The organism is Scytonema sp. PCC 10023 (assembly GCF_963920835.1).
In the GTDB taxonomy this organism is placed as follows: Bacteria; Cyanobacteriota; Cyanobacteriia; order Cyanobacteriales; family Nostocaceae; genus Kalymmatonema.
The window spans coordinates 1-57,671 of the sequence record NZ_CAWUDP010000014.1 but is presented as its reverse complement, the minus strand read 5'-3'; the positions used below and the strand labels follow the sequence as shown (position 1 = coordinate 57,671).

The following is a 57,671-nucleotide window of genomic DNA, read 5'->3' as shown; positions in this document are numbered from 1 at the left end:
ATGAAGGCTTGTCCATCTGGAAGCAGTTGTCAGGTGTAGAAAGGACTCTACTACCCATTTTTGATGCTTGATGATGAGTTTTGTTCCAAGTACGGAAGCCTTGCCAACGTCCTTGCATCGAAGCCAACCACTTTTGTCTGGCTAAAGTTCCTTCACTTTTGTGCAACCGCCACCACTGTAGCAAACCTAACGCCTCTCGTGTGCCGACGAATATTCCCCAGAATGCAAACACAAGCTTTTGTAAAAAGGAAAAGTGTTCCAGCAAAGCTAAAGTTTCGTTGTGAACTGCATTGGTAAACGCGATATTATTAAATTTCTGGCGTTGGTCTTCGTCGAAACGCTGTGCTGGATAGTGATTGACTGCTACTTCTGGGTCATAAATAAGCTTCCATCCAGCCCGTTTTAAGGTGAGGCAGAATGCTAATTCAAAGTGTACCTGCGCCCCAGTGCCTTGCATCCGTTCATCAAAGCGCAATCCTGCGATCGCACTGGTACGAAAACTCATGTTTACGCCCTTAAGAACATCGACTTCACGAGGTTGTCCCACTCCTAGGTGATGGTTGCCAATCACTCGCCCAAACCACTGCAATTGACCGACGATCTCCCGGGAGTCATCGAGTAATTGGTTTCCCTGGTGAACCCAATCACGTCCCCCAACTCCGCCAATGCTGTCATCTGATAGAAAATATGCACTGATCCGTTCTAACCAATTTGGGTAGGGTGCGGCATCATCGTCAGTAATTGAAACTGTATCGCCTTCAACCACTTCCAATCCAGCGTTCATAGCTGCAACTACCCCCCCAACGGTGACTTTTACAGTCTGTAGTGGCAGTTTACAGTCTTTGAATTCTTCGAGGAATTGCCAAGTTTCGGTGTCCGTATCCCTTACTGTCACTATCACCTGATATGGTGGTTTAGTTTGCGCTTGTAGCGCCATAAGGCAGCGTGATAGGTCTTGAGGACGGCGATAAGTTGGTATGAGAACGGTGTTCCTCATTCTTGCTTAACTCCTCAAATAAATCCATATAGGTTTGTGCCATGATATTCCAGCTATGCTGCTCGGCAACAGCACGAGCAGCTTTTCCCATCTGCTGCATTCGGGTGGGATTGCTCATCATTGATGATAGTGCATCTGCCAAGGCATCGGTGTCGTCTGAGTCTGGTAAGACAACTCCGCATTCTGGTGTTACCAATTCTGCACCTCCTGTTGCTGTTGCAGTAATTACGGGAAGTCCAGAGGCGAGGGCTTCCAACAGCACCAGAGTACAAGCTTCATAACGCGAGGGAAACACAAATAAATCCACCGCCCGCATCAGCTGGGCTATATCACGCCGATACCCTAAAAAATGCACTCGCTGATTCAATCCTAAGGATTCTGCCATCGCTGGAAAGGGGCTACCTTCAGTACTTCCCACAACGGCTAGATGTAAATCAGGCACTTTCACCAAGGCACGCAGCACGGTATCTAAGTTTTTTCTGGTGGTGCGGATGTCTCCTGCAAACAGTGCCAAAGTCACATTTTCAGGTAAACCTAGTGTTTGGCGACAAGCGACACCTGGAGAAAACTCTTCTAAATCGACTCCATTGACAATCACCTGAATTTGAGATCGCCCTACGCCAATGCTTTCCAATTCTTGGGCGACTTTCTGGGAGACGGCGACAATAACTTGCGCTTTTTGGAAGGCTTGTTTTTCCCAAAAAGCATTCACGCCTGTATACAGCCACTGATAAAAACCATACAAATCTCGGCGGATGCGAGAAATGTGGGCGGGCGATCGCAGCCAAGAACTGTGGACAAAATGTACAGCATTTACATCAGATGCTGCTTTTGTAATTGCTCCGTTAACTTTGACCAAATCAACTTGGGAGCGATTTTTCCGCAACCAATTTGCACTTTTTTGCGAAAATATGAAATTCCGCAAAAACTCGCTTGGTAAACTGTTAACTGGAATAGAAACCCAGTCTACTTGGCTACTTTGTTGCAATTCTGGTGCTATTTCACTTGCCAATAAGGTAAGATGATGACCTCGGCGAATTGCTTCTTTCGCAACCTCATAATTCACTCGTCCCTGTCCATCACCTTTTTTTACCTTGTGGGTAACAATACATAGTTTCACGCACCACCTTCCTTTTCTTTTGAGTTTATTGAGCACATAAATGTTATGTTCTTTGTTGCGCTTTCTACGCCATTATTTCATTCATACTTTTAGCAATTTATTGACTAGCGGTCGTGGGGTGAAACTCAAAGTCAATGCTGCTATAGTTCTTAAATTAAACTTTTGTTCACAAAGCGCTCGCCAAAGATAAGGACGTGCTTGAGCTTGAATTGTTTCTTGAGAACGCAGGAAACCTAGAGCTAAAGTTGTATGAGCCTCTAACCATTTCTGCTTGAAATACGGCTTATAGTTCTTAAGGATTTCATCTGCCATAAACTTTTCGTAGCAAAATATTTCCGCTTCCCCTTTGCGGATTTTTGCCTGAGCATCTCGACCACCACTGCGATTTGTATCTGTTTGCTCATGGGCGCGATACCGTGTCAATCTTTCTGGATGATAGTAAGCTCCATGACCGGAACGAGAACATAGGTATGCTAAATATAAATCCCACATACCACCTACTTTTTGTGGAATACTATCCCAATCAACAAACTCGTTGCGAATGACACAAGCTGCAGCCGTGGGTATAGATTTATGTACTACGGCAATTTCATAAAAAGGTTGATGAACTCCTTTGTTTAGGCAGTTACGTTTGTAAGCCTTTGTATATTCTTCTGAAGATGAATAATTTATTTTACCTTGTCCATCTATAACGTATTGGTCACAAAAAGCTAAAATAACATCTGGGTTTTCTTCCAAAGGGGGAACAAGTTTTTCTAAAAAATCCTCGTTCCACATATCATCATCATGGAGACTGGCAACGTATTTGCCCTGCGCCATCTTAAAGGCGTTCATCTGATTGGGAAACATCCCAACATTTTTTGCATGTCTAAAAAATCGGATGCGTGAATCACCAAAAGATTCAACTACCTCTTGGGGACTTTCTGGGCTGCAATTATCTGAAACAATAATTTCAATATTTCGATAAGTTTGTTTAACAGCACTATCAATTGCTTGCTTGAGATACTCTGGTCTGTTATAAGTTGGGATTATAACGCTCACTAAAGGCTCTTGTGAGCTATTACTGTGTAACATATCTAAAAAGTCCTTTGATTTTATAATATAAAGAGTGTCCTATCTATGGTTGAAGACAGAAACAGCCTAATTGGCTTGATAATATTATCTAACTAAATGTTTTCAAAGGAAAATTTAGATATTGTGTTTTCATAAATTTTTTGTAAATGTTTGACGTGGATATCCATTGTGAATTCTTGCATAAACAAAGCATAACCTTGTTCGCCCATGCGTCGGCATTTTTCATAATCACTAGACAAATCAGTAATCGCTTCAGCCAGCATCTTAATATCATTGGCTGGTACAAGAAGACCTGTTTCCCCATCTCGTAAATATTCTGGGATGCCTCCGACTGCGGCAGCAATGACAGGTCGATAGTGAGTATAAGCTTCCAGAGTGACAAGACCAGCCGGTTCAGGCCAGATACTGGGGAAGATAACAGTAAAGCACTGTTCGTAAAGTTGATTTAATTTCTCGCTATTACACCAGCCATGCCAAGTGATACGGTTGTTTATCCCTAGCTTGTGAGCTAATTGTTGCAATCGGGGTTGATCCCAACCCTCACCTGCAATATCAAGTTGAATTTGCGGATCTAGGTGTACCAAGGTTTTGAGCAGCCATTCTAGTCCTTTATCAGGAACGATTCGCCCAACAAATAAAATTCGCTGGCTCTTGTGTGTTTCTAAACTCAAAGGTGCAGTGACCATTTGCGGTACGGAAATACCACAGCGCAGCGTGACAGCTTGTTGAGGTGGTAAACCGTTTTTAATCAACTGGTTCCTCACGTAATCACTGTTGGCAATAAAAGTCGCTTTAAGATTTTTGATAAACTTGCTGAGATTATTAGTTCCTAGTAATTCCTCTATCACTCTTGCTGGTTTGCGGCTGCCACAGCCATCTACAAGTTTGCCCCAGAGACATCCTAAATAAGAGAGATTACGATCACAAATGACGCCCTGTCCTGGTAAATATTTTGTGCCACTAGCACAGTAAAGTGAGTGATTGTGAACGGTAAAGACAGTGGGACATTCTCCTTTAATTTGCAATAGTAAGTCGGGGCTATGAAGGTGCAGCAATTTAAATCGGCTCTGGTCAAGCTCTTTGAGAGATTTAATAACAAAGTCACTCACACCAGGTTGCCGAGATTGAATCAGAGAAGTGAGATAAGTTTCCGCTCCTCCGTTCCCATTTACTCTAAAGCTAGAGCAGTGATACATTAAGTTATGATCAAACTCGGGCTGCTGCAAGTTTTCCGCTCTTACCTCTGCATTAGTTATTAAGTTTGGCATGGCTCCTCCACCTTATGTTGCAATGTTCATGAGTAGATTTTTCTTGAGCAAACAAGTTCTCAATTTGCTAAGACTGGGCTTGTGCATCTTTGTTCTAGATGCGGTTTTTATAGCTTTTGAGGCAGTAGAGCAAGCGATCGCCCTTTAGGGCACTGGCAGCTTTGCGATCGCTCTTTGGTGTGATCACTGGAAGCATTATCCACCACAATCAACTCACAAGATAAGTGTTGTGGCAGGTTTATCAACGCCAAAGATTCTCAGGTTTGACGCAGATTCCTACACGGTTGCAGGTGCGCTCATCGTTATCAATCCTTAATTGAGTTGATGCTGCATCTGGTGATATTTCCAAAGCTTACCCTTAAGATCAAGCAACTCTTGATACCCACCCTGTTCTACAATGTGTCCCTGTTCGAGTACGACAACTTTATCTGCTCGGACTATTGTTGATAGGCGGTGGGCGATCACAACCACTGTTCGTCCTACAGAAAGCTTTTCTATAGACTCTTGAATAAGTCGTTCTGACACAGTATCAAGAGCACTTGTTGCTTCATCCAAAATCAGAATTTCCGGATCTCGCAGCAAAGCGCGAGCAATTGCAATTCGCTGACGCTGACCACCAGAAAGTCTTACACCTCTATCTCCAAGTTGAGTGTCGAAACCTTGGGGCATTTCTTGGACAAATTCCAAAGCATTCGCGAGTCGAGCTGCTGCGTAAACTTCCTCATCTGTTGCTCCTTCCGATCCATAGGCAATATTGTTACGGACAGAAGTGTTGAAAATAAAGGTATCTTGGCTGACCACGGCAATCTTCCGGCGCAGCGACTGGATTTCAATATCCCGCAAATCAACGCCATCAATAAAAACATGACCTTGTGTTGGATCATGGAATCGCGGAATCAAATCCGCCAATGTTGTTTTACCAGCCCCTGAAGCACCCACCAGTGCTGTCATTCTGCCTCGTTCAATCATCAGGGTGATGTTACTAAGTACTAAATTTTCGCTGTCGTAGCCAAAATCAACAGACACGAAGTCGATTGAACGTTTTAAGCCAGGAAATTGGATATGTCCATTGCGGAAATACTGTTTTTCATCAATATCCAAAAGTTTTTTAACAACTTCCGACGAGCCGTACATTGTACTGATATGCGTCGCGACACCATTAATATCTTGAATAATTGGCACGAAACGAAAGAGAACGAAGAAAAACGTGAATAGAGAACCTAGTTTTAGTGCTCCGTTAGTTACCAAACCCGTAAATGCCAGAACAATCATTCCCACGAGTATTGTGGTCGCTAACGCCTCTGCCAATGGCTTGACAACCATCCATACCGAGGCAATGTTCTTGGAAGCACTGACCAGATTCAAGCTGGCATTATAATAACGTTTACGTTCAAAATCTTCAGTGGAAAACGCGTGAACTGTACGAATTCCATTGATGAATTCTACGGCAATCGAAGTAAATCTATTGCTGGCTTTCGTTACGTCAAAACTCGCCTCCCGCACGCGACCATTCAATGTAGATAACCCGACAGCTAACAAAGTGAAAAGCATCAATGAAATGACAGATAGCTGCCAAGATATCAAAAACATTGATGCTAGGTAAACCACAGCATATAGTGTTCTTGAAAATAAAAAAGCTGCATCGCCAAAAGCTTGTTTAAGCTTTTCTATTTCCGTTGTTAAAGTGTTTATTAGCTCACCAGATTTTGTATTGCTAAAATAACTAATTTTTACAGACTGTAGTTTTTCAAAAATTTGTTTACGCAGCCTATCAATTAAAGTAAGCTGAGTTATTTCAGTATAAATTTGTGCTACATAATTTAAGCCTGAACGCAACCAAATGCTAATTAAAATCAAGAACGATACGCGATACAGCCGACTGTTAGGAGATGCGTTCACTCCCAAGATAAAAGTATCTAACCACTCATTTCCGGTTTTAAAGGGAACTTCGGGAGTCGTTAAGCTTTGCAGAAGAGAAAGCAAAAGACTAACATTAAAGCCCTCAAAAATTGCCGCTAGCAATGAAAACATCAATGCCATAACGGTAATTCGCGGAAAGTGTTTAAATTCTCGCAGTATCAAGTAGTTGTTCTGCCAGAACTTAGTAGTCTTTACTAAATTCTTAAGCAGATTTTGGACTGGTTTGGAAATTTTTAGCTGCATGGTCAATATTGAACTATAGTTTTCCAGGGAAGATAGAGCGCTCTAAGTGCTATGTCTTACGAAAAGCCGCAACGCGTTTACGTGCGGCAAATGAACTCACTACTGTACAAAGCACTAGTTGCTCTTTTGTCAGAATCAAGGGGAGCGAGAGTCACTTTGCAAGGCTTGAACCTGTGTTTGCTACCACTAGCATATGGTAACAATGGGGCGTTCAAGCCATCAGGTAACGAACAAATCACAAAGTGGGACTATCCAGATGTAACAAGTTCGACTCTGCCTCAACTTCCCATGACCCCATGATTCCTGGTAATCTATTGAGATTTCCTTGTGCTTCTGGACTCAGCCGTACTGCATCTTCCAAAGTCCAGCAACGAGGTCCTGTCAAAGTCATTTCACCACGCAGCACATTCAACAATTGCGGCAGATTATCCAGTCCGTACTTACGCATCCAAAGTCCTAGAGTTGTCAGATTCTGCTCATCTTCGCCATCGCATAAACCGCTTTGATATGCAATTGAAGGCATTGTGCTGCGCGCCGCATCCCCACTTGCTTTCTGGGTAAGTGTCGTTGTGCGAAACTTAAAAACCTTAAAGAGTTTGCCCCGTTCTCCAATATGCCATTGGGAAGAAAAAAGCGATCCTGGTTCTGGGGAGGAAGCGCGCATTAACAAAACTAATCCCAGCATGATTGGGCTGACAGCAAGCAGAAAAACCAACGCTGTGAGCCACTCAGTGAGCCGCTTTAACCACGATAATACTGAGCCAACTGGTTTCGGCTGTTTATCGTTAGAAGGTATGCGTAGGAATATAGGCTTGTTGGCTGCAAAGCACGCATCTGCCCAAAATCTCAACCTTGCTTCACCGAGTTTTGGATCTATGCGTACCAAATTTACTGGAGAACGCTTTAAACACTCCACTAACAATCCCTTTTTATCCAGTGCAGGCATATAGGGCTGTTTCACTACTATAGAAGGCATAACCAGCAACTGATCCCGTCGCCATTGAAGTGTGCAGTACTGTGACGGATTATCTTGTTGTTGCTGCTTCACAGTATAGGAATTTTGTAATGTTGCTTTTATTGAGGTTGTCATATGTATTTACACTCATAGTACAGTAGATTGTCAACCTGATATCGAAGGCTATTAAAGCCAAATAGTCCGACCTGTATCTTAGTCTTCACTCCAAACCTGGAGGTTAGTGAGTGGGAAAAATGATAGTACAGCTATCCCTCATAGATATTGCACATCTTCAAAGAATTTATCTTTATAAAAGATGTACAAGATACAAAAATAGTAGCCTTTAGATAAATCTAAGAAACTGCTCTCTTGTATTGTTTAAGGGGTATTTAATATCTAGGATATAAGACGCCGTAGGAATAACGGTTACGTAAATAGATTCTTTATTTACTCTTTAAACATTTCGTGCTTTTTTCCAGGAATTATTAAGCTATTATGAATAACATCGCTTGTCTAACTACGTAATAACCCTTTTGCTGCTAACCCCATGTGATTTTAACACAATCAGATGATTGCAATTCAAAAAAGCTTAATTATCAAAAATAATCACACCCAATCAGTAATTTTTGTGAAAAAAAAATATATAATTATCTCAATTTCAGTTTAGATAATTTTCACAATAAAGAGAATTCTTGTTGAGATAACACGAAATTTATAACGTTTGATTCAGTATGTTTATTCTATGCCTCACTGTCATTTACCTGCTATATAGGATGGCTAAAAGCTAAAATAACAGCCGTGTGTATCTATTTTTTCCTACATAAGAAAAGATGATAAGTAGGTCAGTGTAAATAATTAAAGGTATGTAGTAAGCGCTAAGCGCGAAGACAGCGCTTACTACAAGCTAGTTTCCAAGCTTTACTTTTCTTTACATAGTTTGATTTTTTCTCGCCTACTTACTTACCTAGAAAGAAATAATTATGTTATTTATGTACGCTAAGTCACTACATTAGTGAAAGGCAATCGTAATTGTGACTATTTTTTGTTATAAACCATGACTCAATCGTTAGACAGTGCTTTATGAAAACGCTGAATCAAACTGGGTCACCGTCGCAATTTCGGCTTGGGTGCGACTATCGCTTTTGTACTCTTTATTTGCAAGAAAGCGCCTAAATTGCCAAAACCTAGGCGCTTTATGGTAAGTTTTCTGATAGATTTCCACAGTTTTACCTAGATTTGATCAAGGGGTAGCTAGCTTCCCTAGTGCGCTTTCAATAGAGATCTTTTGCAATGGTTTAAGTAGATAGGTAGAAATAACCGATATATGTTAAGAAATGTAAACGCCTCTAAAACCCGCGCCCTAGACCAATGACTAATGACTAAGGACTGCCGAAACTCGTTAACTTTATTTGTACCGACCTACTTATCAGACAAGCCAAGACTTGGGAGATGGGGGAGACAAGGAAGCAAATTCTTCCTTGTCCTCGTTGTCCTCCTTGTCTTGCTTCACTGATGGAGATGTTATTAATTACGAATTATGCTGACACTCTTGCCCCTATAAAAAAATACGGCTTATGCCAACACTGAAGGGCATATACCGCATTGAGGATTGCATTTTTGTTGTTTATTGACACTCCCACGCCTGAAAGGTGATGGGATTCTTGGGCTGAGGAAAACCATTAGCCACCTTTGGTGTTACAGAGCACTCTGCGTCATTGCAGACGCCTCCTTATACCCAGGGCAAACGCCGGAATGTCATTAACAAGACTCTGTTCTCAATAGAGTCTTGTTAATGACATTAAGCAATGCTTACTAACATCATCTTGAGTTCTATTTTTGACTTTACTTTTATAAGTAAGCAAAATGCCGGAGAGCGTTAACAATTCAAAATTCGCTCATTCAAAATTCACGCATTAAAGACAGTTACATAGGGGGATTTAAACCCCAACTGAAACTGAGGAGCCAGTGTCGTGGGCGGGTTTCCCGACTTGAGACATCTGGCGTACTACGTATAGACGTAGGGGTCTTAGACCCTTTAATTTACGATAAATCTAATTTTATCAATCAGACTTTTCGTCTATTACCCATACACCAAATTTAGATACGTTTGCCCTGTCCCTATACCTTTGTACCCTTTATTTCTCCATAGCTTGTTGCAGTGCAAAGCGATGTTGCTGTGCATATGGAACGTATGTACTAGTAGAGTTTGATACCCCGTTTGCCACAACTCCTAGTAAGTTTAACCTGCTCAGCATGGCTGTCGCTTGCGTAAGTTGGGTTCTAGTCACCCTACCAATGCTGGCTACCATAACCACGCCACGACACGATGATGCCGTAAGCATAGCATCCACTAAGCCAAGAACTGGAGTGGCATCTATAAGTACCAAGTCATAGTTCTCCTCAAATGTTGCCATAAGTTGCTGCATCCGAGGGGAACTCAACAGATTAGCTGGATCAGCAGGCGTTGGTCCAGCGGTTAAAATATCGATGTAAGATGAGCCTGAGGACTGGATACTAATTTGGTTGGGTAGAGAGACGTCACTTGTTAGTAAAGTAGAAAGCCCCTGTTCGTTGGGAAGATTCAGTTGTTTGTGTAAACTGGGATCGCGTAAGTTGGCATCAATCAGCAGTACGCGTTTATGTAAACGAGCAGCACTCATTGCTAGACCCAATGCTAGAGCTGACTTACCCTCATCTGATAAAGCTGAGGTAATCATCAAAGATTTGAAGGAAGAAACAGAGTTCAAAAGTTCAATGTTTTTATAAATTAGGTCTAGCGATTCCCAACGTGGTGGAGATTGCAATACCTGAATTGTCCAAGGAGCTGGGACTTGTGGCTTCCCTAAAGGTAACTTGATAACTGATTCTCTATTTTTAGCAGGTGGCAACTTGGGAGTTGTTCCCAATATCGGTAGCGCAACCTGCTTCTCCAACTCAGCTGTGGTGTGAACTGAATCATCAGCCGCTTCACGGACAAAGGCAGCAATACCTCCTAACATCAACCCAACCACCGCACCCAGCATCAGGTTCTGCTGCAGGTTTGGACCTAACTTGTCACCGGGTTGGGGTTGTTCCACAACTTCCCAGTTAAATCCTCCCTTGGCAAGTTCTTGTCGCAATTTCTGTTCTGCTTTCAAAAGTTCCTGGTATCTTTCGCGGCTAAGTTCTATTTGCGGCTGTAAGCTACCATAGCGAGCTAAAATTGCGGGAAATTTTGTGAGTTCCTCACGTAGTTGTTGCTCTTTCTTCGCCAGAACTTTGTCTTTAGCGCTTAAAGACACTATTGTGGTTTGTGTATCCACCAATTTCGCAGCGAGGTTGAGGTCAATTGCGCTCTTCTGTCCTTGTTGTAAGAGAGACGGTGCTTGGCTACTAGCTTGAGCAGACTCTCCCCCTAAGGTTCGTCTTTGCTCTTCCTGCAATAATGCTTTTTGGCTTTGAAGTTGAGCTACCAACTTCTGCACGTTCGGAGCTTCCTCTGTAAAACGCAAGCGTTCTTGTGCTAAAGATAGTTCTGTTTTTTGGTACTCGTTCAGTAATGCTTGGTAGCGAGTAGACTGGCTCAGACGAGCTTCAACGAGGGCATTCTGTGGAGTACTTTGAAGTTGATCTTGTAATTTTTTATACGTAGCTGCTGCTTCTTGATACAGAGAACGAGTTGTGCCGCGCTCTTGCTCAATCCTGGTCAATTCGTCCTGTTTGGCTTTCGCCTGTGTCTCTGGATCTATTAATTTCTGAGATGTGCGAAACCTTTGCAAGTTAGTCTCAGCCTTTCTCACTTCATCGCCTACTTTCTTTAACTGAGCGCTGATAACTTTCAGACCATCTTTTAAGCGCTTGTCCTGCTGTTCGATGTTGTACTCTAGATAAACTTCTTGAATTGCATCCAAAACTTCATGTGTTTTAATTGGATCTTTATCGGTATATTGCACCTGAAATATTTTAGTAGCAACATTATCTTCCTTGTTTTTGATTTGACTTAAAACTAAAGCGCTTTTCAACTGACCTACGGTCATGTCTGGATACTGGGGCTTGAGTAGATTAACTGCTTTTTGAAGCAGACCAGAACTTTGCATTAAGCTCAGTTGGGTTGCAGCGTCTACCTGAACAGTAGGGTCGGTAAACTGACTGTCTACACCACTACCACCTTCTTTCGTTCCTTGATAGTTAGGTTCTACCAACAGCTGCATTGAGCTTCTGTAGGTAGAAGGTGTCCTTTTTGTCATCACACCTGCAACTGCAATACAAGCCACAAACGCTGCTAAAAACCAAGGAAATCTACGTATTAAAACCCCAAACAGTTGTCCGTAACCCTGTTCTGACTCAGTAACTGGATTTACATATGGACTTAGGCTGCTCTGAACCACCTTTACTATCCCTCAGCTAACAAATTAATTGAATAATGTATTTACGGTACAAGCTTGTTCAATAACTTGCTCGACCTTATTAAAGAAAGCCTCCTCTGAAAAGTTGGCTACAGCATGATTACGAATGTTTCCGTAATCCCAATAGATTTCCCTGGCTTCTAGTAGTGCAGCTTGCAGTGATTCGGGTGTTTGCCTCTTAAAAAAGACTCCTGTTTTACCAGGTATCTGAGTATCTAACACCCCACCCGCTCCAAAAGCAATGACAGGTGTTCCACTGGCATTTGCCTCTACTGGAACTAATCCATAATCTTCTAGGGCAGCAACTATAACAGAGTTGGCTTTAGAAAACAACTGAGTGCGTTGTGTATCAGTTACGTGTCCTAAAAACTCAATATTGCCTAATGCTTTGGACTTTAATCTCTCTTTTTCTGGACCACTTCCTGATATCAGTAACCGCCATCCCAGCCAGTTAAAAGCTTCGACTATTATATCAAGACGCTTGTAGCTGATCATCCGAGCTGAGGCAAGATAAAAGTCTTCTTTTGTATCTGAAAAAACAAATTTACTCGTGTCTATCGGATAGTTAATAACAATGGCTTTTTTGCCGTAGGTATTTTTAATACGACGGGCGACAATGCTGGAGTTAGCAATGTAAAGGTCAGGTTCCTGTGCACAGGCAAGGTCTACCTTTCTCATAACTTGAAAGACTTGTTCGATTAATGGAGCAAAATATCGATAGTCTCCGTACTCCCGTAAATAAGTTTCTGTATCCCACAAAAAACGGGTAACATTATGGCAAAAGCAGATGTGGCGTGCGTCTCGGTTCTTTCGCACTGCTTTGGCAAAGCTGGTGCTACTGCTGATAATGAGGTCGTATTCTTGCAAATCTAAGGCGCGAAAGGCTGGAAAATAGAAAGGAGCCATCAACCGGAAATACTTTGCTGCTCTCGGAATATTTTGCAGAAAAGTTGTGTTGACAATACGCTCACCTAAATCAATGGTTTGTTCGGGATCGTATAAGGAAGTAAAAACGTCTGCTTCAGGGTAGCGTTTGCAGAGCAATTCAAAAACGCGCTCTGCTCCTCCTTTTTGGGTTAAATAATCATGCACTAAGGCAATTTTCATATATTTTTTCTGGATTTACTTTATAGAATTATCTACAAATGATAAGTGGATTCTGAACATTGCACCCACACTTAAGAGTTGACAGAATATTTTGCCAGTCTCGTATCTTCCACCTATTTGTTCCCAAGATACTAACAAAATATTAAAACGTTATTTTTCAAATGTTAATTTTTAATAAATATTTCGTAAGGATGAAACAAAGAAGTCAGTAAGCCAGTGGGTAGACTAGGAACTTGAGTTTTATAATGGCTAATTGCTTGCTTTTTTTGTTCATGAACGGAATCGATACACAGTCGGTAAGAATGAGCTATATACTGCAAATATAACTGGAAAGGCAATAAATTGTACCAGAATATCCAGATAGGGTATTGCAATAGCTCTATCTGAATTCCGGATTGGGCGATCGCCGCCTGAACGACTTCATAAGTTGACTCATGATCTGGGTGACCATCTTTGCTGTGGGGTACGTAAACCTCTCCTGGTTGAAAGGATTTCAAGAGTGCAACTAAATCGTCAATTAACTGTTGACGCTGATGATTGTTAAGTTGTGCTAAGGAACCATCGGTGTGACCCAGAAAGTGTGCTTCCGATTGTTCTACACCCAAATTATCCAGGGCGCTGATAGCCTCTTGCTGGCGAACCTGGATAATTTCTTCCGGTTTAATCGACTCGGGTCTTCCGTAGCGTCCATCTGTCAGGAATACCACCTTAACAGGTATTCCTTGCGCTCTTTTGAGAGCAATCATTCCTCCACAACCTATAGTTTCATCATCTTGGTGTGGAGAAAACACTAGGGCTGGTTTGTCACTAACTGTGATTGGTTTGCTTTTAACTCGGAAAACCCAGTTAAAGAATTTACTATTAATATTTCGGCTTTTATAGTCCACCCTAGCTCGAAGCTCTCCTAAAAAAGGAATTTTAGACATGAATCAATACCTCATTTTTCATAGAATGATTTTTGATAATTTTTTCGATCGTCTTCCTATAATTTTCTGTAAACTTTTCTTTGGTATGATTTTCTCTAACAAATTCCCAAGATTTTCTTGCCATCTCTTTTAGCTTGTTTGCAGGCAAATTGGAAATATTTTGGACTTGCGACTTAATTTCTTTGATTGAATTTTCTTGTAGGATGACACCGTAGTCTTCTTCCACATCTACGCTAGCTTCATAGCTGACAATGGGTATTAAACCTGCATGCATACAATTAATCACGCTGCCACCACCACCTTCTGAACAGGAAGGATAGACAATGCCAACGCAGTTGTTGAGGATATTTTTAAACTTATCACTGTTTAGATCAATCCATCCTACAGTGTGAATGTTAGGGGTTTGATAAAGTTCCTTATAAAAAGCTTCTACAAAATCTTCTTCTTTAGTAATTGGTCCGCAAATGGTTAAATGGTAATCAGGCATTTGAGCAAAGGCTTCCAATACTAAGTCTAATCCTTTGTGAACTAGACCGTTACTGCCAAACCAGAGAAAATTCTTGCGGCAAGCGTCAAAATCTTTTTCTTCTAACCATGGATAAACGACTTGTGTAGACAGGGGAACGCGATAGAGCGGTTTTTGTGCATATTTTAGTGTATTCATAGTAAATTCATTGCCCAAAACAGTGGCACAATCAGCATGTTCTAGACCTTGATTAGGTCGCTCATTTCTTCGAGGAAGGAGAGTCACACCTCGCCTTTGCTGTAGTGCTAACAGCCTACTGGCTTCTGCTGCATTCTGGAATAAAGTATTAGCCGTGTCAGCATGAAAGATTTTTATACAATCTTTGTTGAGGAATGGGGCACATCTGTCCAAGTTCCAACGAGTTTCTATAAAAAATGCATATTCTTTTTGAGGTAGAAAAATATCGTTGTAAAATTGGATAACATCGACACAATAACCCATGTCCAGAAAAGTTTGCGCCATCTGGTAACATTCCCAATAATGGGTGTGGGAATTTGGGAGAGGTTTGCCTGATTTTAAGAGAAATGGCTCAACAATGTATGAGATAAGTACGTTACCGACAGCAGGCTTATCTGGCTGCAGTGAAGCCTTTAGGCGCATCTTTTTGCGACCTTTGATTTTATTTCCTAGGCGATTAACGATGCTAACTGTGCGTTGAACTAACTTGGTTGCCATAGATTCACCTGTTGAAATCGTGACAAATAATGTTTGGAATACCATCAACTTATCGAAATAGAATCTCATAACCTTCGCATAACTTTTGCATAAGACTAGAGATTCTTTACTACTCAACCTATGGCTTTTTTGCTACCAAAGTCAACACCATAACATCAAGTATGGGTTGACTTCGGTTAACCTAGTTACCTAAACTGCTGCCAAAGTTTTGGATTGAGCGAAATAGGCATTTTGCTCAGATCGCAGTTTGTCGCACAGTCTACCTTCAGGCAGTTCTACGTCGTCATAGGTGAGAACTTGGTCTTTTGGAATATCTCGCTTGAGGCGACATCCTTCCGCTAAACCAATCGGCAAGAGGTTTTGCTCTTGGACAATGTTGGACTTTTCGCATTGACCGTAAGTCATGTAATAGCCGATGCCATCTAGGGTTTCTCCAGCTTTTAAGTCGATTTTGGCAGTGGTGACAACATCTACTAAGGGACCTCCCAAAGGACTTAAGACGTAATCTTGGAAGAGGACAGCGCGAGCAACAGACAATGGCACCTCAAAGTGACAGAGGTGGTAAGGAGTATAAAAGCTGTAGAGCGGTCCTTCACCTAACTTGTACAGGTTGAGGTAGTGTTGTTGCTTGGGGTCGTCGTGAGTTCCAAATACAAATACCCCTGGACCTGGTTTTGCGCCAACGACGTAATCAACGATGCCGCCCAGTTCTTTGAGTTGTTCGACATCATACATTTTGGTCATTTCATCGACATGACCGTTAAAGTCGTATCCCAGCATTCCCCGTTTGGCAACTGTCATACCTGTGGCATTGGCAACGATCGCCTGCTCAAAGGAGATTTTTGTGCCATCGGCAAAGCTGGTGACCATATGAGCTTTTTGACCCCAACGTTTGGCAAATGCTTCCTGTGTGGTGGGATTGCGATAGGGGTCTTGTAAGCCTTTGATGTTACCACACAACAGCGGAGTTAACCCTATACTTTTTACAAAACGATAAAGGTTCAATTGCACCCCTGGCTGATCGCCATCGCAAGCGGTCAGGATGACTCCTGCTTTGTCGGCGTAAACTTTGAGAATGGGACCGATGGTGCCATCGAGTTCCGCGTTCATCATGATGACATGCTTGTGATGAGCGATCGCCTCAAGCACGACATGAGCGCCAAATTCTACCGCACCTGTGACTTCAATCAGTGCATCGATACCTTCGGCACGGCACAGTAACATTGCATCTTCTGTGACTGCGTACTGATTATGGGCGATCGCGTCTTCTAATTCAGCGACGGTAGAAACGACTTTGTAATCTTCAATTCCTGCTTCCGAATATGCTCGCTTGGCTGCATCAACACTTCGGTTGGAGATAGCAACTAACTCCATACCAGGCACGGAATTTTTAATTTGATTGGCAATTCCCCGTCCCATAAAGCCAGCACCAATCATTCCAACTTTGATGGGGTTACCTGCTTCGGCGCGGGCTTGTAAGGCGCGATCTACAATAATCATCTGGTGAAACTCCTGTGTTGATATTTGCTTGTTAGTTGTTAGTCGTTAATTATTAGTAGTTTGCCCACTGATCACTAAGAATTAAACATTTCCCCCAACGGTCATCATTGTCATCAAAGGCCAATTCTGATCTTTTTCGGAAATTTCAGTCACTTCCACAGGCCATTCAATATTGAAAAATGGGTCATTATAGCGCAATCCCCGCTCATATCCTGGTGTGTAAAACTCACCAACCTGATACACAACTTCTGCCCCATCTGTAAGTGCTTGATAGCCGTGAGCGAACATTTCTGGAACATAGAAGGCGCGACGGTTTTCTGCGGTGAGTTCCACACCGACATGTTGAAGGTAAGTAGGAGATTCAGGACGCATATCAATAATTACGTCATAAATAGCGCCTTGGGTACAGCGAATTAATTTCGTTTCTGCTGCTGGCGAAATTTGATAATGCATTCCCCGCAGGGTTCCTTTTTTGTGGTTAAAAGACAGATTGCATTGGGCAACCGTTGGCTTTAAACCATGCGCCTCAAATTCTTGAGCGCAGAAGGTACGGGCAAAGAAACCACGATGGTCGTGCTTCTCTTCTAGGTCAATGATGTACGCGCCTTTAAGTTCGGTTTCGGTAAAAATCATGGGGAAACTCTCCTTGAATTATGACTACACAGTGGCACTAGGTAATTCCTGATTTACCTTCGTGTTGTTTGCGCCTACCTGTTGGGTAGGCGCAAACAACACGAAAAAATTCTCAGGGGGGGGACAACGGCACTATCTAAGAACTCTCACTGAATCAAGTTCTTGAGATAAATCTGGTTTGGCAAAAGTATCATCCCAGTACTGGGTGCAAAGCTCTGGTCGTTTCGGTGGGTTTGCAGTGTAAACAAAAAATAGTGCTGGCCTTTCTTCTGTCCGTAGGGTTCCGTGGTGTAAAGCAGTTTTTGGGTCTGTAAAAATGACCGTACCCGCAGGTCCCGGACATGATTTCCATTTGTGTTGTGGGATGACTTCCTTAAGCTGTTCATCAGTGATACCTATGTAGCCTGAGCGCCAAAGCTTGTAGTAAATCCGGTAATAATTTAGGGTGGACAAGGAGGTCAAAGATAGCGGAACATATTCAAAAGGACCGTGTTTTTCTTCTACGTCGGTCAAATAAATAATTATTTTGACCATCCGGCGGTCTTCTGAGTCTTTATGCCATAGCAGTGTGCCAAACTGATTTTCGTTGGGAAGGTCTTTGCGTAAATGTACGCCTTGAAAGGCAATAGGAAGACCGATGTAATTTTCGATAATGTTAAGCAGCTTTTGTTCCCGACCCCAGTAGGAAAATTCTGGTAAGTCTGTCACTGTGTAAATTTGTGGCAGTCTTTGGGTTAGGTTGCTATTATTTGCATCCTTCATTCTAGATAATTGAGTCTGAGATGCTTGGAGAAGATCAGATGTAGAACCTAACCCCAACTTCTCCAGAGTTGTCACGTAAACTCCATCGCGTTTGAGAGCATCGACAATGACGCGATCGCCTTCTTCCAGAGCAGGCAATTTTCCTGCATGGTTCAAAACTGCAGATCTATAACCTAACTCAGATTTCAGTTCAGATATTCTGTTTATAATAGTTTTAAGCATGGAATAACACCTTCTAGTAAATTTGGTTTTTTCTTGGTCATTGATTTGCCGCTTAGCCTGGATATTTTCCTAAATTTTGAGCAGGTGCCTTTGTTGTTTCTGCCATTTTTAATTCTCTAGTAGCTACTGCGTCAAAAACAGACATACCTACTAAACCCAAAAAGGGAACAATTGTCTGGATGGCGAACACAGGCCATCTTCTTAAAGCACCTAAGAAAACCTTCAAGTTAGCTTCTTTAAAATTCTTCAAAATCATCCTACGGCAAAATTGCTTAGAGTATCCGTTCTCCCCTAGTTTCATCACAACTTCAGACTGGTGTTTATATTGCATTAACAGTGCTGATTTTGGATCTTTTTGCCAATAACTTACACCAACAATACATTCAACGTAGGTATCTTTAGTAACAATTATCCTACCATTAGCAGCACAATAACCAGCTAAATATGCTAAAGATATCCAGTTGTTTTCAGCTTCTTGCCAGATTTGAAGACCGCGTTGTACCAACTCAGTGCGGTATACCGAAGCAGTTAGAAAAATGACTGCGCCAACACTTTTGGCAAAACAGTGTTCAAATATAGCTTTCCCGTCACCATTCCCATCTTCACTATCAACGTCAAACCAACGGTTACCCACTATTGTCGGTGGGTGTACTGGTTCACCTGTGATTTGGTTACGACCAGAAAAATTGAGGAATAATAATGATAAATCCTCATGTTGTTTGAGTTTGCTGATCACATAAGGAACTGCTCTATCTTGAATGGGGTCATCATCACCAATTGTCCAAACATATTTGGTTGTTGCGGACTTTAAGCAATGAATGATATTCCGCATCACACCAATATTTTCAGAATTTCTGCTGGATTTAAATGTGATATGACTGAGATTGGTTTGCCACTTTTTAATGACCTCTTGAGTTTTGTCAGTTGAACAATTATCTGAAACAAAAATTTCACAATCAGATTCAAAGCCAATGATTGCTTGAGCAAGCCATGCTAATTGCTTATCAAGTCGTTCGGCACGATTATAAGTAGGAATGGCAATAGTGAGTAATTTATTCATGGTGGAATGTACATAATAGTGATTGGGTAGCTCTGGATTTTGCATATGTGATTACCTGCTATCGGTGATATAGCAGGTTATTATATATCTGCTTGGGGTGCAAAATTATTTTGTAAACAGTCTTATTTTTTATTGAAAAATTTTATTAGGTAGAGACACAGTTATGATATAATTAACCCCTGTTTAAAACACTTGGTAGACGAGATAATTCTGATAGAATCGAATCGCTGTTTACAGAAATTTGAAAACGAAAACCGTGGTTGCAGATGAAATCTACATTGGTTAAAACAGTTTGATTGTTCGGAATGTTCACCTTGGGTTTATAGTCCACAGTTAATAATTCAAATTATCTACTATACGTAGAACTTATTTAACTAATAAATTTTGAACCCAAACTGTGAACTATAAACTTTTTTTGATGAACATCACCGTTAAACAATCGGATGGCTTTTCAGCCATTATGGCACTTTACTTACTCCAGAAGAAATCTTTGTCAATTTGCTGAGTACGAATCAGATACTCTAGCTGCTTTAAGCGAGTGAAGCCTCTAGATAAGAAAACCTCTTCAGTCATATCGATTTGCAAGAACAAATCATACAACTGCTGCGCCCCCCGCTGTGCATTCCAATCACACTTAAAGCCAGGTAGAACGGTGTTAATTTTCTCGAAAGAGACCCGATAACTGCGATTGTCTGCACCCTGATCGCCAAAGCTCAATTTGCAATCAGGGAAAACTCCAGCAACAATTTCGGCAATTTCTTTGACTCGATAATTATTTGCTGTATCTCCTACGTTGAAGATTTGGTTGTGTACGATATCACGAGGAGCTTCCACTGTGCAAACAATTGCTTTGCAAATATCCAGCGCGTGGACGAGTGGACGCCAAGGTGTACCGTCACTGATCATCTTGATTTCTTTGGTCGTCCATGCCAAACCTGCTAAATTGTTTAAAACAATATCAAAGCGCATTCTGGGGGAAGCACCAAAGGCAGTAGCATTCCGCATGAAAGTGGGAGAGAAGTCATCATCAGCTAGTGGCTTGACATCTTGCTCTACTAAAGTTTTACATTCTGCGTATGCGGTTTGGGGATTAACCGGAGATTCTTCTGTGACATCACCTTCGGTAGCGACGCCATAGACACTGCACGAAGACATATACACAAAGCGACGCACACCTGCTTCTTTTGCCAATGTGGCAAGACGAACTGAACCTTTATGGTTAATTTCGTAAGTGATGTGTGGTGCGAGCTGTCCAGTGGGGTCATTCGACAGTTCAGCCATGTGAACTATGGCATCAACACCTTCTAAATCCTCTACGGTGATATGGCGAATATCTTTAGTGAGAGTTTTGGCTGTGACCTGAGTACCGTTGTACAACCAACCCACTTTATAAAAACCGGTGTCTACTCCGATAACTTCATGTCCCCGTTCGATTAACAAGGGAGGTAATAAGCTACCAAGATAACCTTCAGTACCAGTGACTAGAATTTTCATTGTTTTCAATTCCTATTGAAGTTCGATTTCATGTTCTAAATGAATTACCCTAGTGAGGTACGGTGCGTCACTCTGGTTAGGGTAGTTTGGGCGATCTAGTTATGATGTATTGATGGCAGCATCAATTATCGCCTCCACTCACCTTGTGTACATCTGTTATGCACCGTAACACATCATTTTTAAAGTTTTGAGGTTGTCAACGATGTTACTTTCATAAATTTTCTCCAAAGCCGTCTGCAAATGGTATCTCGCCAGCCAGACCAGTTTGTCATGTCAAGATATTGGAAGAACAAATTTTTTTTTAGGATGTTTAGATTCTTCTGACAATCCCGCATACCAGGCTTTGGGAGAATTTGTGAAGTGAATAACGCCGCAACTGTGAAGCAGTTGGTTATACCTATTCTCCTTAAGTTTAGGTATTCTCACATGAAACAATGCCTGTGCTAGATGAAATTAAATAATAAATAATGCTGCAAAAAAATGTGGCAAAAAAGCACAGGCAAACACAATATTTAGAGTTGACTGACTACAGCTTTGAGATGCGATTGCTCAGGAATTTGGGCGACAATTGCTTTGCCAATTTCGATGGAAGATGTTGCTGCTGGGGAAGGAGCATTGCAAACATGGACGGAGTTTTGACCTTGAACAATCAAAAAGTCGTCCACCAGTTTACCATCGTTCATCAGTGCTTGTGCGCGGACACCAGCGTGGGTGGGAACTAAATCTTCTTGTTGGACTTCAGGAATGAGTTTTTGCAAACTTCTGGTGAAGGCTGCTTTACTAAAGGAACGAATGATTTCCTGGATTCCTTCGTCAGCGTGTTTGGCTGCGAGTTTCCAAAAACCAGGATAAGTCATGACTTCTGCAAAATCACGCAAGTTAAAGTCGGTTTTGTTGTAGCCTTCGCGCTTAAGGCTAAGAACTGCATTTGGTCCAGCGTGTACGCTGCTATCAATCATGCGCGTAAAGTGGACACCTAGGAAGGGAAAATCAGGATTGGGAACTGGGTAAATCAAACCTTTCACCAGATAGCGTTTTTCTGGTGTGAGTTCGTAATATTCTCCCCGGAAAGGAACAATTTTTGCTTTCGGATCGGCTTTACCCATTTTGGCAACGCGATCGCTATGCAATCCAGCACAATTGATCACAAAGCGAGTTTCAAAAGTACCAGTGTTAGTTTCTAATACCTGATGGTTGCCACTGGTAACTATTTTTTCAACCTTTGTATTGAGGCGCAGTTCTCCTCCTTGCTGTTTAATGATTTCAGCATACTTGAGGCAAACTTGCTTGTAGTTTACAATACCAGTGGAAGAAACGAATATTCCCCCAACGCAAGTGACATGAGGTTCAATTTCTTTGACTTCCTCAGGAGAAATTCTCTTAACGTCTATGCCATTTTCAAAACCTCGCTTGTAAAGATTTTCTAGGCGAGGCAACTCTTTTTCATCAGTAGCAACTATCACTTTGCCACAAACTTCATGGTCAATTCCATGTTCTTGGCAAAATTCCACCATTGAGAGACAACCGTCACGGCAGAATTTAGCTTTGAAACTTCCCGGCTTATAGTAAATGCCAGAATGAATCACGCCACTATTGTTGCCGGTTTGGTGAAAAGCCCAATTGCTTTCTTTTTCTAAAACCAAAATGCGAGCATTGGGATAGCGTTTACCTAAAGCCATCCCGGTGGAAAGACCAACGATTCCTCCACCTATTATCGCGAAATCATACATAAGTCATCTACTGGGAATATAAGTGTGAAGAGCCAAGAATGAGAAGTGAAAAATGAAGAATGACGAAGAAAAAACAAGAGCGATAAGCGAAGAATTATTTTTTATCTTCTTTTTTTATCACCATAATTTCCAAGGAGCCTTACCATTCTTCCACAGATCCTCGAGGTAATTTTTATCTCGTAAAGTATCCATCGGCTGCCAGAAGCCATTATGCTTATAAGCAGATAGCTTTTCCATTTCGGCAAGCTTTTCCAATGGTGTCTGCTCCCAAACAGTGGAATCATCAGCGATTAAATTGATGACTTCAGGCTCTAGCACAAAATAACCACCATTAATCCAAGCTCCATCCCCTTCTGGTTTTTCCCGAAAGCTTGTGATTTTTGTTTGTTCGTGTCCTAAGACAAGAGCACCAAAGCGTCCTGGTGGTTGGACTGCTGTCATTGTTGCTAAACCCTTTTGTTCTTTGTGAAAATTAATGAGTTCTGCAACATTGATATTGCTTACACCATCACCGTAGGTGAAGCAAAAAGTTTCATTGCCAATATGCTCTCGGACTCGCTTCAAACGTCCGCCGGTCATTGTATTATCACCCGTATCTACTAGGGTGACACGCCAAGGTTCTGCGTAACCCGAAAGCACATTCATCTGGTTAAATCGCATATCAAAGGTAACATCTGACATATGTAAGAAGTAGTTGGCAAAATACTCCTTAATGACGTAACCTTTGTAACCACAGCATATAATAAAGTCATGTATGCCGTAGGTGGAGTAAACCTTCATAATATGCCATAATATTGGCTTACCGCCAATCTCCACCATAGGCTTGGGTCTAACGCTAGTTTCTTCACTTAGGCGTGTACCAAGCCCTCCAGCCAAAATTACTGCTTTCATGGGATTATCTCTAGGTTTTCAGGTAGATGAGTAATCAACTATCTTAGGATTGAAGAGAGAAAAATTGATTTCTCAATTTTCTCAGTATATAATCTAACTGCAAAATCGCACTTAAGTATGAAGATCAGATAAATAAATCTATCTTAAGTGTGAAAAAATGAATAAGCTTTGTAAGTACGTGAAACTTAGAGATAACAGTATTTAGGCAGTTTCTAAAAAATACAAAATAACCGACTCTTACTATTTCAAAATGACAATAAATAAGCTGCTATATATAGCGTTTTTCAAATGATTAGATTACAAATTGTAAGGTGGACATTGCCTATAAAAACTTACGTGAGCAATTTTTGAGGTATTGGTGAGCAATGCCCACCCTACGGAGAACCGCTGTCATTGTTCAAAATACAAAAGATAATAAACAGCAAAACTGTTAAGCCTCGTGGTGGAACAGCTTAATTTTCTCTGCAATTAACTTGTTTTTAGTACAGAATTGCACAAGTTTTTTTAAAAAGTTTTATCAAAGAGTGTGGTAGACACATTCGTAACAAGCCTACTCTCGCTTAAAGCTTAATTATGAGCTATAACGCTACATATTTAGGAAAAACTGACTTGTACCAATTCTCCATGAAGAACCACTTAATATTTATTAAATCAACCACCAAAACGCCAAGTACGTTAAGAATCAAAGAGTAAGTATTAAGTGCTTTTTTTAGAGAGAATTGGTATTAGTTGCTTTGTTGCGATAGATTTGTGGTTTGCAAAAAAGTATCACATTTATTTTCAACGACAACACAGATGCTGCTTAATGCTTGTTGATAATTATCCATATCCTCTTGTTCGAGAGATATTTTGGCAGCTGTTTGTAAATCATCAACTGCTTGCTTATGGTACTGACTAGATTTGCCACCTCCATATTGTGCAAGTTCGTAACGGACAATGCCTCGTTTTAGATAGACTTTTGCCAGTTTTGAATTGATATTCAATGCTTGGTTAAAGTCCTGAATTGCTTGTTTGTATTCTTGCTCAAAATCGCTGCTATATTGAGCAACTTGATAACGCACTAAACCTCGCTGAAAGTATGCTTCTGCCCTTGAAGAATTAAGGTTCAGTGCCAGGTTGAAGTCATCAATTGCTTTTTTATATTCCTGTTGAGAATCGCCACTATATTTAGCAATTTGGGAGCGAACAATACCCCGTCTGATGTATGCTTCTACTTCATTTGCATTGAGACGCAGGGCATTGTTATAGTCTGCAATTGCTAAGTTATATTCTCTATCTGGATCGCTGCTATATTCGGCAAGCATATAGCGGGCATTACCGCGATTGACATAAGCTTTCACTTCATTAGGACTGATGCCAATTGCTTGATTGTAATCAGCAAGTGCTGCTTCGTACTCTTTTAGGTTGTAGTGAGCATTGCCACGGTTGACATAAGCTTTTGGATGTTTTGGCTCTTTTTGTATTGCTTGACTGAAATTTTCAATGGCTTTTTCGTAGTCTTTGACTTTGTATGAAGCATGTCCCTGCTTGTAGTAATCAGCAAAATTTTTATTCTTGTTAATCTTATCTTTTGCCAAAGAAATCAAATTTTGCTGAGCGTAAGGACTTTCGGCAATAAAGGGGCGATTTGTAAATTTAACCATTAAATCCAAATACCCTAAAGCACCAAAAAGACCAACTAAGCAAAAAACAATAGGGTATAATTTCCGCTTTTTAGGAGGTTTATAGTAGGAAATATTTTGCGGAACAACTGGAGGGCGAGAATTCGTGCGGGTAAATGGAATGGCTGGTTGCGGTGTGCGAGGAACTTGAACTTGGCGTCTTTTGGGTTGTACTCGCGGTTGTAAATGTTCTCTATTTGCTATTGCTTTTATAGATGGGAATGGATCACGTCCACCTAATCGCAAAGTACGTTCGCACCAAGGACATTTGTCCAAGTGGTTGCTATAGCGATGCTGCGGGTTGACAGTACAGGTGATTAAGGAATTTTCGGCATCAGCAAGCGCCGTGAGCCAAGTTTGAGCGCTGGGGCGTAGCTGCGGATCGTTGTGACTCTCCTCAAAACAACGTACAAACAGTTCCTGCAAGCTTAGGGGAAGAATATCCCAAGGAGGTGCAATCGGTGTGGGAATGTATGGTACGCGCCGCTTGAGACTGTAGGTAAAATGTCCTGCTGCAATGCGTGCTTCGTATGCTGGAGGTTCACCAGCTGCTTGATAAATGCCTGAAAATGGGTGTGTGCCTTCCATCAACAGTTGAAAGATCAGCACTGCTAACCCAAACAGGTCGTGGGTAAAATTGCGATCGCACTGAGCAAAGGTTTTGTTTTGAAGTTCTGGTGGCGTAAATTCTGGTTTCCCTACATGACACCGATAAACGACTCCACTCTTTGGGTCTTGTACCTGGAATGAATCGGTGTCTACTATTGTCACCAATGCCGTGTCACTGACAAGGATATTTGACTCATTCACATCGCCAACACAGTACCCACTGGCGTGCAACGCCGCAAAAGCCGAAGCTAGATTGCGAGCTGTGCGGATTAAGTACTGATAGTTGAATAAAGGACAGTGCTGGCGGCGAGTTCTAGGATTATAAAAGTCGATGATTGGACGCATTCCCTGAATGCGTGGCATTAAAAACCCTATCACCTGAGTGCTTGCATCCGTTGAGTGCAACAACTCAATCGGCCATGCTATTGAAATATGCCCCAAGCTGGCGGTTGGGTTTTCCGGCGGGTGGGCAAGCATCACCTGCAATTTGCGAGCTTGGGCAGGTGTTGGCTTGTGATAAACTTTTGCCACCAAACCAGCATCTGTTGGCACTGTGTATATACACGCTTCACCGCCTCGTCCCAAACTTACGGTGAGGTTGATGTTATTAATTTTTTGGTTGGGAAGAGAACGTAGTACCTGCATGATATAATTTATGGATACGTTATAAATGTATACACTTTTGCACAGACGAATTCTCCAATCAATTGCTTAAAGCAGCAATAATTAATGTGAGATCATCATCTGTACGTTGGGTAATCCGATCCGAACGCAGAAACCTCACCAACTGTTCCTTTGCCACTGTCTTATCATCAGCATTCGCTGTAAAGTCAAACAAAGGAAGGAAGAACGGTTTATGAGGCGCACCCACAGCCATATTCATCGCAAGCATTTGTAGTCCATCAGTAAGGACACCAACGTTGACTATCGCTTGACGCCATACCCTAAGTTGAGCAGCATCTAAGGCTGTCGGCGAGGTCAAAAAAACTGTCTCATTAATATATTCTCCACTATCAGGCGTAGTCAGTGCAATTAGGTTTCCCTGAACATCTCTCGCTACCGCCACACCATCCCCTATTTGTGCCACTGCTACAACTTCTGGGCTCGCGACTGCAATAATCAAAGTACTTGCTAAATCCAATGGCTGCTTTTCACAAGCAACAGCTTCTTCCTCAACAGCTTTTTTGGCAGCGATTATTGCCTCAAGCAAAAGCGATCGCACAGCATCATCATCGACTAAAGTTCGCCCTGAGATTTCTTTGATTGATATGTTTTCTATCGCTGTTTCCACAGCAACCATTGCTCCCAGCTTACCCATGCTTGCAGATCCAGCTCCATCTGCCGCTGCAACAACCAAAATATTATCTGGCAAAATCTGCCAGTGGTGAGCATCCTGACACAACTGCTTGTTCTTTAAGTGGCTCGTACCACAGACCGATGCGGCTACTACCCGCCAATGAGGTATCTGTCTAGAAGTGTTCATATGAGAGTCTTCCGTTGCTGCTCTTTGGATGAGCATTGCGCCATATCATTACTAAACAGAACCCCAACCAATTGGCGGTAGTGCCACCTGTTCCTCTACCTTGGAATGAGAAACAGCTGACATACTAGCTGAGAGCCAAACAAACATTTCAACAAAATTGAGCCCTTCGAGTCTTAAAGGCGTACGTACAGCTATTTGACTTAAGCGTGTCATGTTCGCATTGTCTACTCCAACAGTAAAAAATGCCACACGCTTACTCGCTTCATCTGCGTGCAAACGCCGCGCTGCTTGCTCTACAACATCTTCAAACTCGCCTTGCGGCTCACCATCAGTAATCATGAATACCCAAGGACGATAGTAAGCAATGCCGTTGCTGCGATACTGAGCTTTGCGGTCTTGGAGCAGATCCAAAGCTTTATGAATTCCAGCACCCATCGTAGTCAGTCCTTGTGCTGTCAGTATCGGCGGACTGAATTGATCAGCAGTCACAAAGTCTTGTACTACATTTACATGACTATCAAAAGTAACTATTGCTACTTCCACCCTCCTTGCCGCCAAGGAATTTTTCGTTAATTCTTCCTTGAAAGTCTGCAACCCCTGATTCAATGAATCTATTGGCATACCTTGCATTGAGCCAGATGTATCTAGGAGAAGTACACAAGGACAACGGGGTTCTGGGTTTTCCGCAAACTCCACTACTTCGTCAAGTTTTAATGTATCATGCATAACTTTTCGTGTTATGTTATAGTCCAAAGCGAAGCTTTCCTTTTCCTCAAAGTATATAGTTTATAGCACCAACGAAACTATATGTAAGTTGTTTAATCCTAGATAGTTTACTATTTGTTAAACAAAATTCTGCTGCTAATTTTTTTACAAATTTCTGAAATCTTACCAGAGACATATCCCTGTCAAACTCAACCAACTAGGAGTCGGCATTGCCTACTGCGAAATACAAGCAAACTTTATACATAACACGTATAGAATACAATAAATTAGTACCTCAGCTGACAGAAAATTTTAAAGATTCGATGTAGAAAGGTAGGATTTTAGATAAAAGCAATTAACTAGAGTTCATAAAGTCAGTACGATAGCTACGCCTTCGTTACCTTGCTTAATTAATTAAAATTGAAATAACTTGAAAAATTCTTTGGTTAGCTATGTTACGGGAAAATGTAACATACTAGCTATAATGTTACCTCTACACCTTGTAATATATGTATACAATATCATATTCTAAGAATATTTCTTTATAGGGAAATATCGAGGTAAACGAAATACCTTATTTACCGATAAGAAAGAAAATTCAAACAATCGGTCTTATTTTCCAGTAAATCTCTAAAGAAATGAATAATTTTGGCACATTCACCAAACTACGTCCCCTCAGTTTATTGAGACACCTATCTAATTGTTCTGAGAGTACTTGTTTACAAGTCCTTAGCAACTCCGTTTCCTGGTCAATCTATTTAGAACAGGGGAGAATAACTTATGCAACCCATTCAGTCGAACCCTTTGACCGACTTGAACGTCATTTGCGTCGCCTGAGCCATCATGTTCCTAACATCGTCCCTGAAGTTCGTGTTCAATTACGTTTGATGTTTGAACCAGACGCAAAAAGTCAGTCAGTTGAACATAAAAATCATACCAGAGAACAGTCAATTCCCCCTCCACTCCCTCCTGAGTACCAAGCAATTTGCTGGTTAGTTAGTGAACGATACCTACATTCTACACAAGCAGCTGTGCTGATCCAAGAATTGGTCAAAGAAGTGCTTGAGCCATATCTTTTAATCAAGCATGGAACTTTTACATTAAAAGATTCTCATTATCGAGTTCCAACCATTTGCAAGCTGGATGTAGAAAAAATTGTGGAACGCTGCCAACAAAAGTTGCAGAATTGGCAGTCATTAGGTCCCCAAATTTCTTCTCCTTATCAGCGTCCATATTTGTTAATTAAAACCACAAACAGTCCAAAGAATTTATCAGGAATAGACCCTCAGTTAACTGAGTGGATGAAGGGTTTTAGTCTGCGGCATCTGTCAGTGATTATGAATCAAGACGAAGTCCAACTGGCTAGAATATTATACCCTCATATTTTAAATGGCACAATATTATTGCATGAACCAGACCCTCCCTTTGATAAATTACCAAAGACATTTCCAGATTTAGAACAAGCTTCTACTTATGTCGCCCAATCAGCTAATACTAAACTAGTTGATTCTGCAGTAGCATCAAGTAGCACCATCTCCAAAGATAAGCCCACTATTTCTGTTGAGAACAGAGTTACTCATCAGCGACCAACGCCGATTTCTCCTCAAAAAGAACAAGTTCAAGAATTAGCAACATCTCAATTTAATAATAATAACAATAATAATAATGGAAACTCGGGACATGATACACAAACTCCTGCTCATTCAAGTCATCGGAAAATCTATACAGTTGTTTCTGTAGATGATAGCCCCACCATCCTTAAAGAAATTAGCCGCTTTTTAGAAGATGAAAATTTTTCTGTAGTGACAATAAACGACCCACTGAAAGCAGTTATGTCGATTATTCGGCATAAGCCAGACCTAATTTTACTAGATTTGAATATGGAAGGGATAGATGGTTATGAATTATGCCGTATTGTCCGAAATAATTCAATGTTCAAAAAAACTCCCATAATCATGGTAACGGGAAACAAGGGATTTATTGACAGAGTAAAAGCAAGACTTGTCGGGGCATCTGGATATTTAACTAAGCCTTTTTCTCGTGCAGATTTACTGAAAATCGTGTTTATGCATTTGGCTTGATGATTGCAGTGATTAGTTAATAGTCAATCGTTAAAAAAACTGAAATTAGGATGTAAGGAAACGCTTTCTATCCTTATCTTATTGCGTAAAAATATTCTATTTTGTAACTTTAAATTCGATTTTTATATTTCAATAAGTTATAGCCAAATGACACGCTTGTTAAGACCAAACTCTTGTGCTGACTCGTTAAGAGTTTAATCCCTTAAGTCTTCTAGTTCTCTGGATATAGATTTGAGTTGTTGTGCTGACAAAACCTGATTGGCACTTTCAAAAAAGACTGATAGATTGCCTAGCCCAAGGTGTTCGTATACACTTGCTTGTAAAGCCATTTCTAATCGGTCTAGTTGGCGGACAAACTGTGATTCAGCAGATTGCCCCTTTTCGTATTCTTCCCATAAATCAATCCACTTTAATCCATTGGGAAGTTTACTTAGTACTTGAATAATAGACTGCTTTTCTAATTGATATTTCTGATTTGTTTCAATTGCATCTTTTGGAGTAAAATCCCCTGCATATATTTCTCCCAAATCGTGTATTAAAGCCATACGAATAACCTTGGTTGTGTCTAACTCAAGGTGATATTCATCAGCTAAAAATAAAGCTAATAGCGCAACACAAAACGAGTGTTCGGCTACACTTTCACAATACTTTGGCTCAATACCGTGCTTTAACCAACCTTGACGATACAGATGCTTAAGATGATTAAACTCAAAATAAGCTTCAATAATAGGCAAAGTTTGCTTGCCGTCTAAAAGAGTAATAGGTAAAGCAGCTTTTGTGTGCATGATTTCAAGTAAACTATAAAAACCTACAGGGGACAAGCATTTGCTGTTACTTGCACAGAATAAGTTTACTACCAGTTCCTCTCTTTACGATTGTTGGATTTTGAGTACCTAAAAGAAGTGGCTGTTGCCTTGGTGCCCATAGTTCTGAATTTTTGCTTAAGTACCGTCGCAAGTTTGGTGTCTGCAAATGAAGACCTTGTCCCAATACGTGAGGAATTTGGTGGAATAGTTCTAGAATAGTCTGTGCATTATTATTTAGCTTAGATTTCAGACAAGGCAACACTTGACATGCGTATCTCACTGAAATGGTTGCAAGAATTAGTGGAGTTGAAACTTAGCCCAGAAGAACTAGCAGAAACACTGACATTAGCTGGGTTTGAGGTGGAAGATATTGAAGATCGTCGCACTTGGGCTTCCGGTGTTGTTGTGGGGAAAGTGCTTGAACGCCAACCCCACCCCAACGCTGACAAGTTGAGTGTTTGCCAAGTCGATATCGCTACGGGTGAAACTTTAAATATTGTCTGTGGTGCTTCTAATGTCCGGGCAGATCTCTATGTCCCAGTAGCAACCGTAGGTACTTACCTACCAAACATTGATTTAAAAATCAAACCTGCAAAACTACGAGGTGTTCCGTCTCAGGGGATGATTTGTTCGCTGAAGGAACTGGGTTTACCTAGCGATGTTGACGGAATTCATATTTTTACGCAAGAGAACCTGCAAGTTGGTAGTGATGTCCGTCCACTTTTAGGTTTAGATGATGTCATTTTAGACGTGACTGCGACTGCTAACCGTGCTGACGCCTTGAGTATGGTTGGCATAGCGCGGGAAGTCGCAGCCCTGACAGGGGCAAAGCTGACGCTTCCCGAACCAGGTGAACAGACGCATGGTACGTCTCTAGAAACGTTTCCTCTAGCTTTAAAAATCTCTGATACGCAAGCTTGCCCAGCATACATTGGCACAGTAATTGACCAAGTAAAAATTGCACCATCACCTGAGTGGCTGCAACAGCGGCTGCGTGCTGCTGGAGTGCGACCGATAAATAATGTCGTGGATATCACGAACTACGTTTTGTTGGAATGGGGACAGCCGTTGCACGCTTTTGACCGCGATCGCCTACAATCGGTTGCTGGTAGTGACAGTCTGACAATCGGTGTCCGCTTCGCCAATGCTGGGGAAACTCTCAAAACCCTCGATGGACAAACTCGCACTCTATCTACCCAAAATTTGTTAATCACCGCCAATAATAAACCTGTGGCGCTGGCGGGAGTCATGGGTGGCGAAGAAACCGAAGTGCATGATGGGACTCAAAACTTGGTATTAGAAGCTGCGCTGTTTGATTCTGTGGCAATTCGCCGTTCTTCCCGTAGCGTAGGCTTAAGAAGCGAGGCGTCTGGGAGATACGAACGGGGAGTGAACCGCGCTGAGTTGGAAGTCGCCACACGCCGCGCTTTATCACTGATCAGCGAACTGGCTTTTGGAACTATAGCCACACAGGAAATTGCCGACTCCCGTCCTGATCGTTCGACTTGGACACATTCGATAGAACTGCGTTTAGACCGAGTCAATCAAATTCTCGGACCAATCGATTTGGGAGAGCAAACAGGTGAAATCCAAGGCGAAGATGTTGAACGCATCTTGAGAGCACTAGGATGTCAGGTGACTCCCATAGATGATCGTACCTGGACGGTTTCTGTACCTCCGTATCGTTACCGCGACTTAGAACGGGAAATAGACTTAATTGAAGAAATTGCCCGTCTCTACGGCTACGATAAATTTTATGACACCCTACCAGAGAAGTCAGAAGCAGGTTATTTGCCCCTTGAGCAAGAACTGATACGCAAGTTACGAGCATCGCTACGGGCGGAAGGATTGACAGAATTAATACACTATTCCTTGGTAAAACCAGGGGAAGACAGACAAATCGTGCTAGCAAACCCGTTGTTTGTCGAATATTCTGCATTGCGAACCGATTTGATATCAGGATTGATTGATGCGTTTCAATACAATTTAGAACAAGGCAATGGTTCGCTGAACGGCTTTGACATTGGGCGAATTTTCTGGCATGAAGAAGGTTTGCAAGAAGCAGAAGCCATTGCTGGGATTATGGGAGGCGATATTTCCAATAGCAAGTGGACAAGAAGCAATCGCGAGCAACCTATGACTTGGTTTGAAGCCAAAGGTATTCTAGAAAGTGTCTTTCAACAACTTGGCTTGCAAGTGGAATACCAAAGCGATCGCAGAGATTCTCGCTTGCACCCAGGACGTACCGCTTCCCTATGGATACGAGGTAACAGACTTGGTATCTTTGGGCAACTGCATCCCCAACTGCGGCAAGAAAAAGGCTTACCAGATTCAGTTTACGTGTTCCAGTTGGATCTAGATGTGCTTTTGGATTCTCTCGACGAAGATGAAATTTTAGTACCGCCATTCAAGCCTTACTCCACTTATCCAGCAGCAGACCGAGATATTGCTTTCTTCGCACCTGTGAAAGTGACAGTTGCTGAAATTGAAAAAGCAATTACCAAAGCGGGCAAAGATTTGCTAGAGTCTGTGGAATTGTTTGATGAATATCGCGGTGAGAACGTGCCCCAAGGACAGCGGAGTTTAGCATTCCGTTTGATTTATCGAGCGAGCGATCGTACCCTCACGGATACCGAAGTTGAACCAGTACACAACAAAGTCCGCGAAGCCCTAGTGGAGAAATTTGGTGTTAGCCTAAGGAGTTAACACACAAGAGTGAAGAGAGAAAAATGAAGAAATTTTTTGCTCTTTCTTCTCTCTTATGTCTTATTCCTTTTGTTTGAATTTTGAACTTTAAATTGCATAGAACCATGCCTAAATACGTATTGTGGGGAACTTACTGCGAAGACGTTCTGGAAAAACGCGCCCCTTACCGCCAAGCGCATCTAGACGGACTAGCAAAACAGAAAGAATCCGGTGTGTTGATTACTATTGGTCCTACCAAAGATGTCACTAAAGTTTTTGGTATTTACGAAGCCGAAGACGAAGCTACTGTGCGGCAGTTAGTTGAAGCTGATCCCTACTGGCAAAATGGCATCTGGACCGAATACTCTATCAAAGAATGGATTCAGGCATTCTAAATAAAAGGTACGGTAATCATGAAAACGTTTTCATCCACAAAAACTTTCCTGTTGTCTAGACTAGAGAAAAGGTAAAAAAAGTGGAACAACTTCAACTTTTCTCTAGTCGTTTAATGTCTTGAGAAGGTAAAACTATGAACAAAATTTTGAAACGCGCATTTATGCCCAGCCTCTTGGCTGCTTCTTTAGCTGGTGTGAGCTTGTTTCCAGCTCAACCTGCCTCTGCTGATGATAAGATCCTTGAGGATGTAGGTATTGGAGCAGGTGTTGGTGCTGTCTCAGGCGTCATTAGAGGACGTAATGTGATAAGGGGTGCTATTAAGGGTGCTGGTGCTGGTGCTGCTGTTAATGGTGCTAATGGTCTTAGAGGTACTCGTAGAGCAAGACAAAATCGCAACATCATTCAAGATGTTGGAGTAGGTGCAGCCGCCGGCGCAGTAACTGATGGTATTATCAACGGTGGTGGAGATACGCTTGGTAGTGCAGCTGAAGGTGCAGCAACAGGTGCAGTTATCAATACCATCAGAAAGAAAAGGTAATTCGTAATTTGTGACGAGTAACTTAGTTACGAATTATCATCAATTGCGGATTTATTTTACACCTTCCCTAGTAGAGCTAGGGATTATTTTGTTTATAGGGTCAATACTTCACAATTGAATCGCCTCAGTTCAAAATTGATCTGAGGCGCTATATATCTTATAGAAACTTACTATGCAATGAACATCTGACGATTATGACCTTAGACCGCTCTGAAGAAGGGTTTAGCCTTCCCTTGGTGATAACAAAGTGGAGGAAGCGACAAAAACTCCACATCGTCAATGTCAACTATTTGCACTGTTCGCACATGTGACGCCGCTCTCCTTCTATGTGCAACAATGGGTCACAGCGATACAACCCCCATCCAGTGCTACTTATTCTCAATTATTAGATTAGCAAACCGAAAGCTTCTAACAAGTCATTCCACAGTTGGAGTTTAATCTCAGACTAAAGTAAGAATTTTGTCAGTTCTATTTTTAGACTGCTAGATGCTATCTGGTGTTTTTGTGTCAATATATTCACGCCAACGGCTAATTCGACCTTCTTTGAAATCAACAACTATAACATCGTCTGCTTTGTTGCGGTGACCTGATGCTTTTTCAGTATCTTCGTAATACCATTCCACTACCGCCTGGCTTCCCTCAATAATAATCCGCTGGATATCGATTTTTACATTTGAACATTGCTGAGCAAATTGGGTAACTTCTTCCCTTATTTTCTCTTGCCCCTGCCAACGTTTGCCAGGCACTATAAGTTCACCATCTAACGTAAACAACTGGGCAAGAGCATCAGCATCTTGAGCAACCCAAGCATCTCTAGCTTTTTCAATCAACACACGAATATCTTCTTGATTCATAAATTTATAGGACTCCTGTGCAGATTTTTGAACGACACGCTTGCGGAGGGCAGTGCGAACGCAAAACCCGGATGTAGTCGGGAAAATACGGTAAGCACTGCCCACCCTACAATACTTAAGATTTTTCATAAATCCTGCGCGGATTGCTATATCTGCAAATGCAGGTGTATGAAAAATTATACAAAAAGCACAATTACTAATAATAACCATCGAGATAATCTCAACATTCAAATTGGTTTGAAAACTTAGTAGAACTTATTTTTACAAAATAGCAGTTTATGAAATTAGACATTAAAATAAAAACGATTATCACTAGTATACAGCTTACACACACAACGCTCTGTCTTGTTTCTGACTGTGGGTTTTCTACACTTAGTGGTTCATGTGAACGTGAAGAATGCGATTGTAAGGAAGCGCCGCCCTGTTCGCGTACCCGAAGGCGAGCGTACTTTTTCCGGCTGTAGCGTCCCGGAGAGAAAGGGGGTCGGATCTATCACTCCCCTTACGGCTGAGGTATCGGGCTTCTGTCTGAGCTAGCGAAAATAGGTTAGGAAGAGTAAGACAAAGGAAATTTGACCATCTAACAACATCTTGATTCCCGTTCTTGAACCTGCTGATAGGGTGGGATGTTAAGCATAGGTCAAGTTAAATTTAGAAAATTCCTGTTTAATCTTCTTATCTACCAAACTTCCCTAACTAAGCTTGTTATGAAATTAGCAATGGTTAAAATAGTAAATCTGTCGTGCTCAAGCTTTGACAGTACCAATTTCTGGCATCTTAATAAAGTGCCTTAAATGATTACTTAGAAAAATGTTACTTTAAATACTACGATGGCTGTTAGCAACCACGAACGAATTGGCAGGGGTTTAGCTCTTTTAAATCAGGGTTTATACCCTTATGTAAAAAGGGAGATGCAAAAAGTCTATGGTGAGGGCTGGCTAACAATCGCCACTTCATATATGTCTGATGACGAAACCTTCAAGCCAGAGTCGGAAGACATTCTGGGTAATAATATTTCTGTTTTATTAACACTAATAATTAAGCAATGGGATCAGGTATTCAGCAAAAAGCTAGGTTATATCGAACGTGCTTTAGTTGCTGAACTCATAGAAACCAGCAAGACTTGGGCGCATCAATCTCGCTTTTTAACAGAAGATACCTATCGCGCGATCGACACGATCGCTCGACTTCTCAAGGCTATCTCTGCACGTGAGGTCAATGTTGCACAACAGCAAAAGCAGGAAGTTTTAGCAATCCTCACTCCCAACCAAACTGAAAAAGCCCCGTTTGCAACAGAGAAGTTGGCTGAAATCATCAAACAACAAAGTTTTCAGGATAGTTCTCTTTTACGCCGTGCGCTGACGCATCGTTCTTATGTCCACGAAAACCCCCAAGAAGGAGAACACAACGAGCGCCTAGAGTTTCTCGGTGATGCTTTACTGACTTTTCTAAGTGGCGAATACCTCTATCGTCGTCACCCGGAAAAAGGAGAAGATCAATTAACCCGTCGGCGTTCTGCACTTGTAGATGAAAAGCAACTGGCAAAGTTTGCAATCGAGGTTGGTTTAAACTTCAGGATGCGGTTGGGTAAAGGAGCAACTTTAGAAGGAGGTTTCCAAAATCCCAATTTGCTGAGCAGCACCTTTGAAGCAGTCATTGCTGCTTACTACCTAGACAACAATTATGATATCGAAGCAGTTCGTGCTGTTGTGGAACCGCTATTTGATTCTGTACCTGAAAGTATTGTGGAGTTTCGCTCAAATGTAGACTCCAAAAATCGTTTTCAGGAATGGGTACAACGCAACATCACCCAAACACCCCCCAAATACGTCACAGTTCAAGTAGGTGGTTCTTCTCACGCTCCAGAATTCATTGCTAAAGTATTTGTGGGAGACAAACAGTACGGTGAAGGTAAGGGGCGCAGTAAAAGAGATGCTGAAAAAGCGGCTGCTGAAGATGCGCTGGCTAGGCTGGAAAAATCAGGGCTAGCATCTGAGTAAGGGTACTTTTTTACTGCTTATTTTTTAAAATTTGGAGTATGTATCCAAATTTCAGATTTCTACTTTCAACGGCAAAATTACCGTGAAAGTAGAACCGACTCCCATCTCGGAGACTAAACTAATTTCACCTTGCAATAATTTCACGAGCCGTGAAACTATTGCTAAGCCCAAGCCAGTACTATCGGGAAGGAACGACTTAGTACCAGAAGCAATGCGAAAGTAGGGTTCAAATATCTGGGCTTGGTCTTCTGGCTCAATCCCAATTCCAGTGTCATAAACGACAATAGTCCACTTGTCAATTCCCAATGTTTCACATTTAATTTTTACAGTTCCCGACTCTGTGTAGCGAATCCCATTGCTAACAAGATTTGTGACAATTTGCTGCAATCGTAACGGGTCTGTGACAACTTCTTGAGGAGCGCGATCGCAATCAACTCCCATTTGTAAATTTTTATTATCAGCTAAAGGCTGCAACATTTCATAGACATTTGTGATTAATTCATGCACATTGGTTCGTTCTGCCTGCAGTTTCATCTGCCCTGCATCGTAGCGGGAAATCTCCAGTGCATCGTTAATCAGATGGAGTAATAGTCTTCCAGAGCGTAGCACACGTTCAACGTGTTCTAAATGAGTTATGGTGTCTTTTTCGTTGGATTGTTGGCGTTGGAGCCGCAAAAACAAATCAGAGTAACCAATAATTGAAGTTAAAGGGCTTTTAAGTTCGTGTGCCAGAATCGATAAATTGTCTTGATTCGCCCGCACTAAACGAGTCAGTTCCTGGTTGTTGAGGCTCAACTGATTTTGCAACTGCTCTAGTTCTGTTAATCGCTGTTTGGTGTAGGTTTGGAAACAGCAGGCGATCGCCTCATCCAACACCATGTCAATCAAACGCACAGCTCGCATGACTTCTAGTGCTGATGCTTGCACTAAGTCCGGCTCTAAAGTAACAAAGATGACATCACGCAACAGACGATACTCTCGGGCAATTTCTGCTGCATCGAAACCTTGCTCAGCCCTGAGAGTACCATGATGCAAACTTGCCTGAACCAAGGGTTGAATTTGATCTTCTTGATATTGAGAAAGCACACTCGCCAGCGCCGAGAGGACATGGCTAAGATGATTTTCAATAGCTGTGCGGGATAGATTATTGGTACTGGAAATCTTTTTATCCTGACGAACAGCTTCCACCCACTGCTCTAAAATGGTCTGAGTTTTATCGCGCAGCAATTGACTAAAATCTTTCATCACTTATGGGTGGATAATAATACGAGCAGAGAAAAATATTTTATTATTTATATATGATAGAGAGGTGTTACATTTGTTTCTTAAAAGCATTTCATGTTCCGATATAAAAATACATAATTTTTAGTCAATCTTTATATATCTTAATATAGATGATTTTGCTCAAGAAAGATACTTGTTTTTGAGCCTAAAAAAGTATATCCTAAGGTGGCTTGACGATACTGTGTACCAATGTTACCTTTACGTTAATAATAAGAGTAAGTCAGCCTAATCCAACGAATCGCCGAAGCGTAAGTTGGAGCGGAGGAACCAAAGTATGGGGCGCATCTCATAGAAGAAAAAGAGTGAAGAACAAATATAGTCAAGAGGAAATACAAGAAAAAATAATGATTGTATCTTTCTTCCTTTTTGTTTCTTCCTTCTTCTAAGAGAGGGGCATCTCTCAGCCCTAGCCCGTCAGCTAACTTCGTAGGCAATGAGAGGAGACTGAAGGGACGGCATTACTATGATGTTCTGATCTCATCAGTATCCTTGGCTGGTACTGCTCGGATTACTTGTACCTGAGCTTGAGTCTGTTGAGGTCACAAATGATATTTCAACTGAATGTAGCTGCCATCTTGGCGGTTGCCGGTCAAACAGCTTGGAAACGTGCTAAACCCGTAGTCGTACGGGATGCTTTCTTGCTGCCTTTGGTTGGTTTTTTGGGCGTCATTGTTATATGGTGGATTATTGCCCTTGCCAACCATGAATTAATGCCCACCCCTCCTGAGGCGCTGGCAGCAAATTTAGATTACATCCTCAACCCATTTTTCCAAAGAGGACCAGGTAATTTGGGTATTGGCTGGCTATTAATAGCAAGTATCCGACGGGTATTAATAGGCTTTGGGCTAGGCGCTCTTGTTGCGATTCCTGTTGGTTTTCTGATTGGGATGTCCAAAACAGCACTGATGGTTCTTAATCCCATCATTCAAATCTTCAAGCCAGTATCGCCCCTAGCATGGCTTCCTATTGCCTTGGCAATCTTTAATTTGGCAGATCCATCGGCAATATTTGTGATTTTCATCACTTCTTTGTGGCCCACAATCATTAACACTGCGCTGGGAGTTTCCAGTGTTCCCAAAGATTATATAGATGTGGCGCGAGTTCTGGAAATGCCCAGTTGGCGAAGAATTACAAAAATCATCTGGCCCGCAAGTTTGCCTTACATTTTTACAGGTTTGCGGATTAGTTTAGGAATTGCTTGGCTAGTGATCGTCGCTGTAGAAATGCTCACAGGCGGTATTGGAATCGGCTTTTTTGTTTGGGATGAATGGAGTCGCCTAAACTTGAATTCTGTTTTTCTTGCCGTGCTGGTGATTGGCTTAACAGGGCTATTCCTAGATTACGCGATCGGTAAAATACAAGCTTTTGTCACTCGTCGCCCAGCAACAAATTAGGTATAAATTCCGTTACATTGCGTTAAGGCATTGGCGTATCACCACTTATAGTAAAGGTGCCTTACGGTTCAAACAGCCGTTTCATGTGGTTAAATCTGACCTTTTGGAATAAAGAGCGAATAACACAGGGCGGGGGGGATAAGCAATTCACGCATTAAAAAAAACTCACTTTTTAGTTAGCAGCCTACCTGCATAAAACCGTACATAAATCACATGTGTGACAGCTTAAACACATAACTTTTGCGCCTTCGTGTTAATTTTTGCAGTGATTTCGCCGCCGCAGGAGGTTTTTCATGAGTGACAATAACACAAATAACTGGAAGCGACGAGACTTTATTCAAGGACTGGGAGCAACGGCATTTGCCACTGGACTTTCTTCTTGTGCCATTAATGCTAACCGTGCCCCTAAAGGAATATCACAAGCGGCGTTGGCGGTAGAACCAGTGGTAGACCCCAAGACACTGGAAAAACCTAACATTACAGTGGGGTATGTGCCGGTAAATGACTGCGCTCCCTTTGCTGTAGCCTGGGAGAAAGGGTTTTTCCGCAAGTATGGTTTAAATGTCACTCTCAGCCGTGAAGCTAGCTGGGGTACGTCTCGTGATGGCATCATTTTTGGTCGCCTCGATGCTTCGCCTGTTGTAAGTGGCGCGGTGACGAATGCGAGAACAGGTGCAGAAGGCGCACGTCATGCTCCCTTGTGTGCGGCAATGACAATTCACCGTCACGGTAACGCCATGACGATGAATAAGGCAATGTGGCAGTCTGGGTTGCGTCCTTGGCGAGACTATAACGGTAATTTGGAAGAGTTTGGGCGAGATTTCCGCAATTACTTTGAAAAATTACCAGCCGAGCAACGAGTTTGGGCAGTGGTGCTCAGTTCGGCAATTTATGAATACTTTATCCGCTACTTATCTGCTGCTGCTGGAGTTGCTCCTGACAAAGAATTTCGCATCATTATTGTCCCACCACCACAGATGGTAGTGAATATGCGGATTGGGGCGATGCAAGGTTATATGGTGGCAGAACCTTGGAATACACGAGCAATTACTGGCAATGATGGAATTGGCTTTACTTTCGCTCAGGGTATGGAAATCTGGCAAGGGCACCCAGACAGACTTCTAGGTGTCATGGAGTCTTTCATTAAAGAAAATCCCAAAACCTATCGCTCTTTAGTCAAGGCAATGATAGAAGCTTGTAGGTATTGTGGCGATCCAAAAAACCGGGAAGAAGTAGCTAAGATTATCACGAATAAGTCATTTACAGGAGCAAAACTCAAATTAACAAAACCAGCGATTGTCGGCGAATACAATTACGGCGGTTTCGATGACAAAAAACGTCTTGTGAAATCGACGGATACAACAATCTTTTTTGAAAAACCAGCTAATCTTGTCAAAGTGCCAAATGACCATTCAACATTTCTGTGGCAATCTCAGAGTATTTGGTTAATGACTCAGTCGGCTCGGTGGGGACAAATTAAAGAAATTCCCAAAAATGCTGAAGAATTGGCGCGTAAAGCTTGGCGCACTGACTTGTACCGAGAAATTGCCGCTGAAATGGGAATTGAATCTCCAAAAGAAGATTACAAGATAGAACAAGCTGAACTATTTATCGACAAAAAAGCTTTTGACCCCAGCGATCCTGTCGGGTATCTTAAGAGTTTTGAGATTAGGGCAAACGCTCCTAAATCTTTCTTTATGTCCTAGCGGAATCGGCAGAGTTAATCATATTGTATTGACTGTCCTTTGTCATTTGTTTTTTGTCTTATATAGATGACTGATAACTAAAGACTAATGACCAATGACTAATGACTAATGACCAATGACTCATTGCAGGAGTGTCAAATGAAATCTACCTCGTTCTCAACAGATGCCTATGATAAGGCTTCACCTCCCACCACTGGATTTCTGGAGATTGAAAATTTATTCAAGTCATATACAAAACCTGATGGGGGTGAATTTGTCGTCCTAGATAATGTCAACTTAACAGTGGGTGAAGATGAATATATTTCTGTTATTGGTCACTCGGGTTGCGGTAAATCGACACTTTTAAAGATTGTCGCTGGCTTAGAAAAAGCGACTTCTGGATCAGTGCGGTTAGATGGCAAAGAAATTCGTAAACCAGGGGCTGAGCGGATGATGGTGTTTCAACACTATTCGCTGTTACCTTGGTTAACTGTGCGGGAAAATATCCGACTTGCGGTAGATGAAGTGCTAAAAGATGCCAATCGGGCTGAGAAAATTAGCATTGTGAACGAACACCTGGCAATGGTAAATTTAACAGCAGCTGCTGATAAGTATCCTGACGAAATTTCTGGCGGGATGAAGCAGCGGGTGGGTATTGCTAGAGCATTAGCAATTCGCCCGAAAATGCTGCTGATGGACGAACCTTTTGGGGCGTTAGATGCGCTAACTCGGGGGAAATTGCAGCGGCAAGTGTTGGATATCTGGGAAAATCACCGACAGGCGGTCATGATGGTTACCCATGATGTAGATGAAGCGATTTATATGTCGGATCGCATTGTTATGATGACCAATGGACCTGCGGCTAATATTGGGGAGATACTAGAAGTACCGTTTCCTCATCCACGCGATCGCGCTGCTATGAGAAACTCAAAAGAGTACTATGATCTCCGCAACTACGCCCTAAATTTCCTAGATCGCTATTTCGCTCAAGACGAGTAACGAACAACTTCTTAAGTCATAATTCGTAATTTCTAATGTTCAAGTCAATTACGGATTATGAATTACAAATTTGTCATTGTTTTTGTTAATTTTTCTTTAAACAGAGATAAAACTATGAATCTCAAACCCATATTGGTGCGTCTGCAAAACGCTATCGGAAGAGATGATTTAATTGAGCAAATGGTGTTAATCTCGACACCAGAGACACCTGTATGCAAACAGGGGCAACCTGAAAAATCAGTTAACTTAATCGTTGGTTATAATAGTTCTCCCAACAGTCATACTGCGTTAGATATTGCCTTGTTGATCGCTCATCAAACACGTTTAGCCACAAAGGCGCAAGTCACAGTTCAAGTTGTTTATGTGATCGAGGAAAATCAAAGTAGTCATGCTGCAGATGTCTTGCAAAAAGAGGAATTTGTAACTCAGCGAGCAACCGAACAAAATCCTCCACACTCTTCAACAAGCTTCCCCTTAAATGAGTTTGACACAGGTGTGACAACTCAAACAAAAATGCAGGCTAACACAACCTACTCACAAGAAAGATTAGTAGATAGATTTGCACAAGCAGAAGGTATTTTGCGGCAAGCAAGTTGTCTAGCTGCGGAATGGAAAAGTTCTTTTAAAGCTCATCTTCGGTTTGGTTGCATTGGCAGGGAACTTAGGAAAGTGGTTGTATCAGAAGGTGCAGATTTACTATTACTTGGCTGTAACTCTGTCAATCATCCGATAGTGCAACACCTCGGTTCTAAGTTCCCCTGTTCAGTACTAGGTATACCCAATTTTGTCAATGAGAAACGCGCTTAGCGGACATAGTTGCGAATGTTGTGGAGAGACACCTAAGTATAGAAGCCCGGTTTCTTAAACCCCTTACCAATAGGATGATTATCCCTATTTCTTCAGAGTACAAAATACCACATAATATATGTATGTGGTATTTTTTTTGCTAATCTGCAAAAAATCTGAGTGTAATTTCTACCAATACAAGTTGCGTTATAATATGTCATTCTGAGCAAAGGGAAGAATCTTGGGAGATACTACCCTACCCAACCGATGCACCCCCTTTGGGGTCTAGGGGAACCCGTGATGTACCACCACGCTACGCGTGATTCTTAGTGGATTAAGTGTATGCTGAATACATTCTGTGGCGATGCTTGTTATTTAAAGTATTTGTATAATAATTTAAATATTTTTTAAAAAAATTAACTTTTCTCAATAAAATTTTAACTCCTCGAAAGATTTGAAGTTTTGAAATTGTTTCAATAACCATTTGAACTGTCCCGAGGAGACGACTTGCTTTATGATTCAAAGATGCTACCCTACGGAGTATAGCCCAGAACTATTTCTAGGGAAGTACAAACACATCACATAAGATGTCATAAAACAAGCAAATGCACAACTCATTGCAATCCCGAAAGGATTAATAACATGAACCCGCCCGAAGGAGAACATAGCAATCATAGTATGGTAGAACCACCTCAAGCAGGATCCAACCAAAATACAAATATTCCTCTCTTTCATAGTACAGATAGTAGTACAGATATGGGAGAAAGCCACAGTTTAGCAAAAGTCAGAGATATTCTTTTTGGTAATCAGATGCGGGAGGTGGAAAGAAGGTTTACCCGCTTAGAAGAGCGTCTGGTTAAAGAATCTGCTGATTTACGGGATGAAACAAGAAAACGTTTAGATTCCTTAGAAACGTACATTAAGAAAGAGGTTGAGTCCATAGCAGATCGGCTAAAAAACGAGCAAGTAGAACGCGGTAAAGCAGTGAAAGCAGTTGCTGAAGAAAACAAAAATATAACGATGTCTTTAGAAAAAAGAATTGCCCAATTTGAAGAAGAAACTGCGAACAGCCAACGAGAAGTTCGTGAGCAAATTCTTAACCAATCTAAAAGCCTACAGGATGATATCCGGCAAAAATACGAAGAAATTGTGGCTTTAGTGCAACAAGAATCTCAAGAACTTCGTATTGCGAAAACAGACCGTTCCTCCCTCGCTGCTCTTTTCTCAGAACTAGCTATCCGCTTGAATTCTCAACAACAATAAGGCTTATTAGTTAGTAGTTAATCGTACTTAATGATAATTAATAACTAATAACTAATAAGTCACTAATAACTAATAACTAATAACTAATAACTAATAACTAATGACTAATGACTAATGACTAATGACTACTCAAATAACACTCACGTAGAGCCTAATGATGAACTGAGTGAAGTCCGTAGTTTGCTTCTTGGTATTGAACCAGCTAAACTAAACAAATTATACGAGCGATTAGATAACCCACAGATAAAAGCAGAAGATATCAGCCGATTGCTTCCAGAGGCGGTTATTTTGCGAACAATGCAAGATAAACAACTGGGCGAAGCAATAGTTCCTACTGTTGAACACGCCATTCAATCCTCTGTTAAACAAGATTTAAATATTTTGTCAACTGCGATTTTTCCCATAATGGGACCAGCCATTCGCAAGGCTATTACCGCAGCTCTCGAAGCAATGGTTCAATCTTTAGATGCTTCTTTAGAGCAAAGCTTTTCTCCACAAAGCCTCAAGTGGAGATTAGAAGCGCGACAGACGGGTAAAACATTTGCCGAAGTTGTGCTGCTTCGCACGCTCATTTATCGGGTGGAACAGGTATTCCTGATTCATAAAAAAACCGGATTAATGCTGCAACATACAGTAGCGCCAAAAGTCAGCGCTCAAGATCCGGATTTGGTTTCAGCCATGTTGACGGCTATTCAAGATTTTGTCAAAGACTCTTTCAATACACAAAAAAATGATGGGCTTCAAAGTTTGCACTTTGGAGAACTCACCATTTGGATTGAAGAAGGACCACAGGCAGTACTGGCAGGTATAATTCGGGGAACTGCTCCCCAAGAATTAAGATTAGTTTTTCAAGAAGCAATAGAAAAAATTCATCTGAAGCTAAACAGAGAACTTATTTTTTTTGAAGGAGAAACAGAGCCATTTGTAGCCGGTAGACCTGAGATAGAAGCTTGTTTGGAGGCTCGGTATCAAGCTCCAACAAAAAAAAATTATATTTCTGCCCGGACTTTATTAGGCACAGTAGCTATTGGTTTGGGAATTTGGAGCTTTTTTGCTATTCGAGACCATCTGCGTTGGAACGCCTATTTAGAAAAACTGAACTCTCAGCCTGGAATTGTCGTGATTAAAGCTGACAAGCGAGGTGGAAAATATTTTATTTCTGGAATGCGCGATCCATTAGCAGTAGACCCCAAAATGCTGATAAAACAAGCAAATCTCAGTCCCAAAACAGTTATCAGCCATTGGACGCCTTTCCTGTCGTTTGAACCAGCAATTATCAGCAAAAGAGCTGAGGAATTACTTCAACCTCCAAAAACTGTAGCCGTGAAAGTAGATGAAAAAGGTATTCTTTATGTCAGTGGGTCTGCACCTCGTCAGTGGATTTTAGAAGCAAGGAAATTTTGGCGTTTTATTCCAGGAATTACTCAATTTCAAGATAAGAATCTTATTGATATAGAACTAAAGCATCTTGAGTCATATAAAAATCAGATTGAACAAGAATTGCTATTTTTTTCTGAAGGAACAACAGAGTTTTTCCCAGGGGAAGATAAGAAACTTAAGAATCTTGTACTGCAAATACAAAAACTTTTGGATGCTGCCAAATATCTTGATAAAAATGTAGGTATTCAAATAGTGGGACACACTGATATAACTGGAACAGAAACAAGAAACATCGCACTCAGTCAAGCCCGTGCCAATAAAATCCTTTCTTATTTATCTTCCCAAGGAATCAATAGGAGCAATTTCACTACTATAGGTGTGGCTAACACCCAACCTTTACGTTCGGGATTGCTAGAAGATCAGAAATTGAGCCGCCGAGTATCTTTTAAAATTTTACTGTCTGACCAAGCTAAATAAGGATTATCCGTATATGCTCCAAAAGAAAATTTGTATGGTGGGTGCATTTGCCACGGGTAAAACTAGTTTAGTATCACGTTTTGTTTATAGTATTTTTTCTGATAAGTACCAGACTACTGTCGGGGTAAAAATTGACAAAAAAACAGTTTATGTTGGAGAAAAAGAGTTAAATCTTATTCTTTGGGATCTGTATGGAGAAGACGAATTTCAGAAAGTGCGGATGTCCTACTTGCGAGGGTCTTCAGGTTATTTATTAGTTGTGGATGCAACTCGACAGGATACTCTGGAAAAAGCCTTGAATTTACAAAAAAGAGTAGAAGAAACAATTGGTAAAGTACCCTTTATTTTGGTAATCAACAAATCGGATTTAGCTGATGAATGGGAAATAAGTAACTCCGAAATCGACGAACTGAGGCACAAAGGTTGGACGGTTATTAAAACTAGTGCAAAAAGTGGTTTTGGTGTAGAAAAAACTTTCCAAACTCTTGCTTCTAGAATATTAGAGGGATAAATAATGTTGGATTTTCCTGTTCCGGTTATTGCTTATCTTCTCAATTTCATGATAGAGCAACGTTCTCTTGCCTATCTTTTAGTTAATAAAGATGGCTATTTGTCAGCTTGGGGCGGTAAACTATCAGTATACGGTCTTACAAATTTACAAGAAGGGAAGAAAGTAGGACAGCAAGTTTTTTTTCTGGAAGGTCTTTTACCACTAGATGATTTTCCTTTATTTTTGCCTTGCATAAAAACGGAATACAGCATTTGTGCAGATGTCCATATTTTCTCCTCACAGGAAGGAGATTGGGTGTTGCTGTTAGATGCTACCTGGGATGAAATTCATGTAGGCATGATACAGCAACAAGTAAACTCTTCCAGACTGCTGTAGAAAAAATTCTCTATAATAGAGAACTCAGTGGATATTGGTTGAAAAAATTTGGTTTTGGCTTGTCTAAGTCATCAAGGGTTCTATGACAACAGACCTTTTGGCAGCATTGAATATTTTAGTATTGGAACGGCTAGATGTTGATTCATTCAGCATTACTGGAACCGTACCAGATTGGTTAACTCACTTTTGTCCTCAAAAAGTTGTATTGGAAACAGGGAGACTTATACTGAAAGAAGTCTTTCCATTTTTAGAAAACTTTTTAATTGATGCTGAAGAATTTTGGCTCTTAAGAGGAGAAAAAAAATTAAAATCTGGTATATGGTATCAGCTTGATTTATCTGGGAAAGAATATCATTTTGAAGCTATAGCCGTTTATGTAGATAGCAAAAAATATTTATTAATAGAATCGCTTGATGAAACTTATACGGAGAAGCAATATATTATTCAAAAAGCACGAGAAAATGAATTAAATTATCAGTATATTGTGAAAGAAAACCAGAAAAAAGAAGTTTTGATTCACTGTATTATACATGATATGGCAGGACAATTAAGTGCTATTCATGGCTGTCTTAGTCTCTTACAGTTTGAAAATTTAACACAACAAGTCAGAGACATTTTAGAAATCGGTAAAATACAATGCCACAGGCAAGAGATGCTCATACGGGAAATATTGGATGGATTTTCTGCTGAAGTCAAATCCTTGGAGACATTTGCAGTCGATCTTGGTAAGGCACCGAGTGCCCTGATATCTGCACAGGACATTATCCAACTTTTATCTCCTTCTTTTGCGCTTAACAAAATGCAATTACGCCTAGCTGCCAATATTGACGTGACAGCAGATTGGAGAGTCATCGGTGATGAATCGCGTTTAAATAGGGTGATTGCAAATTTGGTAGAAAACGCTTTTCGTCACAGTCCACTAGAGTCTACTGTGACAATTGGTTTAGAACAGGATGGAGATTATATTTTAGTCAGTGTGGATGATGAAGGTTCCGGTGTCCCTCCGGAAAATGTAGAGAGTTTATTTCAAAAGTTCTCTCAAGGAAAAGGTAAATCAGGTAGAGTTGGGCTAGGGCTTTATTCTTGCCGCATTACAGTTGAACGTTGGGGAGGGAAGATTGGTTATTCCCCTCGTCCACAAGGAGGTTCCCGATTTTGGTTCCGTCTACCAAAACCAAGACGAAATGAATCAGTAGCACCCCAAGAGGGGGCTACTCAACTCTAACTGATGACTAGTATCCAATAAAGTGTAGAACATCACGTAATACGCTGTAGCCAGCCAAGTCCCAAAGCAGGTAGGCAAGAAAACCAATCATTGCCAAGCGACCGTTCCACAGTTCAGCTTGAGGATTCCAGCCAAACAGAAAAGCATTACGATCTACGCCGTTATATTCTGTAGCTATGGGTGGTAAATCGGTAGCGGGACGAGTTTCACGACTTTGCATTGTTTTTTCCTCCAATATCAAGTTGGTTTTTATGGCTTTAATTTTTAGTAGCCGATCAAGTGCAGCACGTCACGTAGAACGCTGTAGCCTGCTAAATCCCAAAGCAAGTAAGCTAGAAAACCAATCATTGCCAAGCGACCGTTCCATAGTTCAGCTTGGGGATTCCAACCAAATAGAAAAGCATTACGGTCTACGCCGTTATATTCTGTAGCTACGGGTGGTAAATCAGTGGTAGGGCGAGTTTGCATTTTTTTTCTCCAAAATTAAATTTTTATTAGTCTTTTGTTCTTTACAAACGACTAATGACTAGTAACCAACCAAGTGCAGCACATCACGTAGGACGCTGTAGCCTGCTAAATCCCAAAGCAAGTAAGCTAGAAAACCAATCATTGCCAAGCGACCGTTCCATAGTTCAGCTTGGGGATTCCAGCCAAACAGAAAGGCGTTACGGTCTACGCCGTTATATTCTGTAGCTACGGGTGGTAAATCAGTGGTAGGGCGAGTTTGCATTTTTTTTCTCCAAAATTAAATTTTTATTAGTCTTTTGTTCTTTACAAACGACTAATGACTAGTAACCAACCAAGTGCAGCACATCACGTAGGACGCTGTAGCCTGCTAAATCCCAAAGCAAGTAAGCTAGAAAACCAATCATTGCCAAGCGACCGTTCCATAGTTCAGCTTGGGGATTCCAGCCAAATAGAAAAGCATTACGGTCTACGCCGTTATATTCTGTAGCTACGGATGGTAAATCAGTAGCAGGACGAGTTTCACGACTTTGCATTGTTTTTTCCTCCAAGATTAAGTTGATTTTTAGGAGTTTAATTTTTAGTAGCCAATCAAGTGCAGAACATCACGCAGGACGCTGTAGCCTGCCAAATCCCAAAGCAGGTAGGCAAGAAAACCAATCATTGCCAAGCGACCGTTCCACAGTTCAGCTTGAGGATTCCAGCCAAATAGAAAAGCATTGCGATCTACGCCGTTATATTCTTTAGCAACAGGTGGTAAATCAGTAGCGGGGCGAGTTTCCATTGTTTTTTCCTTCAAGATTAAGTTAGTTTTTAGGAGTTTAATTTTTAGTAGCCAATCAAGTGCAGAACATCACGCAGGACGCTGTAGCCTGCCAAATCCCAAAGCAGGTAGGCAAGAAAACCAATCATTGCCAAGCGACCGTTCCACAGTTCAGCTTGAGGATTCCAGCCAAATAGAAAAGCATTGCGATCTACGCCGTTATATTCTGTAGCAACGGGTGGTAAATCGGTAGCAGGACGAGTTTCACGACTTTGCATTTTTTTTCCTGGTTCAAGCTCAATTTGTTTCTTGACTTTACTGTAGCTATTTACAACTGGGCTGCTTTCTGTCAATAGGTACAAACTATCAGCACCTCTTGTGGACGATTATCCGAATAGTGTTTTCTTGGATAAATCCACCTAGAGAGAGTGCAAAAAAAAGTATTTGTAAATAAATGTAACAAGAGTAACGAAAAGCTAAGTTTTATTTGATCAATTCCTGTTGGTATGGCAGGAAATAATAAAAAAGAAAACATTTCTTGCCATAGTCAGTACCCGATGACTCAAGGCACACCTAGACAAACTCAATTCGCATGGCTTGGACTTAACGCTTAGGAGACACCGTAAAAATAAAATCCCAGCCGTGTTTTACGCCCTTCGGGTTGGTGACGAAGGATCTAGATTTGACGGTTGGGATTTTATTTCAAGGAAAGTGCCTTAAAAGCCTGCCTCTGTAAGCTTTGCTTGTGAGTTAGTAAGTTATAGTCTCTTGGAGATTTATCAATTTTTGTAAGAAATCGAATGTAGAACAAACAAAGAAGGATAAAAAAAGAGCAAGGGATAAAGTCCCCGATTTTTTACTTCACAACAGAGTCATTCGGATTTTTGCCTTCATTACACTCTTGTTTTTGTTAGTGATTGAATTAGGTAAAAAAACTTCATACCATGCAGTAGAAGATTTTCAAACTTTGGAGAGATGCTGAAAGCACTATGATTCCACGATTGTATAGCTCAAGAGTTGGGTATTGTGACAGATAGAAAATTTATTCTCATGTAACTTTATAATCCCCACCGACTTGAGCTATAGAGGAAGGAATTAGGATGTTTCAAAGTACACACATTATGCTGGCACCGTATAAGTCACTGTTTTGGGTGGCACAAGCGCCAGTCACTAACCAGCCAAATGTCTCTTTTGGATTTGGACCACACTTTTTTTTCGCTTTAGTCTCGGGTGTGATCCTGGCTTTTGCCTTGCAATTAGTTCTCACAAACCTCTCAGTTGCTGCTGGGATTTCCTACCTAGGTCGTTCATCTGATTCAGATGGAGATCATCATGGAGAGGTTGGAAGTGTGGGGGGTACTATTCGCAAAATAGGCACGGCGGTGGGATTGTGGACATTAATCACTGTGACTATTGCGCTTGCCATTGCTTGTTTCCTAGCGGTGAGACTGAGTCTTTTTGGAGATTGGTCTCCAGTCAACGGAGCAATTCTAGGGTTGGTGATTTGGGGAGCGTACTTCTTACTGCTGGTGTGGGTGAGTTCAACCACAGTGGGTTCCTTAATTGGCTCGTTGGTCAACACAGCAACTTCCGGCTTACAGGCGATTATGGGGACAGCAACCGCCGCGTTGGGGGCAAAAGCTGTCAATCAGCAAGTGGTAGCAACAGCTGAAGCAGCAGCGTCCGCCGTGCGTCGGGAAATAGGCAGTGCGATCGACCCCGGCACTCTCAGGGATAAGGTAGAAGATTATTTAGAAATGGTGCGTCCGCCAGAACTGGATTTATCCAAAATTCGGGGCGAATTTGAAAGGTTACTCAAAGACCCGCAACTGATGGCGATCGCCGGTGGTACAGCCGCAGGTGGTGCAGCTCTTAGCAACATCGACCGCCAAAAGTTTGTTGATCTTGTTAGCAGTCGCACTGACCTCTCGAAACGAGATATTAACCGCATTGCTGATACATTGTATAAAGTTTGGCAGCAGACGGTGGGTCAACAACAACCAATGCAAGACCGTTTGGGAGACTTGGTTAACTATCTCAAATCATTGCAACCCGGACAAACCCGGACAGATGAACTCAATGCCAAGCTGGATCAGCTGATGGCAGAAATGCGTGCTACAAAAGACGCTAACCAAAGGGCAACCCAAGAAGCGACTCCTGGTCCAATTCAACGGACAGTCCAGCAGGCTATATCCGCGCTGAGTGGCGTTGTGTTGGGACGAGCCGATTTGTCAGACATAGATGTAGAAAAAATCTTAGGTGCGATCACAAACGCTAAAGATAAAGTCACAGATCAAGCAGATAAGTTAGGTCTTCCCACGCCAAAGGTGCCTTATAGCCCCATTCGTGCTGATGTGGAAAACTACCTGCTCAACGCACATTCTTGGCAACTGAATTCAGAAAAAAGTGCCCAAGAATTTCGTGACGTTCTTTACGATCCAGCGGCTGATCCCGGAACAGTGCGGCGAGAGTTAGAGCAACTTTCTCGGACTGATTTTGTAAATATTCTCAAACAAAGGGGTCTGTTGACCCAAACAGAAATTCAGCGTATAGCAGATCGGTTGGAAGTGATCCGCCAAGAAGTTCTACTTGCAGCGATCGCAGAAGAAGAAAAAGAGGTCGTACAAGACTTGCAACGCCGAGTCGAAAGCTATCTGCTTGTAACTCCTAAATCAGATTTGACTGCGGAAGGCATACAGCAGGATTTTAAACCGTTGCTGGAAGACCAAGACGCAGATTACGAAACTCTATCTCGGCGACTAGCTCAGTTTGACCGCCAGGAAATGCGGGAAATCCTCCTAGAGCGCAATGACATTAATCCTGAGGAAGCAGACGCAATCCTTGACCAGTTGGAAAAACAACGGGATCAAGTTTTAGTCGAATCCAAAGGAATTGCAGATCAAGCGAAATATCAAGCCGAATCGCTGTGGCTGAATTTAAAATCTTATCTGCGAAACACAGGCAAAGATGAACTCAACCCGGATGCTATCCAAGCTGAGCTGAAAAGACTTTTAGATGACCCGCAAGCAGGAGTTACGGCAATTAGGGCGCGTTTGTCTCGTTTTGACCGCGATACTTTAGTAAAATTACTGGGTCAGCGGGAAGACTTGAGCGAAGACCAAGCGAACCAAATCCTTGACACAGTTGAGGAAAACTGGAATAACATTCGCAACGCGCCAAAAACCGTTGCAGATAAAGCTAAGGAGCAATATGACTCCGTGACGACCACAATTGCAGATTACCTACGGAACACTGGCAAAGACGAACTCAACCCCGAAGGAATTCAGCGGGATTTGAATAGATTGTTCCAAAATCCACAACAAGGAGTTGTTGCACTGCGTCGTCGGTTGTCACAGGTTGATAGAGATACCTTAGTGAAGCTGCTGAGTCAACGTCAGGACTTGAGTGAAGAGCAAGTCAATCAAGTCATTGATTCAATGCAAACTTCAATCCGCGACATGATACGTGCGCCTCGTCGCCTAGCCACCCGAACTCAGCAAAGCGTGCAAAATTTCCAAGCTTATCTGGAAGCGTACCTGCGGGGGAGTGGCAAGGAAGAACTGAACCCAGAAGGTATCAAGCGCGACTTACATCTGTTGCTGCACGATCCACGAGTGGGGATAGAAAGTATAGGCGATCGCCTTTCTCAATTTGACCGCTCCACCATTATCACCCTGCTGAAACTGCGGGAAGACTTAACAGATGACGAAGCGGCACAGATTGCGGATACCATGATATCAGTGCGCGACCAGTTTGTGGAACAAGTACGGGGTATTCAGCGGCGCATTCAAGATGTGGTTGATGGAATTTTTGCCCGTATTCGCGACTACCTCAACTCTTTGGATCGCCCAGAACTGAACTACGATAGCATTAAGCGCGATGTTCGCACGTTGTTTGATGACCCGCAAGCAGGGTTTGATGCATTGCGCGATCGCCTGTCTTCATTCAACCGCGATACCCTAGTCGCAATTATGAGTTCCCGCGAGGATATCTCGCAGGAAGATGCTAACCGCATTATCGACCAAGTCGAACGCGCACGAAACAGCGTCTTGCAACGGGCAGAACGCATCCAGCAAGAAGCACAGCGACGCTTAGAAGAAGTGAAGCATCAAGCACAACGTCAAGCCGAAGAAACACGCAAAGCCGCAGCATCAGCCGCTTGGTGGCTATTTGCTACAGCCCTTGTTTCGGGCATATTCTCAGCAATTGCGGGAGCAGTCGCTGCCATTGTATTAGTGTAGTTTGATACGTTATCTTTGCTGACCAATTTCAGCCTCTCAAACGAGAGGCTTTTTTGTTGCAAGCACAAGGTTATCTGTCGCAAAATAAACTTTTCCTGCTAGTACTGTAAAAAAAATATAGATTAATATCGTGAAGTGACACCAATATCTTAAGACAGCATTTGAACTGCTGTCATTTCAGTAGAAAGATGGAGAAGCTCAAACATTGCCCTTTACTATAGCAATCCTAAATAATTTATAAAAATTTTTGTTCCCTGTTCCCTGTTAAGCGCCCTCATTCGGCAATTTACAACTCAAATAGGACTGCTATATAATGACAAATCAACTGAAATTATCAGAGCAACAGTGGTTCAAAACACCAGCGATAGTCAGCACTGCATTATTTCTCGGCGTAATCGCCATATCTTTTGGTGCTATCTTCATCAGATGGAGCGAATACGAACTCAGCCCCATTGCCACTGTATTTAATCGTTTTTGGCTCGGTAGTGTCGTCTTCGGGTTGTGGCATAGTGGCTTGACGATACGTCAGTGGTTTTGGGGCGACAAATCTGTCCAACAGGAGGCATACACCCGTCAGGACTTTTTGTTATTGCTGGGTGCTGGGACTTTTTTTGCTGCCTCCCTAGTTCTCGTGGCTTGGTCACTGACTCAAACGAGCGTTGCTATCTCAACTGTGTTGCATAATCTCGCCCCGATATTTACCAGTTTGGGGGCGTGGCTGTTATTCTCTGTGGGCTTCAACCGCCAATTCCTTATTGGCATGGTTATCGCTACTGGGGGAGCGATCGCCATTGAACTAGATCAGCTTGGAGGAGCTACCAACAATCTACTTGGAGACGTAGCTGCTATCATATCTGCGGTTTTCTTGGCGGCGTACCTGCTTGTTGTAGAACAACTGCGAACCAAATTCACTCCTATGACAATCCAGTTGTGGATCTGTGCGATCGCTACCGTAGTCCTGTTCCCTATAGTTTTATTGAGTGGAGATAAATTTTTCCCCTCAACGTTTGGAGGGTGGCTAGCAGTCATTTCCTTTTCCCTCGTTTGCCAAGTTTTAGGTCACGGACTTTTGATATACAGCCTGGAAAAGTTGTCCTCAGTCGTCGTCTCGCTGTTTCATCTCCTAGAGCCAGTTTTTGCTGGAGTTTTCGCTTTTGTCATATTTTCGGAAAAGTTGAGTTTCTCTCATTGGGTCGGTTTTGCTGTAGTTCTCATCGGTCTATACCTAGTTGTTTCTAGCCAAGCTGCTGTTCATTCGTCACAAAAAAGGCGGTCGGGAAGCCGTTCTATTTTTATTAACATTTGCTAACAAAAACTTCCTGTTTCAACCGAGACTGTCGGCAGCACCTCGTCCACAGGCAGACACGGCAGAACTTGCCGCGTATTTTGATATGTTGATTGCCGCGTTCAAATCGCGGTCAAGTTCAAGATCACATGAATGACAGTGGTAGACTCGCTGCCTTAGACTAAGCGAATCTTTTACGTTCGAGCAGCAAGAACAGGTTTTACTACTGGGTGCAAATCGGTCAATAACAACCAACTTGCTGCCGTATAGCTGGCATTTATATTCCAACTGACGACGAAACTCATAAAATCCCATGTCTCCTATTGCTTTAGCCAAACAGCGATTAGCCATCATCCCAGAGACGTTCAAGTCCTCAATCCCTATTACTGCGTGGTTTTTGCTTAAATAGGTGGTGACTTTATGAAGAACGTCTTTGCGAATATTGGCAACTCGTCTATGGGCTTTAGCCAGTAGTCGCGTTGCTTTATTCCAATTAGCAGAGCCTTTAGGTTTACGGCTAAGATTACGTTGTAGCCGTTTTAATCTACGTTCTGCTTGACGATACGATTTAGCACCGTCGAACACAACACCTGTGGATAGTGTTGCTAGCGCTTTAATACCTAGATCGACACCGACAATATCGCAAACTTTTGGTGTTTGTTCAATAGGAACATCAATTTTAAACGAGATAAACCACCTGTCTGCTTGGCGGCTAATTGTCACTGACTTAGGCTCTACACCCTGTGGTAATCTCTCAAAGGTTTTCAACCATCCAATCACCGGAACCTTGACCCGCTTGTGGTCAACATGAATTGAACCATCAAGAGTAAAAGAGTCGTCTCTTCCTTTCTTCTTGAACTTTGGAAAGCCTTTGACTTTCTTAAAAAAAGATTTAAATGCATCGCTCAAATGTCGTAATGCATACTGAGGAGAGCATTTACTAACTTCGTAGTACCAAGGGTTCTCGGACTTAACTGAAGCCACCAACCACTTGTGTAAGTCAATCGAGGAAGGGAATTTAATCTTGTCGTTAGGATTGGCACGGTTATGTGCCAACACCTGCTGACATAAGGCAAGACCCTGATTCCAAGCATGACGCGCTACACCAGCGTGTTTTGCCAGCATCAATCGTTGCAGTTTGTTAATTTTGAGTTCTGTCTTAAATCCTAGTAGCATAGTCATATTGTACAGCATTTGACGTACAAATACTATGAGTAAACGATTAGACATTCGACTTCCTGACGAGTACCATGAAATCCTTGAGCAATACTGCAAGCATTCAGGAGCAACAAAAACCGGAGCAATAAAAATGCTAATCCTTGTACTTAAAGATGAGCAACTGTTAGCAATTGTAAGGAAATCAATCACTGTTGATTAGCCCTCAAACTCCCCATCTAGTTAAAATGAGGTTGGAAAACCACCTAAAATCTTTGCAATAGCTTGATGAAAGCCGCACCAATAAACAAGCCTGCAACTTGCGCCAAATAGCCAATGCTAACTGGGTTAACGCCACCAGGAATATTTAAACTGCCAATCCCGTAAAAAATCTGTTGCACAAACCACCAAAATACATAGAAAGACGTTGGTAGTTGTATGGGAATAAATACAATCAACAGGGGTAGAATACTGTCAATTTTAGCTTTGGGAAATTTAAGCACATAAGCTCCTAAAATAGCTGTAATAGCCCCATTCGCCCCAATAAGTGGCACCGTTAAGCTGGGTTCAGCTAAAATTTGTACTAGCCCAGTCAGGATGCCACAAACCAAGTAAAATAATAAAAATCGTCCAGAGCCAAGAATACTTTCCAGAGTTTTGCCAAAAACCCACAAAAATATCAAATTTCCTAAAATTTGACTAAAACTGCCATGGAGGAACATTCCCGCAAGTAGTGAAGTCGAACGCATTAGCACAACTATCCAAGCAGCTGAGTTTCCAGCAAGTCCATTTGCACTAGCTGCACTAAGTTGTGCTGGAACCACACCCCAGCTATTTACAAAATTGCCTAATTCACCACCAAGCTCTAGTTTCAGTTCCCATAAGAATAAGGCAATGTTGATACCAATCAGACAGTAAATAATGATTGGCTTTCTACGCGTGAAAAAGAAAATGTTATCGCTAATAGGAATCATATTAATTAGTCATTAGTCATTAGTCATTAGTCATTAGTCATTAGTTTTTCCCTCACTCCCTCACTCCCTCACTCCCTCACTCCCTCACTCCCTCACTCCCTCA

At 41.8% G+C, this 57,671-nt stretch carries 48 protein-coding genes, 1 pseudogene and 1 riboswitch (1 of these 50 running past the window's edge); of the genes and pseudogenes, 18 read left to right on the top strand and 31 right to left on the bottom strand.

Going from position 1 to position 57,671, the window contains the following annotated elements; genetic code table 11:
• The 20 genes from ACM0OZ_RS11040 to ACM0OZ_RS10945 form a co-directional block, all read right to left on the bottom strand.
• A protein-coding gene (locus ACM0OZ_RS11040; protein WP_414582873.1) for a glycosyltransferase family 2 protein crosses the window boundary here: on the bottom strand, nt 1–997 show its 5' portion. Its footprint begins 2 nt before the window's first position; only the first 997 of its 999 coding nucleotides appear in the window; its start codon is at nt 995–997; the stop codon is cut by the window's left edge — 1 of its three bases falls inside, at nt 1.
• Nucleotides 915–2,117, bottom strand: a complete 1,203-nt coding sequence (locus ACM0OZ_RS11035; RefSeq protein ID WP_414582872.1) for a glycosyltransferase family 4 protein — start codon at nt 2,115–2,117, stop codon at nt 915–917. The genes ACM0OZ_RS11040 and ACM0OZ_RS11035 overlap by 83 nt, the downstream gene beginning before the upstream one ends.
• Before the next feature lie 81 nt (nt 2,118–2,198).
• Complete coding sequence (locus ACM0OZ_RS11030; protein WP_414582871.1) at nt 2,199–3,191, bottom strand: glycosyltransferase family 2 protein; 993 nt, start codon at nt 3,189–3,191, stop codon at nt 2,199–2,201.
• Nucleotides 3,192–3,283: 92 nt separating this feature from the next.
• Complete coding sequence (locus ACM0OZ_RS11025) at nt 3,284–4,459, bottom strand: glycosyltransferase family 4 protein (protein ID WP_414582870.1); 1,176 nt, start codon at nt 4,457–4,459, stop codon at nt 3,284–3,286.
• Between the two features lie 312 nt (nt 4,460–4,771).
• The gene (gene hepA, locus ACM0OZ_RS11020) at nt 4,772–6,622 is read right to left on the bottom strand and encodes a heterocyst formation ABC transporter subunit HepA (protein ID WP_414582869.1); all 1,851 of its coding nucleotides are present in this window, start codon (nt 6,620–6,622) and stop codon (nt 4,772–4,774) included.
• A 235-nt stretch (nt 6,623–6,857) separates the two neighbouring features.
• Nucleotides 6,858–7,712: a heterocyst development glycosyltransferase HepC gene (hepC, locus tag ACM0OZ_RS11015; RefSeq protein ID WP_414582868.1), complete on the bottom strand. Its 855-nt coding sequence runs from the start codon at nt 7,710–7,712 to the stop codon at nt 6,858–6,860.
• 2,000 nt (nt 7,713–9,712) lie between these two features.
• Nucleotides 9,713–11,944 (bottom strand): GumC family protein, encoded by a 2,232-nt coding sequence (locus ACM0OZ_RS11010; protein WP_414582867.1) that lies wholly within the window; start codon nt 11,942–11,944, stop codon nt 9,713–9,715.
• 24 nt (nt 11,945–11,968) lie between these two features.
• Nucleotides 11,969–13,069, bottom strand: a complete 1,101-nt coding sequence (locus tag ACM0OZ_RS11005; protein WP_414582866.1) for a glycosyltransferase — start codon at nt 13,067–13,069, stop codon at nt 11,969–11,971.
• A gap of 164 nt (nt 13,070–13,233) precedes the next feature.
• Complete coding sequence (locus tag ACM0OZ_RS11000) at nt 13,234–13,995, bottom strand: PIG-L deacetylase family protein (protein WP_414582865.1); 762 nt, start codon at nt 13,993–13,995, stop codon at nt 13,234–13,236.
• Entirely contained in the window at nt 13,988–15,196 is a 1,209-nt protein-coding gene (locus tag ACM0OZ_RS10995; protein ID WP_414582864.1) for a glycosyltransferase, read from the bottom strand. Before ACM0OZ_RS10995 ends, ACM0OZ_RS11000 begins: the two co-directional genes overlap by 8 nt.
• 189 nt (nt 15,197–15,385) lie before the next feature.
• Nucleotides 15,386–16,696 (bottom strand): NAD(P)H-dependent oxidoreductase, encoded by a 1,311-nt coding sequence (locus ACM0OZ_RS10990; RefSeq protein ID WP_041032155.1) that lies wholly within the window; start codon nt 16,694–16,696, stop codon nt 15,386–15,388.
• Between the two features lie 81 nt (nt 16,697–16,777).
• A complete protein-coding gene (rfbC, locus tag ACM0OZ_RS10985) occupies nt 16,778–17,329 on the bottom strand; it encodes a dTDP-4-dehydrorhamnose 3,5-epimerase (RefSeq protein ID WP_414582863.1) in 552 nt (183 codons plus the stop codon).
• Between the two features lie 132 nt (nt 17,330–17,461).
• Nucleotides 17,462–18,313 carry a phytanoyl-CoA dioxygenase family protein gene (locus ACM0OZ_RS10980; protein ID WP_414582862.1) on the bottom strand — a complete coding sequence of 284 codons (852 nt, stop codon included), beginning with the start codon at nt 18,311–18,313 and terminating at the stop codon, nt 17,462–17,464.
• A 52-nt stretch (nt 18,314–18,365) separates the two neighbouring features.
• Nucleotides 18,366–19,373 (bottom strand): glycosyltransferase family 2 protein, encoded by a 1,008-nt coding sequence (locus tag ACM0OZ_RS10975; RefSeq protein WP_414582940.1) that lies wholly within the window; start codon nt 19,371–19,373, stop codon nt 18,366–18,368.
• Between the two features lie 468 nt (nt 19,374–19,841).
• On the bottom strand, nt 19,842–20,867 hold the full coding sequence (locus ACM0OZ_RS10970) for an NAD-dependent epimerase/dehydratase family protein (RefSeq protein WP_414582861.1): 1,026 nt from the start codon (nt 20,865–20,867) through the stop codon (nt 19,842–19,844).
• A gap of 512 nt (nt 20,868–21,379) precedes the next feature.
• Nucleotides 21,380–22,597, bottom strand: a complete 1,218-nt coding sequence (gene lhgO, locus ACM0OZ_RS10965; protein ID WP_414582860.1) for an L-2-hydroxyglutarate oxidase — start codon at nt 22,595–22,597, stop codon at nt 21,380–21,382.
• A 117-nt stretch (nt 22,598–22,714) separates the two neighbouring features.
• On the bottom strand, nt 22,715–23,488 hold the full coding sequence (gene rfbF, locus ACM0OZ_RS10960) for a glucose-1-phosphate cytidylyltransferase (RefSeq protein ID WP_414582859.1): 774 nt from the start codon (nt 23,486–23,488) through the stop codon (nt 22,715–22,717).
• Nucleotides 23,489–24,213: 725 nt separating this feature from the next.
• A complete protein-coding gene (locus ACM0OZ_RS10955) occupies nt 24,214–26,403 on the bottom strand; it encodes a tetratricopeptide repeat protein (protein ID WP_414582858.1) in 2,190 nt (729 codons plus the stop codon).
• Between the two features lie 58 nt (nt 26,404–26,461).
• The gene (locus tag ACM0OZ_RS10950; protein WP_414582939.1) at nt 26,462–27,241 is read right to left on the bottom strand and encodes a PP2C family serine/threonine-protein phosphatase; all 780 of its coding nucleotides are present in this window, start codon (nt 27,239–27,241) and stop codon (nt 26,462–26,464) included.
• Nucleotides 27,242–27,292: 51 nt separating this feature from the next.
• Nucleotides 27,293–27,967 carry a vWA domain-containing protein gene (locus tag ACM0OZ_RS10945; RefSeq protein ID WP_414582857.1) on the bottom strand — a complete coding sequence of 225 codons (675 nt, stop codon included), beginning with the start codon at nt 27,965–27,967 and terminating at the stop codon, nt 27,293–27,295.
• Nucleotides 27,968–28,584: 617 nt separating this feature from the next.
• Between ACM0OZ_RS10945 and ACM0OZ_RS10940 the strand changes: the two genes are divergently transcribed.
• On the top strand, nt 28,585–30,027 hold the full coding sequence (locus tag ACM0OZ_RS10940) for a response regulator (protein WP_414582856.1): 1,443 nt from the start codon (nt 28,585–28,587) through the stop codon (nt 30,025–30,027).
• 194 nt (nt 30,028–30,221) lie between these two features.
• Here ACM0OZ_RS10940 and ACM0OZ_RS10935 read toward each other — a convergent pair whose 3' ends face one another.
• Nucleotides 30,222–30,812 carry an HD domain-containing protein gene (locus tag ACM0OZ_RS10935; protein WP_414582855.1) on the bottom strand — a complete coding sequence of 197 codons (591 nt, stop codon included), beginning with the start codon at nt 30,810–30,812 and terminating at the stop codon, nt 30,222–30,224.
• A 288-nt stretch (nt 30,813–31,100) separates the two neighbouring features.
• Between ACM0OZ_RS10935 and pheT the strand changes: the two genes are divergently transcribed.
• The 3 genes from pheT to ACM0OZ_RS10920 all read left to right on the top strand — a co-directional run bounded on the left by pheT (nt 31,101) and on the right by ACM0OZ_RS10920 (nt 34,452).
• Nucleotides 31,101–33,539, top strand: a complete 2,439-nt coding sequence (gene pheT, locus ACM0OZ_RS10930) for a phenylalanine--tRNA ligase subunit beta (protein ID WP_414582854.1) — start codon at nt 31,101–31,103, stop codon at nt 33,537–33,539.
• 104 nt (nt 33,540–33,643) lie between these two features.
• A complete protein-coding gene (locus tag ACM0OZ_RS10925; protein ID WP_041032143.1) occupies nt 33,644–33,913 on the top strand; it encodes a YciI family protein in 270 nt (89 codons plus the stop codon).
• Nucleotides 33,914–34,047: 134 nt separating this feature from the next.
• Nucleotides 34,048–34,452 (top strand): hypothetical protein, encoded by a 405-nt coding sequence (locus ACM0OZ_RS10920; protein WP_414582853.1) that lies wholly within the window; start codon nt 34,048–34,050, stop codon nt 34,450–34,452.
• A 482-nt stretch (nt 34,453–34,934) separates the two neighbouring features.
• Here the strand turns inward: ACM0OZ_RS10920 and ACM0OZ_RS10915 are convergent, their stop codons facing one another.
• A complete protein-coding gene (locus ACM0OZ_RS10915) occupies nt 34,935–35,516 on the bottom strand; it encodes a nuclear transport factor 2 family protein (protein ID WP_414582852.1) in 582 nt (193 codons plus the stop codon).
• A gap of 620 nt (nt 35,517–36,136) precedes the next feature.
• Here ACM0OZ_RS10915 and ACM0OZ_RS10910 point away from each other — a divergent pair.
• Both ACM0OZ_RS10910 and rnc read left to right on the top strand, forming a co-directional pair.
• Nucleotides 36,137–36,451: pseudogene (locus tag ACM0OZ_RS10910) on the top strand (Swt1 family HEPN domain-containing protein); the annotation flags it as partial.
• A gap of 165 nt (nt 36,452–36,616) precedes the next feature.
• Nucleotides 36,617–37,306 carry a ribonuclease III gene (gene rnc / locus ACM0OZ_RS10905; protein WP_414582938.1) on the top strand — a complete coding sequence of 230 codons (690 nt, stop codon included), beginning with the start codon at nt 36,617–36,619 and terminating at the stop codon, nt 37,304–37,306.
• A gap of 51 nt (nt 37,307–37,357) precedes the next feature.
• Here rnc and ACM0OZ_RS10900 read toward each other — a convergent pair whose 3' ends face one another.
• On the bottom strand, nt 37,358–38,551 hold the full coding sequence (locus ACM0OZ_RS10900) for a sensor histidine kinase (RefSeq protein WP_414582851.1): 1,194 nt from the start codon (nt 38,549–38,551) through the stop codon (nt 37,358–37,360).
• Nucleotides 38,552–38,819: 268 nt separating this feature from the next.
• Nucleotides 38,820–39,038: riboswitch (cyclic di-AMP (ydaO/yuaA leader) on the top strand.
• Nucleotides 39,039–39,135: 97 nt separating this feature from the next.
• On the opposite strand from ACM0OZ_RS10900, the gene ntrB reads away from it, so the two are divergent.
• The 9 genes from ntrB (at nt 39,136) to ACM0OZ_RS10855 (ending at nt 48,685) form a co-directional block, all read left to right on the top strand.
• A complete protein-coding gene (gene ntrB, locus ACM0OZ_RS10895) occupies nt 39,136–39,984 on the top strand; it encodes a nitrate ABC transporter permease (protein WP_414582850.1) in 849 nt (282 codons plus the stop codon).
• 293 nt (nt 39,985–40,277) lie between these two features.
• Entirely contained in the window at nt 40,278–41,690 is a 1,413-nt protein-coding gene (locus tag ACM0OZ_RS10890; protein ID WP_414582849.1) for an ABC transporter substrate-binding protein, read from the top strand.
• A gap of 138 nt (nt 41,691–41,828) precedes the next feature.
• Nucleotides 41,829–42,668, top strand: a complete 840-nt coding sequence (locus tag ACM0OZ_RS10885; protein WP_414582937.1) for an ABC transporter ATP-binding protein — start codon at nt 41,829–41,831, stop codon at nt 42,666–42,668.
• 114 nt (nt 42,669–42,782) lie between these two features.
• Complete coding sequence (locus tag ACM0OZ_RS10880; RefSeq protein ID WP_414582848.1) at nt 42,783–43,475, top strand: universal stress protein; 693 nt, start codon at nt 42,783–42,785, stop codon at nt 43,473–43,475.
• A 621-nt stretch (nt 43,476–44,096) separates the two neighbouring features.
• Entirely contained in the window at nt 44,097–44,717 is a 621-nt protein-coding gene (locus ACM0OZ_RS10875) for a hypothetical protein (RefSeq protein ID WP_414582846.1), read from the top strand.
• Between the two features lie 114 nt (nt 44,718–44,831).
• Nucleotides 44,832–46,574: an OmpA family protein gene (locus ACM0OZ_RS10870; protein ID WP_414582845.1), complete on the top strand. Its 1,743-nt coding sequence runs from the start codon at nt 44,832–44,834 to the stop codon at nt 46,572–46,574.
• 13 nt (nt 46,575–46,587) lie between these two features.
• Nucleotides 46,588–47,085, top strand: a complete 498-nt coding sequence (locus tag ACM0OZ_RS10865; RefSeq protein ID WP_414582844.1) for a Rab family GTPase — start codon at nt 46,588–46,590, stop codon at nt 47,083–47,085.
• A gap of 3 nt (nt 47,086–47,088) precedes the next feature.
• A complete protein-coding gene (locus ACM0OZ_RS10860) occupies nt 47,089–47,460 on the top strand; it encodes a hypothetical protein (protein ID WP_414582843.1) in 372 nt (123 codons plus the stop codon).
• Nucleotides 47,461–47,542: 82 nt separating this feature from the next.
• Nucleotides 47,543–48,685 carry a sensor histidine kinase gene (locus ACM0OZ_RS10855; RefSeq protein WP_414582842.1) on the top strand — a complete coding sequence of 381 codons (1,143 nt, stop codon included), beginning with the start codon at nt 47,543–47,545 and terminating at the stop codon, nt 48,683–48,685.
• A 7-nt stretch (nt 48,686–48,692) separates the two neighbouring features.
• Here ACM0OZ_RS10855 and ACM0OZ_RS10850 read toward each other — a convergent pair whose 3' ends face one another.
• From ACM0OZ_RS10850 to ACM0OZ_RS10825, 6 genes are read right to left on the bottom strand one after another with little or no spacing between them, the layout of a single operon-like run.
• Nucleotides 48,693–48,905 (bottom strand): chlorophyll a/b-binding protein, encoded by a 213-nt coding sequence (locus ACM0OZ_RS10850; protein ID WP_414582841.1) that lies wholly within the window; start codon nt 48,903–48,905, stop codon nt 48,693–48,695.
• Nucleotides 48,906–48,949: 44 nt separating this feature from the next.
• Entirely contained in the window at nt 48,950–49,153 is a 204-nt protein-coding gene (locus tag ACM0OZ_RS10845; RefSeq protein ID WP_096564730.1) for a chlorophyll a/b-binding protein, read from the bottom strand.
• 58 nt (nt 49,154–49,211) lie between these two features.
• Nucleotides 49,212–49,415, bottom strand: a complete 204-nt coding sequence (locus ACM0OZ_RS10840) for a chlorophyll a/b-binding protein (RefSeq protein ID WP_096564731.1) — start codon at nt 49,413–49,415, stop codon at nt 49,212–49,214.
• A 58-nt stretch (nt 49,416–49,473) separates the two neighbouring features.
• Nucleotides 49,474–49,686, bottom strand: coding sequence for a chlorophyll a/b-binding protein (locus ACM0OZ_RS10835; protein WP_332988252.1), 213 nt, complete (start codon nt 49,684–49,686; stop codon nt 49,474–49,476).
• Nucleotides 49,687–49,730: 44 nt separating this feature from the next.
• Nucleotides 49,731–49,934: a chlorophyll a/b-binding protein gene (locus ACM0OZ_RS10830; RefSeq protein WP_069349230.1), complete on the bottom strand. Its 204-nt coding sequence runs from the start codon at nt 49,932–49,934 to the stop codon at nt 49,731–49,733.
• 44 nt (nt 49,935–49,978) lie between these two features.
• Nucleotides 49,979–50,191: a chlorophyll a/b-binding protein gene (locus tag ACM0OZ_RS10825; RefSeq protein WP_414582839.1), complete on the bottom strand. Its 213-nt coding sequence runs from the start codon at nt 50,189–50,191 to the stop codon at nt 49,979–49,981.
• Nucleotides 50,192–51,013: 822 nt separating this feature from the next.
• On the opposite strand from ACM0OZ_RS10825, the gene ACM0OZ_RS10820 reads away from it, so the two are divergent.
• Nucleotides 51,014–54,154, top strand: a complete 3,141-nt coding sequence (locus ACM0OZ_RS10820; RefSeq protein WP_414582838.1) for an MFS transporter — start codon at nt 51,014–51,016, stop codon at nt 54,152–54,154.
• A gap of 313 nt (nt 54,155–54,467) precedes the next feature.
• Entirely contained in the window at nt 54,468–55,463 is a 996-nt protein-coding gene (locus tag ACM0OZ_RS10815) for a DMT family transporter (protein ID WP_414582837.1), read from the top strand.
• A 15-nt stretch (nt 55,464–55,478) separates the two neighbouring features.
• Here ACM0OZ_RS10815 and ACM0OZ_RS10810 read toward each other — a convergent pair whose 3' ends face one another.
• Complete coding sequence (locus ACM0OZ_RS10810) at nt 55,479–56,615, bottom strand: RNA-guided endonuclease InsQ/TnpB family protein (protein ID WP_414582936.1); 1,137 nt, start codon at nt 56,613–56,615, stop codon at nt 55,479–55,481.
• Nucleotides 56,616–56,649: 34 nt separating this feature from the next.
• Here ACM0OZ_RS10810 and ACM0OZ_RS10805 point away from each other — a divergent pair, with 34 nt between their 5' ends.
• Nucleotides 56,650–56,817 carry a CopG family transcriptional regulator gene (locus ACM0OZ_RS10805; RefSeq protein ID WP_414582836.1) on the top strand — a complete coding sequence of 56 codons (168 nt, stop codon included), beginning with the start codon at nt 56,650–56,652 and terminating at the stop codon, nt 56,815–56,817.
• A gap of 43 nt (nt 56,818–56,860) precedes the next feature.
• Here the strand turns inward: ACM0OZ_RS10805 and ACM0OZ_RS10800 are convergent, their stop codons facing one another.
• On the bottom strand, nt 56,861–57,568 hold the full coding sequence (locus ACM0OZ_RS10800; protein ID WP_414582835.1) for a rhomboid family intramembrane serine protease: 708 nt from the start codon (nt 57,566–57,568) through the stop codon (nt 56,861–56,863).
• Nucleotides 57,569–57,671: the final 103 nt, after the last annotated feature.

Bases quoted from the DNA above. Each gene is read 5' to 3' on its own strand.
- ACM0OZ_RS11030 (WP_414582871.1), bottom strand. From the start codon at position 3,191: ATGTTACACAGTAATAGCTCACAAGAGCCTTTAGTGAGCGTTATAATC.
- ACM0OZ_RS11025 (WP_414582870.1), bottom strand. From the start codon at position 4,459: ATGCCAAACTTAATAACTAATGCAGAGGTAAGAGCGGAAAACTTGCAG.
- hepA (WP_414582869.1), bottom strand. From the start codon at position 6,622: ATGCAGCTAAAAATTTCCAAACCAGTCCAAAATCTGCTTAAGAATTTA.
- hepC (WP_414582868.1), bottom strand. From the start codon at position 7,712: ATGACAACCTCAATAAAAGCAACATTACAAAATTCCTATACTGTGAAG.
- ACM0OZ_RS11005 (WP_414582866.1), bottom strand. From the start codon at position 13,069: ATGAAAATTGCCTTAGTGCATGATTATTTAACCCAAAAAGGAGGAGCA.
- ACM0OZ_RS11000 (WP_414582865.1), bottom strand. From the start codon at position 13,995: ATGTCTAAAATTCCTTTTTTAGGAGAGCTTCGAGCTAGGGTGGACTAT.
- ACM0OZ_RS10995 (WP_414582864.1), bottom strand. From the start codon at position 15,196: ATGGCAACCAAGTTAGTTCAACGCACAGTTAGCATCGTTAATCGCCTA.
- ACM0OZ_RS10990 (WP_041032155.1), bottom strand. From the start codon at position 16,696: ATGATTATTGTAGATCGCGCCTTACAAGCCCGCGCCGAAGCAGGTAAC.
- rfbC (WP_414582863.1), bottom strand. From the start codon at position 17,329: ATGATTTTTACCGAAACCGAACTTAAAGGCGCGTACATCATTGACCTA.
- ACM0OZ_RS10980 (WP_414582862.1), bottom strand. From the start codon at position 18,313: ATGCTTAAAACTATTATAAACAGAATATCTGAACTGAAATCTGAGTTA.
- ACM0OZ_RS10975 (WP_414582940.1), bottom strand. From the start codon at position 19,373: ATGAATAAATTACTCACTATTGCCATTCCTACTTATAATCGTGCCGAA.
- ACM0OZ_RS10970 (WP_414582861.1), bottom strand. From the start codon at position 20,867: ATGAAAATTCTAGTCACTGGTACTGAAGGTTATCTTGGTAGCTTATTA.
- lhgO (WP_414582860.1), bottom strand. From the start codon at position 22,597: ATGTATGATTTCGCGATAATAGGTGGAGGAATCGTTGGTCTTTCCACC.
- rfbF (WP_414582859.1), bottom strand. From the start codon at position 23,488: ATGAAAGCAGTAATTTTGGCTGGAGGGCTTGGTACACGCCTAAGTGAA.
- ACM0OZ_RS10955 (WP_414582858.1), bottom strand. From the start codon at position 26,403: ATGCAGGTACTACGTTCTCTTCCCAACCAAAAAATTAATAACATCAAC.
- ACM0OZ_RS10950 (WP_414582939.1), bottom strand. From the start codon at position 27,241: ATGAACACTTCTAGACAGATACCTCATTGGCGGGTAGTAGCCGCATCG.
- ACM0OZ_RS10945 (WP_414582857.1), bottom strand. From the start codon at position 27,967: ATGCATGATACATTAAAACTTGACGAAGTAGTGGAGTTTGCGGAAAAC.
- ACM0OZ_RS10940 (WP_414582856.1), top strand. From the start codon at position 28,585: ATGAATAATTTTGGCACATTCACCAAACTACGTCCCCTCAGTTTATTG.
- ACM0OZ_RS10935 (WP_414582855.1), bottom strand. From the start codon at position 30,812: ATGCACACAAAAGCTGCTTTACCTATTACTCTTTTAGACGGCAAGCAA.
- pheT (WP_414582854.1), top strand. From the start codon at position 31,101: ATGCGTATCTCACTGAAATGGTTGCAAGAATTAGTGGAGTTGAAACTT.
- ACM0OZ_RS10925 (WP_041032143.1), top strand. From the start codon at position 33,644: ATGCCTAAATACGTATTGTGGGGAACTTACTGCGAAGACGTTCTGGAA.
- ACM0OZ_RS10920 (WP_414582853.1), top strand. From the start codon at position 34,048: ATGAACAAAATTTTGAAACGCGCATTTATGCCCAGCCTCTTGGCTGCT.
- ACM0OZ_RS10915 (WP_414582852.1), bottom strand. From the start codon at position 35,516: ATGGTTATTATTAGTAATTGTGCTTTTTGTATAATTTTTCATACACCT.
- ACM0OZ_RS10900 (WP_414582851.1), bottom strand. From the start codon at position 38,551: ATGAAAGATTTTAGTCAATTGCTGCGCGATAAAACTCAGACCATTTTA.
- ntrB (WP_414582850.1), top strand. From the start codon at position 39,136: ATGATATTTCAACTGAATGTAGCTGCCATCTTGGCGGTTGCCGGTCAA.
- ACM0OZ_RS10890 (WP_414582849.1), top strand. From the start codon at position 40,278: ATGAGTGACAATAACACAAATAACTGGAAGCGACGAGACTTTATTCAA.
- ACM0OZ_RS10885 (WP_414582937.1), top strand. From the start codon at position 41,829: ATGAAATCTACCTCGTTCTCAACAGATGCCTATGATAAGGCTTCACCT.
- ACM0OZ_RS10880 (WP_414582848.1), top strand. From the start codon at position 42,783: ATGAATCTCAAACCCATATTGGTGCGTCTGCAAAACGCTATCGGAAGA.
- ACM0OZ_RS10875 (WP_414582846.1), top strand. From the start codon at position 44,097: ATGAACCCGCCCGAAGGAGAACATAGCAATCATAGTATGGTAGAACCA.
- ACM0OZ_RS10870 (WP_414582845.1), top strand. From the start codon at position 44,832: ATGACTAATGACTACTCAAATAACACTCACGTAGAGCCTAATGATGAA.
- ACM0OZ_RS10865 (WP_414582844.1), top strand. From the start codon at position 46,588: ATGCTCCAAAAGAAAATTTGTATGGTGGGTGCATTTGCCACGGGTAAA.
- ACM0OZ_RS10860 (WP_414582843.1), top strand. From the start codon at position 47,089: ATGTTGGATTTTCCTGTTCCGGTTATTGCTTATCTTCTCAATTTCATG.
- ACM0OZ_RS10855 (WP_414582842.1), top strand. From the start codon at position 47,543: ATGACAACAGACCTTTTGGCAGCATTGAATATTTTAGTATTGGAACGG.
- ACM0OZ_RS10850 (WP_414582841.1), bottom strand. From the start codon at position 48,905: ATGCAAAGTCGTGAAACTCGTCCCGCTACCGATTTACCACCCATAGCT.
- ACM0OZ_RS10845 (WP_096564730.1), bottom strand. From the start codon at position 49,153: ATGCAAACTCGCCCTACCACTGATTTACCACCCGTAGCTACAGAATAT.
- ACM0OZ_RS10840 (WP_096564731.1), bottom strand. From the start codon at position 49,415: ATGCAAACTCGCCCTACCACTGATTTACCACCCGTAGCTACAGAATAT.
- ACM0OZ_RS10835 (WP_332988252.1), bottom strand. From the start codon at position 49,686: ATGCAAAGTCGTGAAACTCGTCCTGCTACTGATTTACCATCCGTAGCT.
- ACM0OZ_RS10830 (WP_069349230.1), bottom strand. From the start codon at position 49,934: ATGGAAACTCGCCCCGCTACTGATTTACCACCTGTTGCTAAAGAATAT.
- ACM0OZ_RS10825 (WP_414582839.1), bottom strand. From the start codon at position 50,191: ATGCAAAGTCGTGAAACTCGTCCTGCTACCGATTTACCACCCGTTGCT.
- ACM0OZ_RS10820 (WP_414582838.1), top strand. From the start codon at position 51,014: ATGTTTCAAAGTACACACATTATGCTGGCACCGTATAAGTCACTGTTT.
- ACM0OZ_RS10815 (WP_414582837.1), top strand. From the start codon at position 54,468: ATGACAAATCAACTGAAATTATCAGAGCAACAGTGGTTCAAAACACCA.
- ACM0OZ_RS10810 (WP_414582936.1), bottom strand. From the start codon at position 56,615: ATGCTACTAGGATTTAAGACAGAACTCAAAATTAACAAACTGCAACGA.
- ACM0OZ_RS10805 (WP_414582836.1), top strand. From the start codon at position 56,650: ATGAGTAAACGATTAGACATTCGACTTCCTGACGAGTACCATGAAATC.
- ACM0OZ_RS10800 (WP_414582835.1), bottom strand. From the start codon at position 57,568: ATGATTCCTATTAGCGATAACATTTTCTTTTTCACGCGTAGAAAGCCA.